This is a genomic window from Allobosea sp. OK403, from assembly GCF_900113835.1.
Classification (GTDB): Bacteria; Pseudomonadota; Alphaproteobacteria; order Rhizobiales; family Beijerinckiaceae; genus Allobosea.
The window spans coordinates 40,796-98,466 of sequence record NZ_FOQV01000005.1 but is presented as its reverse complement, the minus strand read 5'-3'; the positions used below and the strand labels follow the sequence as shown (position 1 = coordinate 98,466).

Here is a 57,671-nt window from a genome sequence, read left to right as displayed (position 1 = left end):
ACATGTCGAACACGCCGCTAGAATACTTCGCGCGTGGCCTCGATTGGCTGCGCGGCACCCTGCTTCCGCTGAACGACTTCGTGGCCATCGCGCTGCGGCTGGGCTCGACTTTTCCCGAACGCGTCTCGGCCGTTCTGGCCTATCTCCCGAGCGCCTTCGTCCATAGCGGACAGGCTGCCTCCGACCCCGCTATTGGCCGTGACCATCGACGGAACGCCAGCCGTGAATGCCGAAGCCAATGCGGGTGCTTGTACCGGCGCTTGTGCTATTGTGAAGCGTCACACAGGATCGGCCGGCTGAGGACAACGAGCGACGCAGGCTCTTCGCTATGCTTAGCGGCTAACTGAAGGGTTATTGCATGGCGAACTCAAAAAAGGAGCGGAATTTCCCAGGAGACACCAGGATCTCCTCCGGTAGATCACCGGAACTACGGTTGGCTTCTGTCTGAGGGAGACGACAACGATGGTTTTTGGGCGGGGATTTATTCGGGGAGGCACGATATCGTTCCTTCTCTGGGGAAGGATGGCGTTGGTCTGGCACACTATCTTTCGATGACTGCACCGCAGCGCACTTATCGCGCGTGAGTGTTCAGCAAGAGCATCGATGACCTGAATCGGAATGACTTCTCCAACCGCGATGGACAGGTGTTGTCGCGTTAACTGCCGGCGGGCGCAAAGAGCTGCGTTGATCTAGAGACACGCTCAAGCTGAGACGATGCAGATGGGTGGCGGAGCGGCGGGGCCGAGGTGGAACGACAGGTACCGATAATCGAAAGCGGCTTGAACGCAGTCTGTCTCGCTGCCGCGGGCCGGGCTATTTGTCGAGGCGGCGAGCCTTGACGACATTCGCTTGTCGTTCATCATATCGGGTCACGCTTCGTATGCGCCCCTTCGTGGCGTGGCGCCGAGTTGCCGCCTTTCCCCGTTGCGTGGGGCGGCTCGGCTCTTTTCACTGAACTCGGGCAGGCCCGAGATCAGCACTCAAGGTGTCGAAGTCGGGTAGACCCGAGTTCGATGCAGGAGAGGGGTTCCCCGCGTTTCCATACCTCACCTGAACGGCGGCTCGTCGAAGCTCCTGAGCTTGCGCGAGTGAATGGTCGAGCCCGCTTCCTTGAGCTTCTCCAGCGCGGCAAGCCCGATCTTGAGATGCTCGCCGACGGCGCGCTCATAGAAGGCATTCGCCGCGCCGGGCAATTTTATCTCGCCATGCAGAGGCTTGTCGGAGACGCAGAGCAAGGTGCCGTAGGGCACGCGCAGGCGATAGCCTTGCGCTGCGATCGTGCCCGATTCCATGTCGACCGCGATAGCGCGCGAGAGGTTGATGCGGCGGCGCTCCTTGGTCCAGCGCAGTTCCCAGTTGCGGTCGTCCTGCGTCACGACGGTGCCGGTGCGCAGACGGTTCTTCAAGCGGTCGCCGCGCTCGCCCGTCACTTCGGCCGCAGCCTGCTGCAGGGCGACCTGGACCTCGGCGAGCGCCGGGATCGGGATGTCGGGCGGCACCAGCTCGTCCAGGATGCCGTCCTGCCGAAGATAGGCATGGGCCAGGACATAGTCGCCGATGATCTGCGTCTGGCGCAGGCCGCCGCAATGGCCGACCATCAGCCAGCAATTGGGCCGGAGCACCGCGAGGTGGTCGGTGATGTTCTTGGCATTGGAAGGGCCGACGCCGATATTGACCAGCGTCACGCCGTCGCCCTTGCTGCGGATCAAATGATAGGCCGGCATCTGGAAGCGATGCCAGGGCGCCGACATCACCCGCTCGGCTGCCGAAACGTCGATGCCGTCTCGCTCGATCCGGACACCGCCCGGCGTCACCAGAGCCTCGGCCGTGCCGGCTTCGATCTCGGCCAGCGCCAGCCGCACGAACTGGTCGACATAGCGGTGGTAGTTGGTCAGCAGCACCCAGGGCTGCACGGCGCGCCAGTCGGTGCCGGTGTAGTGCACGAGCCGCCGCAGCGAGTAGTCGACCCGCACCGCATCGAACAACGAGAGCGGGCGCGGCTCGCCCTCGACGATGTCGAAGGTGCCGTCGGCGATCTCGTCGCCGACCAGCGAGAGCAGCGGCGTCGGGAAATGCCGGGCGAGCTCGGCGGCCGTGACCTTGCCGCGCCCGAGCTCATCGCCGCCTTCGAGCGCATAGGGGTAGGGAATCTCCTGATGGCTCACGCCGGTCTCGATCGTCGCGCCATATTCCTCGACGAGCGGCTGCAATTGGTCGAGCAGATAGGCGCGGAATTCGGCCGGCTGCGTCACCGTGGTCGAATAGATGCCCGGTGCTGCGAATTTGGCGAAGCCGCGCCGTGTCGCTGCCGGCAGCTTCGAGGGCTCATAGGTGACGCGCAGCAGCGGATAGCGATAGCGCGCGCGCTCCTCGGCCGTCGGCGCCTCGCCCGTATCGAAGAAACGCTGCAGGTCGCCGCGCAACGCCGCCTTCGCGTCCGCATAGAGCAGCTCCAGCCGGTCGACGGCGGCGTCTGGCGTAGCGGCGGTCTCGAATGTCATGGGGCGAACGTACCTCTCGTTCGGTCGAGCTTTAGAGCCGGATGATGTCAGATGGAAACACGAAGTGATCCCATCTGACATCTGAATCCGTCTCTCATCTAAAAGTGAGAGCAGGATCAATGCGAAAAACCGGTGCCCACTTTTTCGCATCCTGCTCTGACTGCGCCGCTGCCCTGCTGACAACAGGGATGGGTCCGATACAGGCCAGTTGGGGTCTGGCGCTGCCCGCTTGACAGCGAAGCGGTGCGGCTTTACTGAACCATCAAGTTAATTAACTCATCGGTTTAATTCAATGTCGAGCGACCCGCTCAGCCTCACCCTGTCCGCCCTTGCCGACCCGACGCGGCGCGCCATCCTGGCGCGGCTGTCGCTGGGCGAGACCTCGGTGACGGAGCTGGCCCAGCCCTTCGCGATGAGCCTGCCGGCCGTGTCCAAGCATCTCAAGGTGCTGGAGCGGGCCGGGCTGATCACGCGTGGCCGCGAGGCGCAATGGCGGCCCTGCCGGCTCGATCCCGGCCCGCTGCGCGAGGTCTCCGAGTGGCTGGAACACTACAGCCGTTTTTGGGACCAGAGCCTGGGACGATTGGAGGAGGTGCTGCGCGAGATCCAGGCAGCACCGGTCGAGGACGGTCAACCGTAACGCGGTTCCGAACGAAGCGGACATCGGTTCGCGTCAAGAAAACGCGTTGAAACAAAGCACAAGAGCCGCGTGGCGGCGTCAAACGAGGAAAACCCATGCTCAAGACCGTTCTTCTCAGCCTGCTGGCGCTCCTCGCCACCGGCATCGTCGTGGTGCTGATCCTCGCCGCAATGAAGCCCGACAGTTTCCAGGTCCAGCGCGCCATCGCCATCAATGCGCCGCCCGAGCGCATCTACCCGCTGATCGCGGATTTCAGGGCCTGGGGCGCCTGGTCGCCTTGGGAGAAGAAGGACCCCAACCTGAAGCGCAGCTTCAGCGGGGCCGAGACCGGCAAGGGGGCGATCTATGCCTGGGCCGGCGACAAGAATGTCGGCGAAGGCAGCATGGAGATCGTCACGGCCGAACCGTCAAGCAAGGTCGGGCTCAAGCTCGACTTCATCAAGCCTTTCGAGGCCCATAACGCCGCCGTCTTCGCGCTGCAGCTGCAGGGAACGACGACCAATGTGACCTGGACGATGACGGGGCCGGCCCCGTTCTTCGCCAAGATCATCCATGTCTTCTTCAACATGGACCGGATGGTCGGCGGCGATTTTGAGGCCGGCCTCGCCAGCCTCAAGGCGCAGGCCGAGCGCCCCGCCTGACCGCAGATCGAAAGAACCCAAGCCAAAAAAACCGGAGAGGAGGCAGCCCATGAAAGCAGAACCCCAAAAGGAACATGAGTGGCTCGCGGAGCTCGTCGGCGAATGGGCCTCGGAGATGGATTGCGCCATGGGCCCCGGCCAGCCGCGCCAGAAATTCAAGGGCAAGGAAAGCGTGCGATCGCTGGGCGGGCTCTGGACGCTCGGCGAAGGCCAGGGCGAGATGCCCGACGGCAGCACCGGGAGGACGCTGATGACGCTCGGCTTCGACCCGGCCAAGGGCCGCTTTGTCGGCAGCTTCATCGGGTCGATGATGACGCATCAATGGCTCTATGACGGAGCCCTCGACGAAACCGGAACGGCCCTGTTGCTGGATAGCGAGGGGCCCAGCATGAGCGGTGACGGCTCGCTCGCGGCCTATCGCGACATCATGACCATCGTCAGCCCCGATCACCGCATCCTGACTTCGTCCGTGCCCGATGGAAACGGCGGCTGGACCGAATTCATGACCGCCCATTACCGCCGGACCGGGTGAGCCCGGCCTTATCCCCTCATGATGCAAGGACAGACCCCATGAAGATCGCCCCCTATCTCTTCTTCCCCGGCAATTGCGAGGAAGCCTTCACCGCCTATGAGAAGATCCTCGGCGGCAAGATCATCGCCATGATGAGCCATAAGGGCACGCCGGCCGAGGGCCAGGTCGCCCCCGACTGGGTTCCCAAGATCATGCATGCCTGCCTTCAGCTTGACGGAGGGCAGATGCTGATGGCGTCCGATGCTCCGCCCGATCGTAGCGAAGGGCCGATGCAGAGCGTTTCGGTCAGCGTCACGGTCAAAGAGACGGCCGAGGCCGAACGCATCTTCGCCGCGCTCTCGGATGGAGCCAGGATCAAGATGCCACTGGAGGAGACCTTCTGGGCGCCGCGCTTCGGCATGCTCCAGGACCGCTTCGGCACGCATTGGATGATCAGCAGCGCCCCGGCGGAGGCCTGCGTGGCGGCTTAACCGGCATCCTCATCGTCATTGCGAGGAGCGTAGCGACGAAGCAATCCAGGGGGCGTCGAGTGCTGCCGCTCCTGGATTGCTTCGCTACGCTCGCAATGACGGGATCGGGCTTATCCCAGCACCGCATAGGCGATCAGGCCCGCGATCAGCCAGAGCGCCCAATTGCCCCAGCGGTTGCGCTGGGCTTCGGCCCGGCCGATCGCCTCGATGCTGCGCTCATCCAGCGAGAATCCGTGCCGCGAGGCGTCTTCGAGCTGGCCGAGCACGCGCTCCGCCCGGCCGACCGTCTCGGGCAGGCTGGCGAGGCTGAAGGCGAGCGAGCGCGCCCCGCGCCCGATATCCTCGATCTTGCCCAGCGGCCCGAGATTGCGGGTGATCCAGTCGCGCACCACGGGCTCGGCCGTGGTCCACATGTCGAGATGCGGATCGAGCGTGCGCGCAACGCCTTCGACCACCACCATGGTCTTCTGCAGCATCACGAGCTCGGTGCGCGTCGCCATGTCGAACAGGCCGGTGATCTCGAAGAGCAGGGTCAGGACCTTCGCCATCGAGATCTGGTCGGCGCTCTTGTCGTGGATCGGCTCGCCAACCGCACGGATCGCCTGGGCGAAATCCGCAACGGCGTGGTGGCCCGGCACGTAGCCGGCCTCGAAATGCACCTCCGCCACGCGGGTATAGTCGCGGGTGATGAAGCCGAGCAGGATTTCGGCGAGGAAGCGCCGCTCCTTCAGTCCGAGCCGGCCCATGATGCCGCCATCGACGGCAACCAGTCGCCCTGCTGAATCGACGAACAGGTTTCCCGGATGCATGTCGGCATGGAAGAAGCCGTCGCGGATGGCATGCTTCAGGAAGGACTGGATGACAGTGCGGCTGAGCACCTGGAGATCATGTCCGGCGGCCCGCAACCCCTCGATGTCGGAGAGCCGGACGCCGTCGATCCATTCATCGACCAGCATTTCGCGCGCGGTGAGCTGCCAATCCGGCGTCGGCACGCGGAAATCGGCATCGTCCTTGGTGTTCTCGGCGAATTCGGAGAGGGCGGCGGCCTCCAGCCTGAGATCCATCTCCATCGTCACCGAGCGTGCCAGCGTCTCGACCACGCCCGACATGCGCAGGCGGCGCGCCTCGGGCGAGCGTCGCTCCGCCATCTCCGCGCCGAAGCGCATCGCCGCGAGGTCGCGGTGGAAGCGGTCGCGGATGCCGGGCCGCAGCACCTTGACCGCGACCTCCGAGCCATCCTTCAACCGGGCGCGATGCACCTGCGCGATCGAGGCGGCGGCGACGGGCGGCCCGAATTCGGCGAAGATCGCCTCGACCGGCTGGCCATGGGCGGCCTCGATCGCGGCGCGCGCCTGTTCCATAGGGAACGGGGCCATCCGGTCCTGCAGAGCCGAGAGATCCTCGGCGATCTTCATGCCGACGACATCGGGCCGCGTCGCCAGGAACTGGCCGAACTTGACATAGGACGGTCCAAGCCGCGTCAGCGCCGCTGCGAGCCGCGTCGCCGAGGAGCCGGCGCCCTTGCGTTCGATCAAGCGGCCGAGCCGGATCGCGGCGCGCGCCAAAGGCGGCAGGACCGACGGATCGACAAGGGCAAGCGCGCCCTCTCGGGCCAGCACGAAGCCGACCCGCGCGGAACGGGCGAGATGAGCGATGGCGGTGATCATGCGCGGCAACCGATCACGAGGTTGGCCGCACCTGTGATCCAATTCGCGCTGTCATCCCGGGCGACCGGAGGGAGACCCGGGATCCATTCCTGAACAGTTCCGGCATGGGTCCCGGGTCTGCGCTTCGCTCCGCCCGGGACGACGGCGCGGTTAAAATAGCCGGGATTCACAGCTTCCAGCCGGAATGCAGCGCCACGACCCCGCCGGTCATCGGCGTGAACTTCGCCCGCCGGAAGCCTGCATCCTCGATCATGCCCGCGAAGGCCTGGGGCTTGGGGAATTTACGGATCGATTCGACGAGATATTGGTAAGGCTCGGCCTCGCCCGTCACCATCCGCCCCATCGGCGGTATGACGTTGAAGGAATAGGCCTCGTAGACCTTGTCGAGCAGCGGCACGTCGACATGGCTGAATTCGAGGCAGAGGAAGCGCCCGCCGCGCTTGAGCACGCGAAAAGCCTCGGCCAGCGCCTTGTCGATGCGCGGCACGTTGCGGATGCCGAAGGCGATCGTATAGGCGTCGAACTGGTTGTCGGGCAGGCCGAGCGCCTCGGCATTGCCCTGGACGAAACGGATGCGGTCGTCATCGGGAAAGCGCTTCTGCGCCCGGTCGCGGCCAACGCTCAGCATCTCAGCATTGATGTCGAGCACGGTGACGTCGGTCTGCGGCCCGCCGGCGTCGAGCACCTGGAAGGCGACATCGCCGGTGCCGCCGGCCACGTCGAGATGGTGAAAGGGCCGGTCCTTCGCTGGCTTCAGCGTCGTGATCAGCGCATCCTTCCAGAGCCGGTGCAGGCCTGCCGACATCAGGTCGTTCATCAGATCGTAGCGGCTGGCGACCTTGTGGAAGACGTCGTCGACCTTGGCCTGCTTCTGCGCGAGCGGCACGGTTTCAAAACCGAAATGGGTGGTGTCGGAGGCTGCTGTCACGGCGCGGGCTGCTCTTGTGTTCTGGTGAGGCGATGAATAGCGAAACGAGCGGGGCTTGTCGCGGCCCGTCTCGACGCAGGCTTGAGAGTGGACTGGAATGCCCGAACTTCCCGAGGTCGAAACCGTTCGTCGCGGGCTGGAGCCCGCCATGCTGGGGCAGGTTTTCGCGCGCGTCGAGCAGAACCGGCCCGATCTGCGCTTTCCCTTGCCCGATCGCTTCATCGAACGGCTGACCGGCCGCAGGGTCGAAGCCCTGTCGCGGCGGGCCAAATATCTGATCGTCGATCTCGATGACGGCCAGGCGCTGATCATGCATCTGGGCATGAGCGGGCGCTTCGTGGTGGAGGCGCCCGGCACGCCGCCGACCGAGCCTGGCGCCTATTACAACGAGATCGGCCGGCACCTTCAGCACGACCATGTCGTCTTCCATCTCGGCTCCGGCGCGCGCGTCACCTATAATGACGTCCGCCGCTTCGGCTTCATGGACCTTGTTCCGCGTGCCGATCTCGCCGCTTCCAGGCATTTCGCCGGCATGGGCATCGAACCGTTGGGCAATGAGCTGTCGGGTGAGACGCTGGCGAAGCTCTTCGCCGGGAAGTTCGCGCCGCTGAAGGCGGCCCTGCTCGACCAGCGCCTCGTTGCGGGCCTGGGCAACATCTATGTCTGCGAGGCGCTGTTCCGCGCCGGGCTCCATCCCGAAGCCGAGGCCGGTTCGATCGCGACCGCGACGGGCCGTCCGCGACCGGCGGCGCATGCTCTGGCCCAGATCATCCGCGAGGTGCTGGAAGAAGCGATCACCTCCGGCGGCTCGACGCTGCGCGACTTCGCCCATGCCGACGGCTCGCTCGGCTATTTCCAGCACCGGTTTCGCGTTTATGACCGCGAGGGGCAGCCCTGCGTGACACCGGGCTGCGGCTCTGTGGTCAAGCGGCTGGTGCAGTCGGGCCGCTCGACCTTCTATTGCGAAAGCTGCCAGCCGCAGCGCTAGAGCATTTTCGAGCGAAGTGGATACCGGTTCGCGTGAAGAAAATGCGATAAAACAAGGAGGTAGAGCATTTCCGCGATTCTGAGAAACGCGGAAATGCTCTAATCAGCGGGCAGCAACGGGAGGCGGCTGGTTCGGACAGGACGGCACGTCGGTGTCGGTCAGGCCCCAGGACGGTGCGGACGCCGTCCAGATGAAACCCTCGGGCTTGCCGAGCTCGCGGTCGTCGAGCGCGCCGGCGCGGACCACGACCATCTCCGGCCGCGATGACGAAGCGCTGAACAATGGCGTGCCGCAATGCGGGCAGAAGCTGCGGCGCATCGTGTTGCCGCCGTCGGAAAGGCTGACATAGTCACGGACCTCGCCCTCCAATTCGCGGCTCGCGAGCGGGAAGATCAGGTTGATCGAGGCGTTGCCAGCGGCGAGATACTGGCAGTCGCGGCACCAGCAGGCGCGCTTGGCTACCGGCGGTTGATTGAAGCGGAAGCGTATGGAGCCGCAGAAGCAGCGTCCGGTAACGGGCTCGGCCATGGGGTCGCCCTTCTCCTGCAAGACGGCGAGTGAAGGTGATCCGGCCCGCGACGGCAAGGCCTGGTCACGGGAGCGCCCATCTCGGCGTGCGCTCCCTCGCATGGACCGCGCTCCTCCCGCCCGCTAAACGTGGCCCAACGAAGCATCCGGGAGGCCGCCATGGCTTATGAGACCATTCTCGTCGAGGTGAAGGGCAAGGTCGGCGTCGTCACGCTGAACCGGCCGCAGGCGCTGAACGCGCTGAACGGCCAGCTTATCGACGAGGTCAACGCGGCCCTCGACGGCTTCGAGAAGGATGCCGCCATCGGCTGCATCGTCCTGACCGGCTCGGAGAAGGCCTTTGCCGCCGGCGCCGACATCAAGGAGATGCAGGGGCGGACCTTCCCCGGCACCTATCTCGACGACAAATTCGCCGATTGGGACCGTATCGGCCTGCGCCACAAGCCGATCATCGCGGCGGTTGCGGGCTTTGCGCTCGGCGGTGGCTGCGAGCTCGCGATGATGTGCGACTTCATCATCGCCGCCGACAACGCCAAATTCGGCCAGCCCGAGATCAATCTCGGGGTCATTCCCGGAGCCGGCGGCACGCAGCGCCTGACCAAGGCTATCGGCAAGGCCAAGGCCATGGATCTCTGCCTCACCGGGCGAATGATGGACGTCAACGAGGCCGAGCGCGCCGGCCTCGTCGCCCGCATCGTGCCGTTGGCCGATCTCATGGCCGAGACGATGAAGGCGGCCGACGGCATCGCCGCCAAGTCGCTTCCTTCGGTGCTGATGGCGAAGGAAGCGATCAACCGCGCCTTCGAGGTGGCGCTGAGCGAAGGCCTGCGCTTCGAGCGCCGCGTCTTCTCCTCGCTCTTCGCAACGCAGGACCAGAAGGAAGGCATGGCGGCCTTCATCGAGAAGCGGAGGCCCGATTTCCAGAACAGGTGAGACACACCTTTCCGTCATTCCCAAGCATTTCCACGTTTCTTCGAATCGCGGAAATGCTCTGCCTCCTCCGGCAGGAGATGCTCGGGTCAGGCCCGGGCATGCGACGCGCTTCCCGGCCTATGGCCGCCCGGCCGGCACGCCTTCGCGAATCGTCTTCGAAAACTCCGGATCGTCGAGCGACAGGGTCCGCGCCCGCTCACTGATCCGCCCCTGCCGGACCAGTTCATCGAGCGGGATGTCGGTCCTGACCGCGCCGATGCGCTGGAGATAGCCCGGCAGATAGCCCGACAGCAGCACGCGCGGGTCGAGTGGTAGCGAAAAAGTCCAGCCGGGCGCGACAGAGCCGACGAGATGGTAGACCACCGTCGTGCAGTTCGTGGTCAGCGTATTGTACCAGCGCGGCGTTGCCGCAAGCCGGTTGACGTCGGCGATATAGGCCAGGAGCACATCGCGCGCTTGGGCAGGCGTGGCGGCGAGCCGGAACAGGCGGACATCCTCCTTGCGGGCATGGCTGCGCAGGCCGACGATGTCGCGCTCATCGGCGGCGACATAAGCCATCTCGTAGGTGCGGAAGAAGCCGGCGAGCGAGGACCACTCCTCGCCCTTCTCGCGCCTGACCTCGATCGAGAAGGTCAGCGGCACCGAATCCTTGAAGGTGAAGCTGACCAGGAGATGGGCGATCGCCTCGCCCGACCAATAGGACAGGAACAGGTCCGCGCCCTCGATCCTGGTCAGGTCGTAGCTGCGCGTCTCCCAGAGCTGGTCGTAATCAGCCTCCGTGCGCCAGCGGAAATCTCGCAGATTGCTGACGGTGATCGTCTCGCCCTCGCGCGTGATCTGCGGCAGCTTGGCGAGTTCGGGAATCCAGTCCCGGTCGTGCGACGGCGCCATGCCGTTCCACCAGCCAAGCAGGCCGAGAAACAGCACCGCGAAGGAGAGCGGCAGGCGCGCTGCGCCGGTCCAGATCCCGATCGCACCAGCAAGGCCGGCAAGGCCGAAGCCGATGGCGGCCAGCGTCGCGATCGTGCCGGTCAGGCGAAAGAGCAGGAGGCCCGAGCCCCATGCCGTCGCACTGAGGACGATCAGGCTGGTCAGGAGTTGGACAGTGACAAGAAGAAGGCGGCTCATCGCCGCCTTCCCATATCACAGCTGGAGCCGGAAGCGCTCACGCCGCCAAGGAATTCACCGGCGCCGCGGCCTTGACCGCATCGTCGACATGGCCCTCGAAGCGCTTGAAGTTCTCGCGGAACATCCCGACCAGCCGCTTGGCCGTTTCGGCGAATTCGGCCTTATCCTGCCAGGTCTTGACGGGATAGAGGATGTGCGGCTCGACGCCGGGCACCGAGGTCGGCACCGCGAAGCCGAAATAGGGATCCCGGCGGAAATCGGCACGGTTGAGCGAGCCGTCCAGCGCCGAGGTCAGCAGGCGGCGGGTGACGCGGATCGGCATGCGCCGGCCGACGCCGTATTTGCCGCCGGTCCAGCCGGTGTTGACCAGCCAGCAATCGACATGGTGCTTGGCGATGAAATCGCGCAGCAGATTGGCGTACTCCGATGGATGGCGCGGCAGGAAGGGCGAACCGAAGCAGGTCGAGAATTCCGGCTCGACGCCGACAAGGCCGCGCTCGGTACCCGCGACCTTGGCGGTGTAGCCGGAGAGGAAGTGGTACATCGCCTCCGCCGGCGTCAGCTTGGCGATCGGCGGCATCACGCCGAAGGCGTCCGCCGTCAGCATGACGATGTTCTTCGGCACGCCGGCGCGGCCGGTGCGCGAGGCGTTCGGGATGAAGTCGAGCGGATAGGCCGAGCGGGTGTTCTCGGTCTTGCTCTGATCGTCGAAATCGACGACGCGGGTGAAGGGGTCGAGCACGACATTTTCCAGCACCGTGCCGAAACGCTGCGAGGCGGCGAAGATCTGCGGCTCGGCCTCGGCCGAGAGCTTGATCGTCTTGGCGTAGCAGCCCCCCTCGAAATTGAAGATGCCGTTCTTCGACCAGCCATGCTCGTCATCGCCGATCAAGGTGCGGTCGGGATCGGCCGAAAGCGTGGTCTTGCCGGTGCCGGACAGGCCGAAGAAGATCGCCGAATCGTCCTTGGAACCGACATTGGCCGAGCAGTGCATCGGCACGACGCCCTTGGCCGGCAGCGTGTAGTTCAGATAGGTGAAGACCGACTTCTTCATCTCGCCGGCATAGGCCGAGCCGCCGATCAGCACGATCTTGCGGCTGAAATCGATCGCGATCACGGTCTCGGAACGGCAGCCATGGCGCTTGGGATCGGCCTTGAAGCTCGGCAGGTCGACGATGGTCAGCTCCGGCACGTAGCCGGCGATCTCCTCGAACTCGGGGCGGATCAGGAGGTTGCGGATGAACAGCGAATGCCAGGCGAATTCGGTGAAGACGCGCGCCTTGACGCGATGCACCGGGTCGGCGCCGCCATAAAGGTCCTGCGCGAAGAGCTCCTTGCCCTCGGCATGCTTGAGGAAATCGCCCAGCAGCGCCTCGAAATGCTCCGGCGACATCGCGCCATTGTTCTCCCACCAGACCGTGCCTTCGGTCATGGCGTCGCGCACGACGAACTTGTCCTTGGGCGAGCGCCCGGTATGCGTGCCGGTGTCGGCGCAGAGCGCCCCACCTGCGGCCAGCCCGGCTTCGCCGCGCTTCAGGGCCTGCTCGTAGAGCTGCGGCGCCTGCAGGTTCCAGGACAGGGATTTCAGCTTGCGGAAGCCGAAGGTTTCGGCGCCGTGAGCTGCGTTGAACTGACCAATGGTTTCCACTGGATACTCCCGAGGCATGCCATTCAAGGCAAAAGCGCTGTTTTTAAAGATGCGCAACCACAGATCGTCGCGCAGACGAGGCAGGCTTTAAAATTTAAGTGGCAGGCTCTTTAGGCCCATGATGACGCCGGCTCAACCCGTCGAAAAGGCCTTCGGCCGAAGAAAATTCTTTAAATCGTTTAAAATAGCCCGAAGTGGCAAACTCGGTTCAAGCTTCGGCGCGGGCCTTTGCAGCAAGCTCCGCCAACATCTTTCGTAAACTCGCCGGGCCATCCACAGGCGCGGGAAATTCGAGCCGCAGCACGGCATCGCCGAGTGCGAGATCAAGCCCGTCCGGATCGAGCCCGGTCGCCCGCCAGGCCCCATCGCGCGCTCCCAGCAGCACCCGCGCATAGAGCTTGAGCGCCTCGGCATGGTCGGCGTTCATATGCGCGACCGCGCCCTCCTCGATCTCGGCCAGGGCCTGCGCCCGGGTCGGTTCGCTCAGGATATCCGCCGGCCCCAATTCATAGGCCTTGCCGAAACCGCCATTCAGGCTGGCAGCTTCGATACCCAGGGCAAAGAACGAGAAATCACCGAAATCGGCATAAAGTGCGGCCTTGGGCTGCCGCGCCAGGAAGCGGCGGCGGATGCGCAGGCCCTCCTCCGCCTCGCGGGCAATGCGCCGTGCCCTGAGCTTGAGCGTGATGCGGGCATGGGCCAGCGGATCGCCCTTACCGCCCGGCGCGATCAGGAGCGAGGCGCGCGGATCGGCGATCAGGTTGCCGGTATGGGCCGAAAGCGCCGAGATCAGGATCAGCGGCGTGCCGTCGCTGTCGGTGGCGAGGCTCGTCAGCGTGGCAGTCGGGTGGCCGTCCTGCCCCAAGGTCGCGAGCGAGCCGAAGCGCGCGCTACGCAAGAGATTTCGCGCCAATCCGCGCGCCGCCTCGTCGGTCGGCCTGATTGGATTGGTCGTTCGGGCAGGGTTCTCGCTCGGTTTGACCGGTTCGTTATTCGACCTGACGGGGTCTTGATTCGACCTGACGGGGTCTTCATTCCGCCTGACGGGGTCTTGCACCACGGAACCTCTTCGCCTCTCAGGCCTTATTCTGACGAAACGGTAGCGGAACTGTCACGCCATCGCTAGATTGCAGCCACGGTTTGGCCGCTCTCTCGCGAGAGTGGACCTATTTATTGCAACGCGGCCAAGAGACGTAAAACTTATGCCAACAATTGCGCTGGTCGACGACGACCGCAACATCCTAACTTCGGTGTCCATTGCGCTCGAAGCCGAGGGCTACCGGATCATGACCTATACCGACGGCGCCTCGGCGCTCGACGGGCTGAAGCAGAACCCACCGGACCTGGCGATCTTCGACATCAAGATGCCGCGCATGGACGGGATGGAGCTGCTGCGCCGGTTGCGCCAGAAGTCGGACCTGCCGGTGATCTTCCTGACCTCGAAGGACGAGGAGATCGACGAGCTCTTCGGGCTGAAGATGGGCGCGGACGACTTCATCCGCAAACCCTTCTCGCAGCGGCTCCTGGTCGAGCGCGTCAAGGCGATCCTGCGCCGCGCCGGCGCCAAGGATGTCGGCGCCCCTGCCCGCCCCGAGGATGCAAAGGCGCTGGAGCGCGGCCTGCTGCGCATGGACCCAGAGCGCCACACCTGCACCTGGAAGAACGAGCCGGTGACGCTGACCGTGACCGAGTTCCTGATCCTGCAATCGCTGGCGCAGCGCCCGGGCGTGGTGAAGAGCCGCAACGCCCTGATGGACGCGGCCTATGACGACGAGGTCTATGTCGACGACCGCACCATCGACAGCCACATCAAGCGCCTGCGCAAGAAGTTCAATCAGGTCGATGTCGATTTCGACATGATCGAGACCTTGTATGGCGTCGGTTATCGCTTCAAGGAAAGCTGAGCATCGGGGGACGGGTTTTTCAGTCCTGGTCCCGGGGCGCCGTGAAGCGGCGTCTTCGCCGATGCGCCACTTCGCAGCGGCAACGCTCACTGAACCGTCCCTCGCGGTGCGTTTTCCCGAAACGCTCTTCAGGGTAAAGGCTTTGGGCTAGGCTGCTCAGGAAAAGCAGGGCGCTTGAGGCCTATGGCGACGGTCGAAGACGAACGCAGGATTGTGATCCGCACGCAGCGCTTCGCGCCCATGCTGCGCAAGCGTCTGGCCGTGTTCGGCCGGCGCAGCCTGCGCGCCATCTCCTCGCGTGCCGCCTCCAGCCTGACGCGGCGCATCGTCGTTCTCAACCTGGCAGGGCTCGTCGCGCTGCTGCTCGGCTTCCTCTATCTCAACCAGTTCCGCGAGGGGCTGATCGAATCGCGGGTGCAGAGCCTGCTGACGCAAGGCGAGATCATCGCCGGCGCGATCTCGGCTTCGGCGACAGTCGAGACCGACACCATCACCATCGACCCCGACAAGCTGCTCCAATTGCAGGCCGGCGAGAGCGCCGGCATCGCCGAGGACCCGCTCGATTTCTCGATCAACCCCGAAAAGGTCGCCCCGCTGCTGCGGCGGCTGGTGACGCCGACCAAGACGCGGGCGCGGGTCTACGACAAGGACGGGCTGCTGACGCTGGATTCGCGCAATCTCTATTCGCGCGGCGACGTGCTCCGGCTCGATCTGCCACGCGTCGGCGAGCCCGACGAGCCGCCCTTGCTGGAGCGCACCTGGAATATGCTGCGCAATCGGCTCGGCCGGGCCGACGTTCCGACCTATGACGATTTCGAGAACGCCAACGGCAAGTCCTATCCCGAGGTGGCGCGCGCGCTGAACGGCACCCCGGCCAGCGTCGTGCGCGTCAACACGCGCGGGCAGACCATCGTCTCCGTCGCCGTGCCGGTGCAGCGCTTCCGTGCGCTGAAGGGCGTGCTGCTGCTCTCGACACAGGGCGGCGACATCGACGCCATCATCGCCTCCGAGCGCTACGCGATCCTCCAGGTCTTCACCGTGGCCGCCGGCGTGATGATCGTGCTCTCAGTGCTGCTCGCCGGCACCATCGCGGAGCCGATCCGCAAGCTCGCCGAGGCAGCGCAGCGCGTCCGCAAGGGCGTCAAATCACGCGAGCAGATCCCCGATTTCGCCGGCCGACATGACGAGATCGGCCATCTCTCGGGCTCGCTGCGGGAGATGACCAAGGCGCTCTACAGCCGGATCGAGGCGATCGAGAGTTTTGCCGCCGATGTCGCCCATGAACTGAAGAATCCGCTGACCTCGCTGCGCAGCGCCGTCGAGACGCTGCCGCGCGCCAAATCCAGCGAGTCGCGTGGCCGGCTGCTCGCGGTGATCCAGCATGATGTCCGCCGGCTCGACCGCCTGATCTCGGATATTTCCGACGCCTCTCGGCTCGACGCCGAACTCGCCCGCAACGACGCCGCCCCGGTCGATATCGGGCAGGTCCTCGATGCCGTCGTCTCCGTGCAGAACGAGACCCGCCATGAGGCGCGCGCCGGCATCGAGCTCAAGACCGAGCGGCGCGGCCAGCGGCCGGGCGGGCGCGACGGCTTCCTGGTGATGGGACATGATTCACGGCTGGGCCAGGTTCTGGTCAACCTGATCGACAATGCCCGCTCCTTCTCGCCGCCCGACAAGCCGGTGCGTGTCACGCTGTCGCGCGAAGGGGCCGACGTGCTGATCACCGTCGAGGATGACGGCCCCGGCATCGAGCCGCACGCGCTGGAGCGCGTTTTCGAGCGCTTCTACACCGACCGGCCCAATGAGGGCTTCGGCCAGAATTCAGGCCTGGGTCTTTCGATCTCGCGCCAGATCGTCGAGGCTCATCGCGGCTCGATCCGGGCCGAGAACCGCCTCGGCCCGGCTGATGGGGACGGCGAACAGCCGCGCATCGGCGCCCGCTTCATCGTCCGGCTGCCGGCCGTGCCGCTGGCGGCCTGAAGCAGATGAGCGCGACGAGCGAGCAAGCAGGCCGCATCCATGCCAGCACCATCGCGATCGGCGAAGCCGGCATTCTCATCCGCGGCCCCTCAGGTTCGGGCAAATCGACGCTGGCGCTGGCGCTGATTGCGACCGCGACGCAAGCGGGATCCTTCGCCAGGCTGGTGGCCGATGATCGCACCGAGATCGCCAGCCAAGCCGGGCGCCTGCTCGCCCGCCCGATCGCGCCGCTGGAAGGGCTCATCGAGCGGCGCGGGCTCGGCCTGACGCCGGAGCCCCATCTGCCGGCGGTCCAGGTCCGGCTGATCGTCGATCTGCTCGCGGAGGAGCCGGCGCGCATGCCCGAACCGGAGGATCTGGTCGACCGTCTGGCGGGCATCGACCTGCCGCGCCTCAGGTTGGCAGGCCGCCCCGGCGACGAAAGGCTGGTCCTGGCAGCCCTAAAATTGTTTCTGGATCAGCCTTAAGTCGGGATTTCGACAAGTTTTAAGCGCACCGGCTTGCGCATATCTCGCACCTGCCGCATAAACCGCGACCTTGTCCGGGCGCCACGCGCGCTCTCCAGGCGCCATAGTGAATGATCGGACTCGTCCTCGTGACGCATGGGCATTTGGCGACGGAATTCCGCGCCGCGCTCGAACATGTCGTCGGCCCCCAGAAAAACCTCGCCACCATCGCCATCGCCCCCGATGACGACATGGAGGGTCGACGCCGCGACATCATCGCAGCCGTCGAAGAGGTCGAAACCGGCCGGGGCGTCATCGTGCTGACCGACATGTTCGGCGGCACGCCCTCGAATCTCGCCATCTCGGTGATGGAGCCCGGCCGCATCGACGTCGTCGCCGGCGTCAACCTGCCGATGCTGATCAAGCTCGCCAGCGTGCGCGAGGAAAAGAGCCTCGACGAGGCCGTGACCAGCGCGCAGGATGCCGGACGGAAATACATCACCGTCGCCAGCCGCGTTCTGGCTGGCAAATAGGCGCTGACCAGATGAAGACGAGCAGTCAGGTGGATGAGCGGCAAGACGACGAGGATTGCGATTGCCCCGAGCCCGTGATCCCGGCCGGTGCGCTCTATTGCGAGCTGCCGATCGTCAACAAGAAGGGGCTACACGCCCGTGCCACGGCGAAATTCGTGCAATGCGCCTCGAATTTCGACGCCGACATCACCGTGACCCGCTGCGGCGAGACGGTTGGTGCGACCTCGATCATGGGTATCCTGACGCTGGGAGCCGGCATCGGCTCGACCATCACCGTGGTGGCGAAGGGGCGCGAGGCGAAAGAGGCGCTGCAGGCGCTGGAAGCGCTGGTCGCCGACAAGTTCGGCGAGGGCGAGTAGTTCGCCATCAACCGATCGGACATGCCTGGGCCGATCCAGGCATCGTCATCGCGCGCAGGACATTCGCCAGCACGCGCGTCGCCTGCATGAAATCAGCGATCTCCATGGCCTCGGCCGGGTTGTGGCTGCCCTTGTCGTTGCGCACGAAGAGCATCGCGGCGGGAATGCCGGCATCGGCGAAATCCTGGGCGTCATGGCCGCCGCCGCTCGCCATGGTCAGGAACGGGATCGACAATCCGCTCGCGCTGGCCTGAAGCGCCGCGACCAGCCCGGCATCCATCAAGGCGGGCGTCGCCCGGTCGACCGGGTCGAGCCCGAAGGAGACGCCGCGCCGGGCCTCGATGTCACGAGCGCTCGCGCGCAGAAAAGCTTCCATGCCGTCGAGCACCGCCACGTCCTGGCTGCGGATGTCGATCGCGAAATCGACCTGGCCCGGCACCTTGGTGATCGAGTGCAATTCCGCCTCGGTCGAGAATTTACCGACCGTGACCACGAGATCGTCTCCCGCTGCACGGCGGCGGCTCCACTCGCTGTCCAGCGCCATCACCAGATCGGCCGTCGCGAAGACGGCGTCCTGGCGGTACTCATGCGGAACAGCCCCCGAATGCGAGTAGGCGCCGAGTGCCCTGGCAGTGCGGGCGCGATAGGCGCCGCGGATGCCGGTGACGATGCCGACGGGAAGCGCGCGCTTCTCCAGAATCGGCCCCTGCTCGATATGCAGTTCGACATAGCCCGCGATATCGGCGGGGTTCAGGATCGGTGGCCCGGCCTCGATGCGGGCCGCATCGAAACCGGCCTCGTTCATCATCGCGCGCAGCGAACGGCCGGTCGCGACATGGGTGGCGCTATCGAGTTCGCCCTCCCAGAGCAGGCCAAGCGCGGCGCGGCTGCCGAAATGGCCGCCATGGCGCCCGACGAACCAGGCGCTGCTCTCCTCCGCCCTGAACGCCATCAGGACGATGTCGCAATCCGGCTGGAGTCCGGCGTCGATCATCGCCGCGACCGCGACCAATCCGGCGATGACCCCGGCCGCTCCGTCGAAATTGCCGCCCTGGCGCACTGAGTCCAGATGCGAACCGGTGATCCAGGCCGGGCGCTCCGGATGCCTGCCGGCGAACCGCGCCGACAGATTGCCCGCAGCGTCGACCGAGACGGCAAGGCCCAGTCCACGCGCCAGATCGGCGATCAGATCATGCGCTGCCTGTTCGCCCGCCATGTAGGAGGTTCGGGTCACACCCGGCCCGTCGAGGCTCCGGGCGCGCAGGGCATCAAAGGTCGAGACGGTGAAGGCCTCGCGGGCGATGACGGCGGCGTCGAGCAAGGGGTGGAGCTGAAAGGCTGCGGCGTTGGCGGACAAGGCTGTCTCCGAAGTGGCGTTGCAGGCGTCGTGCAGAATCTGGCGCCATCCCTGCTGTCTCCTCCTAGCCCAGCAAAGCTCCGGCCAACAGGATCCGCTCTGCGTCGCCGACTCTCGTCCTCGAACAGATCAAGGACATAAAGACATCTTTATATCTTTGATTGCGCTCCGCCGCGCGCGCTGCTAAAGACCCGCCCGTCATTCTAGAACCAGCAGTGGAGCAGCCCCGTGTCGAAGACCGATTACATCGTCAAGGACATCAGCCTCGCGGAATACGGCCGCAAGGAAATCAACATGGCCCAGGACGAGATGCCGGGCCTGATGGCGATCCGCGCCGAGCACAAGGGCAAGTTCCCGCTCAAGGGCGCGCGCATCGCCGGCTGCCTGCACATGACGATCCAGACCGCCGTGCTGATCGAGACGCTGACCGAGCTCGGCGCCGATGTGCGCTGGTCGTCCTGCAACATCTTCTCGACCCAGGACCATGCCGCCGCCGCGATCGCCGCGACCGGCGTGCCGGTCTTCGCCATCAAGGGCGAGACGCTGGAAGAGTATTGGGAATACGTCCTCAAGACCGCGACCTGGGGCGATGGCGGCACGCCCAACATGATCCTGGACGATGGCGGCGACCTGACCATGCTGATCATCCTCGGCGCCGAGGCCGAAGCCGGCAAGGCCGAGTTCCTGGACAAGCCGGGCAATGAGGAAGAGACGATCTTCTTCAAGCTGATCAAGCGCGAGCTCAAGGCCAATCCGGGCTGGTTCACCAAGACGCGTGCCGCGATCAAGGGCGTCTCGGAAGAGACCACCACCGGCGTGCACCGCCTCTACGAGCTGGCCAAGGCCGGCCGGATGCCGTTCCCGGCGATCAACGTCAACGACTCCGTCACCAAGTCGAAATTCGACAACCTCTATGGCTGCCGCGAGTCGCTGGTCGACGCCATCCGCCGCGGCACCGACGTGATGATGTCAGGCAAGGTCGCGGTCGTCTGCGGCTATGGCGACGTCGGCAAGGGCTCGTCCGCCTCGCTGCGCCAGGCCGGCTGCCGCGTGCTCGTCACCGAAATCGACCCGATCTGCGCGCTGCAGGCGGCGATGGAGGGCTACGAGGTCGTCACCATGGAGGCCGCCGCCCCGCGCGCCGACATCTTCGTGACCGCCACCGGCAATCTCGACGTGATCACCGTCGACCATATGCGCGCGATGAAGCACCGCGCCATCGTCTGCAATATCGGCCATTTCGACTCCGAGATTCAGGTCGCCGGCCTGAAGAACTTCAAATGGGACAACGTCAAGCCGCAGGTCGACGAGGTCGAGTTCCCCGACGGCAAGCGCATCATCCTGCTCTCGGAAGGCCGCCTGGTGAACCTCGGCAACGCGACCGGGCACCCCTCCTTCGTGATGTCCTGCTCGTTCTCGAACCAGACGCTGGCCCAGGTCGAGCTCTGGAACCATCACGCCAAATACGAGAACAAGGTCTACACCCTGCCCAAGCACCTCGACGAGAAGGTCGCGGCGCTGCATCTGGCCAAGGTCGGAGCCAAGCTCACCGTGCTCAACGACGCCCAGGCCAAGTATCTCGGCCTGGCGCCGACCGGCCCGTTCAAGCCGGAACTCTACCGCTACTGACAGTCGGTATCGGCAAAATCTGATCAGGCCCGGCGCAATCGCCGGGCCTTTTTCTTTTCCGGAACAGGTGCGAGTCTCGCAAAATATACTACTAATAGTAACTCGGCGCGATCTGCCACCTACTGATTGACGGTCACTGGAAATCTGTGGCGCGATTTCGAAATTCGCCCGATTTACCATCCATTAAGCACTTCCTGCCGGAGTCTACGGACGATTAGAGTGGGGCTGATTCGGGCCCGCCCCTTTGCATGGGCCGGATCGACACTCTGATGTGGTTGGCGTGGTGGCAGGCGTTGCGTCGGGTCCAGGAGGACGGCGTAGCGACCGGCCTCAAGCCCGATTCTTAAGCGTGCTTGGGTGGCCAGGCAGGCTACCCGCCGCCTTCAACGATAACGGACGCAGGATGAGACGGTCGAGGCGACAGAAACGAAGCGGCGGCGGTTGGCGCAGCCACGCGGTTCTTCCCGGCCTCGCCGCCGCGCAGGCGCCGACCGCGACATTCGCCCAGGCCGACTGGCTCGCGCCGCTGCACACGGAGACGCTGAGCACGGGGAGCCTGTCGCTGCTGCTCATCGGCCTCACCGTCTTCGCCGCGACGACCTCGCTGATCTATGTGCGCGAACGGGGACGCTGGCACCGCCGCGAAACCGAGATGGCGGGCGAGCTCGAGGCCGCGCGGGGCCATCAGGACCGCCTTGCCGCCTTGCTCGCCGCCGACCCGCAGGTCGTGGTCAGCTGGAGCGGGCGCGACGCCCAGCCGATCTTCGAAGGCGACAGCGGCTTCCTCGGCGCGCCGGGCGCGACACTGGCGCTGGCCTATGGCGCCTGGGCGCCCCCGGTCGATGCCAAGAAACTGGAGCTCGCCACGGATGCGCTGAAAGAGCGCGGCGAGGCCTTCGGCTTCACGCTGCGCGCCAAGACCGGTCCCTATATCGATGTCGAGGGCCGTCCCGTCGCCGGGCGCGCGGTGATCCGCTTCCGCGAGGTCACCGGCGAACGTGCACAGGTCATGACCTTGCGCGGCGACCTGGAACGCCTCTCTTCCGATCATTCCGCCCTGATCGCCTTATTGGCGGGCCTGCAGCAGCCGGCCTGGACGCGCGCAGCCGACGGACGCCTGACCTGGTGCAATGCCGCCTATGCGCGCGCCGTGGAGGCGACCGACGGCCCCGAGGCGACCAAGAGCGGCCTCGAGCTGCTCGACCGGGGCGAGCGCGAAGCTGCGGCCAAGGCTAGGCGCGAGGGGCGCATCTTCTCGGTGCGGGCGCCGGCCGTCGTCGCCGGGCAACGCCGGACGCTCGACATCCTCGAATTGCCGACGCCTGTGGGTTTTGCCGGCATTGCCACCGATATGAGCGAGTTGGAGGCTGTGCGGACCGATCTGCAGCGCCAGATGGACGCCCATGTGCGCACGCTCGACCGTTTGAAGACAGCGGTCGCGGTGTTCGACGCCACGCAGCATCTGGTCTACCGCAACTCCGGTTTCGACACGCTCTGGTCACTCGATGCCAACTTCCTCGACGGCCAGCCGAGCGACAGCGAGATCCTCGACCGGCTCCGGGCCGAGCGCCGCCTGCCCGAGCTCGGCGATTACCGCAGCTGGAAAGCCAGCGTGCAGGCCGCCTATACCGCGACGCGCGCCATCGAGGATTGGTGGTATCTGCCCGACGGGCGCACCATCCATGTCGTCGCGAGCCCCAATCCGCGCGGCGGCGTGACCTATCTGCTCGACGACGTGACCGAGCGCTTCACGCTGGAATCGCGCTTCAACGCACTGTCCCGGACCCAGCGCGAGACGCTGGATTCGCTGCGCGAGGGCGTCGCCGTGTTCGGCTCGGACGGGCGGCTCAAGCTCTCCAACCCGGCCTTCGCCCAGGCTTGGCGGATTCAGCCCGACATTGCCGGCGCCGCACCCCATATCGACGAGATCGTCAGGCTGTGCCGGCCGCTCTTTCCGCAGGACGAGGTCTGGAGCGAGCTGCACAGCGTCATCACCGGCGTGCGCGACGCGCGCGAGGATTATGGCTGCCGGATGGAGCGGCGCGACGGCTCAGTGCTCGACTGCGCCGCGGCGCCGCTGCCGGACGGTGCGACCCTGATCACCTTTGCCGACGTGACCGCGAGCGTGAATGTCGAACGCGCCCTGACCGAGAAGAACGAAGCGCTGGAGAAGGTCTCTCGCCTGCGCGAGGACTTCGTCCACCACGTCTCCTATGAGCTGCGCTCGCCATTGACCAACATCATCGGCTTCGCCCAGTTGCTGGGAACGGAGGCGATCGGCGCGCTGAACGAGAAGCAGCGCGACTACACCTCCCATATCGTGCGCTCCTCGGGCGCGCTGCTTGCGATCATCAACGACATCCTGGATCTCGCCACGATCGATAACGGCGCGCTGACGCTGGAGCTGAACGAGGTCGATGTCGCCGCGACCATCGCCGAGGCGGCGGCGGGGCTGCACGACCGATTGACCGACAGCAAGATGAAGCTGCAGGTCGAGATCGCGCCGCAGACCGGGCCGTTGCGCGCCGACGGCAAGCGGCTGCGCCAGGTGCTGTTCAACCTGATCTCGAATGCGATCGGCTTCTCCTCGCCGGGTCAGACCATCACGGTCAGCGCAACGCGCAGCGGCGGCCATGTCCGGATCACCGTCAGCGATCAGGGCCGCGGCATCCCCGCCGAGGTGAAGGAGAAGGTGTTCGACCGCTTCGAGAGCCATTCGCTCGGCTCCAACCATCGCGGCGTCGGCCTGGGCCTCTCGATCGTGCGCTCGATCGTCGAACTGCATGGCGGACGCGTCGAACTCGATTCGGCGCCCGGGCGCGGCACGCAGGTGACCGCGGTGTTCCCGTCCGAGGGCCTGCCGCTTTCGGATGCGGCTGAATGAGCGAGGAGTTGGCGAAAAGCGGCGCGCATCGGCTCCTGCTGGCCGATGAGGCGGCGACCGCGCGGCTGGCGGCCGATCTCGCCGCCATCCTGAAGCCGGGCGACATCGTCGCGCTGTCGGGCCATCTCGGCGCCGGGAAATCGGCATTGGCGCGGGCGATCCTGCGCGAGCTCGCAGGCGACCCGGCTCTGGAAGCACCGAGCCCGACCTTCACCCTGGTGCAGAGCTACGACACGCCGCGCGGCCCCGTGCTCCATGCCGATCTCTACCGCGTCCGTTCGCCCGACGAGCTCGACGATATCGGGCTGATCGAGGATCTCGAGCGCATCGTCACCCTGGTCGAGTGGCCAGACCGGGCCGGCACGCGGCTGCCCGCCGGACGCCGGCTCGACATCGTGCTCGACGTCGATCCGGGAAACCCCGAGACGGGCCGCATCGCGACGCTTGCCGGCGGCGTGCTCTGGCGGCAGCGGCTCAGCATCGCGATCGCCACGCGGCATATGCTCGACGATGCCGGCTGGGGCGAGGCGCAGCGCGACTTCATGCAAGGCGACGCCTCCAGCCGCGCCTATGAGCGCCTGACGCGCAGCAATGGCGAGAGCGCGATCCTGATGATCTCGCCGCCGCGTCCGGACGGCCCCGCCATCCGGCAAGGCAAGCCCTACAGTGCCATCGCGCATCTGGCCGAGACCATCGACGCCTTCGTGGCGATGGATCGCGGCCTGCATTCGCTCGGCTATTCCGCGCCGGAAATCCTGGCCCAGGATCTCTCGACCGGGCTGCTGCTGATCGAGGATCTCGGTGAGGAAGGCGTGCTCGACGCCGACGGCCCGGTGCCAGAGCGCTACGAGGCAGCGGCCCGGCTGCTCGCCGATTTGCACCGCCATACCTTGCCGACGATCCTGCCTGTCACCGAGGGCCGCGACCATGTCGTGCCCGATTACGACCGCGGCGCGCTGGCGATCGAGACCGAGCTGATCCTGGAATGGTATGCGCCCCATATCGCCGGCGTGACGCTGCCGGCGGTGACGCAGGCCGAGTTCGGGCGGATCTGGAGCCGGCTCTTCGACGAGATCCTGGAAGCGCCCTCGACCTGGACCTTGCGGGATTTCCATTCGCCCAACCTGATCTGGCTGCCGAAGCGCCAGGGGCTTGCCCAGCTCGGATTGATCGATTTCCAGGACGCGGTGCTCGGGCACCCGGCCTACGACCTCGTCTCATTGGGCCAGGATGCGCGCGTCGACGTGCCCGCCGCCCTGGAACTGCGGCTGCTCGCGGCCTATGGCGCGGCGCGGCGCGGCGACGACCCGGCTTTCGACCTCGCCGGCTTCGCCCGCGCCTATGCGATCCTCGGCGCGCAGCGCAACACCAAGATCGCCGGCATCTTCGCGCGGCTCGACCGGCGCGACGGCAAGCCGGCCTATCTCGAGCACCTCCCGCGCATCGAAGCCTATCTGCGCCGCAATCTCGAGCATCCCGCGCTCGAAGAGCTCAAGGGCTGGTATCAGGCGCATCTGCCGAAGCTGTTTGCGGTCGGGTGATCTCCCCATAGTGCTGCAAGGCATCCGTCTCATACCCGCGACGTCATCCCGGACAAGCGGCGAAGCCGCGCTGATCCGGGACCCATGCCTGAACCGTTCCGGCATGGGTCCCGGGTCTCCCTGCGGTCGCCCGGGACGACCGACGCGGGCGTCTGATAAGCTTACTCAATCCAAGGAGATTCGCGTGACGGAAGCCGCATCGCCACCAATCCGCCGGGCCATGGTTCTGGCGGCCGGGCTGGGCCAGCGCATGCGGCCGATCACCGATACGCTGCCCAAGCCGCTGGTCAGGATCGGCGGCAAGGCGATGCTCGATCATGCGCTCGACCGGCTGGCCGAGGCCGGGGTCGAGGAGGTGGTGGTCAATGTGCACCACCTCGCCGGGCAGATCGAGATGCATGTCGCCGGGCGGACAAGCCCCCGGATCGTGATCTCCGATGAGCGCGCCGCGCTGCTGGAGACGGGGGGCGGCACCAAAAAAGCGCTGCCGCTGCTCGGCGACGGGCCGTTCTTCAGCGTCAATTCGGATACGCTCTGGAGCGAGACCGGCATCTCCAATCTCGCGGTGATGGCGCAGGCCTGGGATCCGGCCCGCATGGACATGCTGCTTCTCCTGGCCCGGCGCGAGACCAGCGTCGGCTTCACAGGAGCCGGAGATTTCTTCAGCGACGATGCCGGGCGTCTGACCCGGCGCGGCCAGGCTGCGAGCGCTCCTTATATCTTCGCGGGCGTCTCCGTGTTGACGCCTGCTTTCTTCGCCGGGACGCCGGACGGGTCGTTTTCGCTCAATCTGCTGTTCGACCGCGCCAGCGCCACGAGCCGGCTCTTCGGCCATGTGCTGGAAGGGCAATGGCTGCATATCGGCGCACCACATGAAATCGCGCCCGCCGAGGCCGCCCTAGCGGCGGCGCAGGCGCTCGATGCCTGAACTCAACCTCTTCAGCATTCCCGCCGGTGCACCCTTCCTGGAGGTGCTGGCGCAGGCGATGCTGGATGGCCGCTTCGGCAGGATCCACGACCCCGACGATCCCGCCGCGATGGCGCGCGCGACGCTCTATCTGCCGACGCGCCGGGCCGCGCGCGCCTTCGCCGCCAGCCTTTCGGACAAGCTCGGCGGCCAGCCGCTGCTGCTGCCGCGGATCGTGCCGCTCGGCGATGTCGACGAAGCCGAGACCGCCCTGATCGGCGCCGGCGCCTGGACGGATGAGCGCGTCGCGCCGATCGATCCGCTGGTCAGGCGCATGCTCTTGACGCGGCTGGTCGACGCCTGGGGCAAATCAGCCAATCGCAGCCATCTCAAGCTCGATCCGTCCGAGCCCTCGCTCGTCCCCGCCACGCTCGCCGAAGCTTACGGGCTTGCCGGCGACCTCGCCGCGCTGCTCGACCAGTTGCAGACCGAGGGCGTGCCAGTCGAGCGGCTGCGGACACTGGATGCAACGCGCTTCGACAAGATCTGGCAGCTCAACGCCAGTTTCCTGGCGATCCTGGGCGAGGCCTGGCCGGCGATCCTGGCCGAGCGCGACGCCTGCGACCCGGCCGCTTTCCGCAACGCCATGCTGGCGGCGGAGCGGGAGCGATTGCTCGCGGGCGGCGCGACGGGGCCGATCATCGCCGCAGGCTCGACCGGCACGATCCCGGCGACGGCGCGACTGCTCGCGGCCATCGCGCGCCTGCCCAACGGCGCGGTCGTGCTGCCGGGCCTCGATCTCGCCTTGCCGGAAAGAGCCTGGAGCGCGATCGAAACCGAGCCCGCACCGTCGCATCCGCAGGCGGCGCTGCGTCATCTCATGCAGTTTCTCGAAGCCACCCGCGCCGATGTCCGCTCCCTGGCCGAGCCCGACGCCTGCCGCGCGAGCCGGGAGCTCCTGCTGCGCGAGGCCTTGCTGCCGGCCTCCGTGACCGAGGCCTGGGCCGATCTGGCCGAGCGCGTCAGCGTTGCGAGCTCCGAAGCCGGTTTTCGCGATCTGCGCATCGTCGAGGCCTCGGCCGAGCGCGAGGAGGCGCTGGCTGTCGCGATCGCCCTGCGCGAGACGCTCGAGGAACCGGGCCGGCAGGCGGCTTTGATCACGCCCGATCGCGGGCTGGCCGAGCGTGTCGGCGTCGAGCTGCGGCGCTGGGGCATCGATATCGACGATTCCGCCGGCTTGCCGCTGGCGCGCTGGCCGGCCGGCGCGCTGCTGCGATTGATCCTGGAGGCCGCTTTGACGCAGGCGAACCCGGCGAGCCTGGTCGCCCTGCTGGCGCATCCGCTCTGCCGGTTGGGGCTAACGCCCGAGGCCGTCGCGCGTGGAGCGGCTGCGCTGGAGATCGGTAGTTGGCGCGGCGTCTCGGTGGCCAAGGGGCTGGACGGTCTGCGCCTCGCCCTGGCCGACCTGGCGGGACTCAAGCTGGAACCGCACGCGCCGGGCCCGCGCCGGCGGCTCAAGCCCGAGGACCAGGCCGCCGCCGCTCAGCTTCTCGATACGCTTTGTGCCGCGCTCGGCCCGCTGATCGATGCCTTGCAGGCGCCGGACGCCTCGCTTGCCACCACCACTGCCGTGGCACGATCCGCGATCGAGGCGTTTGCCCGCGACCCGGACGGAAACACGCTCGCCTTCACGGGCGCGGATGGCGAGGCGCTGGCCGGGCTCTTCGACGATCTCACTGGTGCGGAAGCCGACATGCCCGCAGGCGGGCGGGCCCAGGATTTCATCGCGATCCTCGACGGGCTGCTGGCCGAGCGCGTGGTCAGGCGGGCGGGCGGCGGCCATCCGCGTGTCAAAATCTGGGGCCTGCTCGAAGCCCGCCTGCTCGAAGCCGACCATATCGTGCTCGGCGGGCTGAACGAGCTGGTCTGGCCGCCGGAAACGAAGACGGATTCCTTCATCAACCGGCCGATGCGGACCGAGCTCAAGCTGTCGCAGCCGGAGCGGAGGATCGGCCAGACCGCGCATGACTTCGTGCAGGCGCTGATGGCAAGGCAGGTGACGCTGACCCGGGCGCGCAAGGCCGGCGAATCCGAGACCATCGCCTCGCGCTTCTGGCTGCGGCTGAAAGCGGTGACCCCGCCACCGCTCTGGAGCCAGGCGAGCGCGGGCGGCAACCGATTGATCGCTCTGGCCGACCGGCTCAGCGCGCCCGCAGCGGCGCGGCCGACGGGACGGCCCGCGCCGAAGCCGGCGCGGCATCTCCAACCGCTCTCGCTCAGCGTCACCGATGTCGAGACGCTCTATCGCGACCCCTATCAGATTCATGCCCGCAAGATCCTGAAGCTCGACGCGCTCGACCCCTTGATTGAGGACCCGACAGCCGCCGATCGCGGCAGCCTGCTGCACGACATCGTCGCGACCTTCGCGCAGACCTATCCCGAGCAATTGCCGGCCGATGCGCTCGGCCGCCTGATCGCCATCGGGGACCGGCTGTTCGAGGATTTCGCCGAGACCCCGGAAGTGCGCGCCTTCTGGTGGCCGCGCTTCCTGCTCACGGCGGGCCATTTCATCGCCTGGGAGGAGAGGCGGCGCGGGACATTGGCGCGCGTCGCCGTCGAACGCGGCACGGGCTTCGCCTTTACGCTCACTGATGGCGCCGAACTGCGATTGAGCGGCCGGGCCGATCGCATCGAGGTGACGCATGAGCCCAAGCTCAGGATCATCGACTTCAAGACCGGCGCGCCGCCGAGCAAGGCGCAGGTCGAGAAGGGGTTTGCACCGCAATTGACGCTGGAAGCGGAGCTCGCGGCCCGCGCCGGCTTCCGCGACCTGATCGGCCCGACGCCGGTCGAGGCGCTGCTCTACCTCAAGCTGCATCATGATCCGAAGGCCTGGGCCAAGGACAAGCCGCTCGATTTCGACGGTGAGCCCTTGGCCGATGTCGCCTCGCGCCATCTCGAGCGCCTGCTGCAGCATCTCGACGCGCTCCGCAGCGGGCGCGAAGCCTTCGTCTCGCGGCGCGCTCCCGACTACATCAAATATGCCAGCCCCTATGACCAGCTCGCCCGCGTCAAGGAATGGTCTGCCGCCTCCAGCGAGGATGAGGGAGGCGAGGCATGAGGTCGCAACCCCAGATTCCGCCGCTGACCCAGCAAAGGCAGGCGCTCGCCGCAAACCCTCGCCTCAGCGCCTGGGTCTCGGCCAATGCCGGCTCGGGCAAGACCTATGTGCTGGTCAACCGCGTGCTGCGACTGCTGCTCGACGGCGTCGAGCCCGGCCGCATGCTCTGCATCACCTATACCAAGGCGGCCGCCGCCAATATGGCGAACCGCATCTTCAAGGCGCTTTCGGAATGGGCGACCATGCCCGACGACGGCCTGACGGAGCTGCTCACGGCGCTGACCGGGAAAGCCTCCTCCCCGGACCAGCGCGCAACGGCCCGGCGGCTCTTCGCGCAGGCGCTGGAGACGCCGGGCGGCCTGAAGATCGAGACCATTCACGCCTTCTGCACGCGGGTGCTGCAATCAGCCCCCTTCGAGGCGAATGTGCCGCCGCGCTTCGAGGTTGCGGATGATCTGGCCCAGGCCGAGATGCTGCGCGATGCGCGGCGCGCCTTGCTGACGCTGGTCGCTGCCGATCCGGAAGGCGCCGAGGCCAAGGCGCTCGACCTGCTCGCCCGGCAGGCGGCGCAGGACACATTCGATGCGATGATGCAGGAGGCGCTGCGCCAGCGCGCCTTGTTCAGCGATGCGCAAGGCCGGGCACGAGACGCCGGCCAGATGCGCAACGGCATGGCGGCCTTCCTGCGGATCGCGCCCGATCTGACCGCCGAGGAGGTGCAGGCCTCCTTCCGCCGGACGCTCGCCGGGATGGGCGGGCTGCCGCGCCTGATCGCCGCTCTGGACGCAGGCAGCGCCACGCGGCAGCTTTTCGCCACGAATCTGCGCGCGCTGCTCGCCGGACAAGGCGACGGCGACCCGGTCGCCCAATGCCGGCGCGGCTTCATCACCGAGGCCGGCAGCATCAACGCCAATATCCGCGGTAAGGGTAAATCCGAATTCGAGCCGGATCTGCTCTCGGTGCTGGAAAGCCTTGCAGCCGGCGTGCTCGCAGCGAGCGACCAGCTCAACGCCATCGCCATTCGCGACCGCAGCCATGCCTTGGCGCTGCTGGTGACGCGGATGCTCGCCTCCTATCAGCGCCTGAAAAGCGAGCGCTCGCTGCTCGACTATGACGACCTGATCGCCAAGACGCGCTCGCTACTCTCCCGCGTCGAGGCGAGCTGGGTGCTCTACAAGCTCGACGCCGGCATCGACCACATCCTGCTCGACGAGGCGCAGGACACCAGCGAGGCGCAATGGGCGATCCTGGGCAAGCTCGCCGAGGAGTTCAGCGCCGGCCTCGGCGCAAGCGAGGACGCGCTCAAGCCGCGCACGGTCTTCGTCGTCGGCGACGAGAAGCAGTCGATCTACGGTTTCCAGGGCGCAATGCCGAAGGCTTTTGGCGACGAGCGCCAGCGGCTTGGCCGACGCATCGAGGAGGCAGGGCAGCGTTTCGAGCCGGTCAGCCTCAACACCTCCTTCCGTTCGACCAGCGACATCATGCAAGCCGTCGATGCGGTCTTCGCCGCGCCCGACCATGCCCGCGGCCTCGTCTTCGACGGCGCAATGCGACCCGAGACACATGACACGGTGCGCCGCAACGACCCCGGCTGCGTCGATCTCTGGCCGCTCTGCGCCAACGACCAGGGCGAGCCGCCCGACGCCTGGACGACACCGGTCGACGCGGCCGAGCGGCGCAGCGGCATCGTCAAGCTGGCCTCCCGCATCGCCGGCGTGCTCGGCCGCTGGAGCCGGGCCGGGCAGGACGATCTCGGCCACCCCTTCGCGCCCGGCGACGTGATGATCCTGCTGCGCCAGCGCGGGGCGCTGTTCGAGACGATCGTCAAGGCGCTGAAGGACGAGGGCGTGCCCGTCACGGGCCGCGACCGCCTGACGCTCGCCGACCACCCGGCGGTCGAGGATCTGATCGTGCTCGGGCGGACGCTGCTGCTGCCCGATGACGATCTCACGCTCGCGACCGCATTGAAGACGCCGTTGATCGGGCTCGACGACGACGATCTGCTGCGCCTGGCGCCCGAGCGTGCCGGTTCGCTGCGCGAGGCGCTGCGAGAGGCCGGCGCCAACGAGCCGCGTTATGCGGCGGTCGAGCGCAAGCTGGCTGCTCTGGCGGAAGAGGCCGGGCGCTCCGGGCCGTTCCGCTTCTTCGCCGGGCTGCTCGGCCCGGGCGGCGGGCGCAATCTCGCTTTGGCGCATCTGGGAGCCGAGGCGGGCGACGCGCTCGACGCCTTCCTCAACGCGGCGCTCGACCATGAGCGCCGCCATGGCCCTTCGCTCGCCGGTTTCCTGCAGCATATTTCCGGCACCGCGGCCGATGTGAAGCGCGACCTCTCCGCCAGCGCCGGCGAGGTTCGCGTCATGACCGTGCACGGTGCCAAGGGGCTGGAGGCGAAGATCGTCATCCTGGCCGACCTCGCGCCAGAACCCGGCGCCAAGCGTTTGCCCAAGATCCTCGCCGTCGACCCGCCACGCGGCCTGCCCGTGCCGCTCTGGCCGCCGGCAGGTGCGGAGGATGCGGAAGCGACGCGGGCCGCCAAGGCGCTGGTCGTGCAGCAGATGGTCGAGGAGCATCACCGCCTGCTTTATGTCGCGCTGACCCGGGCAGAGGACCGCCTGATCGTCTGCGGGGCACAGCCCAAGGGTGAAGCGCCCGAGGGCAGCTGGTATGCGATGGTCGCAGCCGGGCTCGCCGCCTCCGAACAGGGCCTGCAGGACATAGCCGCGCCCGACGGCCAGGGCATGATCCAACGTTTCCGCGTTTCCGTGCCGCGCGCTGCCGAGCCTGCCAAAGCGCTGGACGCGCCTGGCGCGATCGAGATCCCCGCCTGGTTCGACCGCCTCGCACCGCGTGAGCACGAGCCCGCTCCACCCTTGAAGCCCTCGAGCGCGCTCGCTGCCGCCGACGGCGCTGAGCGGCCGGGCGACGGCCCCTTCCTTGCCCAGGCTGCGAGCGCCGGCCGGTTGGCGCATCTGCTGCTGCAGATATTGCCCGAAGTCGAAGCTGCACGGCGCGAGGCCGCCGCGCAGGCGCTGGCGGCGACGCGCGGCGGCGGCCTGCCGACAGAGCGGCGTGCGCGGATCGTCACGGCGGCGCTTGCCTTGCTGCGCGAGCCGGCGCTGGCCGCGCTTTTCGCCGAGGGCTCGCTCGCCGAAGTGCCGGTCACTGGGGCGATCGCGCTGGCGGATGGTTCCCGGCGGGCGGTATCAGGCCAGATAGACCGGCTGGCCGTGACGCAGGATGAAGTCCTGATCGCCGATTTCAAGACCACGGCGCGGCCCCCCGCGAATGCGGCCGCGATCCCGCCCACGACGCTGGCGCAGCTTGCGGTCTATCGCGCGCTTGTCGGGGCGATCTATCCCGGCCGCCATGTGCGGGCGCTGGCGATCTACACCGCGACGCTGACGACGCTCGAGCCGGAAGCCCACGATCTCGACGCCGTCTTGGCGCAAATGGCAGACTTGGCGAAAACGGAAGACTTGGCGAAAACGGAAGACCTGGCGAAAACGGAAGACCTGGCGAAAATGGCAGGTTAGCCTTGCTTCAAGGGCCTGTGACCGTGCCTTGACCCGGGCCGTGCGCATTCATAGCTTCACCGCGAATGCAGCGCTGCTGCCAAACAGATTGTGAAAGGCGACCAAGCCATGGCGACGACCAAAGTGACCGATGCGAGCTTCGAGGCTGATGTCCTGAAGTCCTCCGAGCCGGTCGTGGTGGATTTCTGGGCGGAATGGTGCGGTCCCTGCCGCATGATCGGCCCGGCGCTCGAGGAAATCGCCGGCGAGATGAACGGCAAGGTCAAGATCGTGAAGATGAACGTCGATGAGAACCAGGCGATCCCCGCCCAGTTCGGCATCCGTTCGATTCCGACCCTGATGCTGTTCAAGGACGGCAAGCTGGCCTCGCAGAAGGTCGGCGCTGCCCCCAAGAGCGACTTGTCGCGCTGGATCGCCGGCTCCGTCTGAGCGTTTCGCCCGATCCAATAAAAGAAGCCCGCCTTTCCCCAGGGGAAGGCGGGCTTCTTTCGTTGCGCTCGATCGCGTCGCATACGGACAGCATCGCCCGAATGCGACGCGATCGATTCTAGAGCATTTCCGCGTTTCTCCGAATCGCGGAAATGCTCTAGCTCCTTGTTTTAACGCGTTTTCTTCACGCGAACCGGTGTCCACTTCGCTCGAAAACGCTCTAAAAGCGGAGAGTGTTGCTCTTGCGAATAACCGGTACCCACTTTTTCGCGCAATGCTCTCGTGGTCGAGGCTCGCTCGATCAGGCCTTGCTGCGGCTATCGACCCCCCAGGCGCCGGCACCGGCGACGAAGAGATAGAGGAAGATGAAGCAGTAGAGGATCGCGGCGTCGCCGCCATTCATGACCGGGTAGAAGCTCCGGGGTGCGTGCATCATCCAGTAGGCATAGGCCATCTCGCCCGCGAGGATGAAGGCGACGGGGCGGGTCAGGAAGCCGACCAGCATCAGCAGGCCGCCAAAAGTCTCGAGGATCGCGCCGAACCAGAACAGCGTGAAGGCGGCCGGAAGGCCGCTGGCCGGCGCCACGGGGAAGCCGATCAGTTTCTGCGTGCCATGAGCGATGAAGATCAACGCCGTGACAATGCGCAGCAATCCGAGCATCTGGGGCGAATAGCGCTGGAGGGAATTGAGGGCCTGCATATATCTCTCTTTCTGTGCAACTTGCGATTTCGACACAAATCTTCGTCGACTCGCGGAGAATCGATCGAGGCATCACCACCCAAGGGTTTATTTTGCGCTTGATAGGCAGATTGTCGCAGGCGGCGCAATATTCTCCGCGCGGCGATACAGGCTTGCATGATTGCAACATCTTCACGTTCACGTGACGCTGCAACGCATCCTCGCCAGCCCCAGGCTTAACCGCCCCTTAAAAGCGCCATGTTTCACTCCTGTTTGACGCGAGGGCAGCTTCACCTTTTTGAGAATGTGCCGACAGGCTTGAACGGGGCGGAATGAACGACAAGGCGAGACGGGGCGAACGGCGCGAGCCGTCATTCGAACGCGGACGCGACGAAAGCCGCGACGATTTCGACATGCGTCTGTCCGACGACGATCGCCCTGGGCGCGGCAACCGCGCACCCGCCCGTTCTGACGAGCGGCGCGAAGCCCCGCGACGCGACAAGCGCAGCGGTGGCGGCAATGGCGGCGGCCGGCGGCGCAAGCGCAAGGGCCGCTCGCTGCTCGGCGGCCTGTTCTACTGGACCATGGTACTCGGCCTCTGGTGCGCCATCGGGCTGGGCGGGCTGATCGCCTATCACGCCGCGCAATTGCCGCCGATCAACCAGCTCACCGTACCGAAGCGGCCGCCAAATATCGCGATCCTCGCCGCCGACGGCACATTGCTCGCCAATCGCGGCGAGACCGGCGGGCGCACCATCACCATCGGCGAGGTGCCGCCCTATTTGCCCAAGGCCTTCGTGGCGATCGAGGACCGGCGCTTCTACGAGCATTTCGGCATCGACCCGGTCGGCCTGGCGCGCGCCATGGTCAATAATCTGCGCCGGCGCGGTGGCGTACAAGGCGGTTCGACGCTGACGCAGCAGCTCGCCAAGAACCTGTTCCTGACTCAGGAGCGCACCGCCGCGCGCAAGATCCAGGAGGCGATCCTGGCGCTGTGGCTGGAGCGGACCTACTCCAAGAACCAGATTCTCGAACTCTACCTCAACCGCGTCTATTTCGGTTCGGGCGCCTATGGCGTCGAGGCCGCGGCGCAGCGCTATTTCAACAAATCGGCGCGCTCGGTGACGATCGCGGAGGCTGCGATGCTGGCTGGCCTCGTGCAGGCGCCCTCGCGGCTCGCGCCCAACCGCAATCCAGACGCCGCCGAGAAGCGGGCGCAGCTCGTGATCGCGGCGATGGCCGATCAGGGCTTCATCTCGCAGTCGGCCGCCAAGACGGCGCTGACAGCGCCTGCCGAGGTGCCGGAACGCAGCGGCGCCGGGTCGGTGAATTATGCGGCCGATTATGTGATGGACGTGCTCGACGACTTCATTGGGGGGGTCGAAGGCGACGTCACCGTGCTGACGACGATCGACACCAAGCTGCAGGCCTCGGCCGAAACGACGCTGGTCGAGGCGCTGGCGGCGCAAGGCGGCAAGCTCAATGTCAGCCAGGGCGCGGTCGTCTCGATGGCGCCGGACGGCGCGCTGCGGGCGCTGATCGGCGGACGCGACTACACCAAGAGCCAGTTCAACCGCGCCACCGCCGCCAAGCGCCAGCCAGGTTCGTCCTTCAAGCCCTTCGTCTATCTGACCGCGCTGGAGCAAGGCCTGACGCCGGACACGATCCGCGACGATTCACCGGTCTCGATCAAGGGCTGGGAGCCGGAGAACTATTCCCGGAGCTATCGCGGCCCGGTGACGCTGCAGACCGCCTTCGCCCATTCGCTCAACACCATCGCTGCCCGGCTCATCCAGGAGGTGACGCCGAAGGAGGTGGTTCGCACGGCGCAGCGCCTCGGCATCTCGTCCAGCCTGCAGCCCAATCTCTCGCTGGCGCTGGGCACCTCCGAGGTCACGCCGGTGGAGTTGACGACGGCCTATGCCACCTTCGCCAATGGCGGGCAGTCGGTGCTGCCCTATGTCATCCGCGAGGTGAAATCGTCTTCCGGCAAGGTGATCTATGCCCGCAAGGGCTCAGGTTTCGGCACTGTGGTGCAGCCGCAGACGCTCTCGATGATGAACACCATGTTCCACGAGGTCATGCTCAGCGGCACCGGCGCCAAGGTCAACATTCCCGGCTGGGAGGTCGGCGGCAAATCGGGCACCACGCAGGATTTCCGCGACGCCTGGTTCGTCGGCTTCACCGCCCGCCTCGTCACCGCCGTCTGGCTCGGCAATGACGACAACAGCCAGATGAAGCGGGTCGCCGGCGGCGGGTTGCCGGCCGATATCTGGGGCAAGTACATGAAGGCCGCCCATGCCGGCATGCAGCCTGCGCCCCTGCCGGGCGGGCTCTGGCGCAGCGGGCCGAAATCGATCTTCGACAATGGCGCGCCGGTCGCGGCCGCCCGCCCGCCGGCCAACACGCAGACGGCCGACAGCGAACGCAGCTGGGTGCCGCCGGCGCCGCAGGAGAAGAACCTGCTGCAGAAGCTGTTTGGCGGCTGACGCTCGGTGGCGGGGCCTTCGATGAAGGAACCCTGGTTCATATCGCCAAGCCTCGGCCGCTTTTTTCCCGTGCATTGGAAGGGCTGGGCCTGCCTCGGCGCTCTTGCGATGACGCTCATGGCCGGCGCGGTGCTGGACGATGTCTTGCGATCACATGGCAACGCCGTGCTGTATTATGTCGTGATGTGCCCGATCGGCGTCGTCGCATTGGTCCTTGCCGGCGTGATCGCAGACACAACCGAGCGGACGTAGAGGTTGAAGCATCGGCTCGAACAGCGAATGTGGCTTTCGAAACAACCCATGCGAACTCGAAATTCTAGAGCCGGATGATTTCAGACGGGGTCACTTCGTGATCCCGCCTGAAATCTGAATCCGTCTCTCATCAAGGAGTTAGAGCAGGATCAATGCGAAAAACCGGTTCCCACTTTTTCGCATCCTGCTCTAGAGCGTTTTCGAGCGAAGTGCATACCGATTCGCGTGAAGACAACGCGTTAAAACAATGACCTGGAGCAATTGAACGATCCAACCGGATCGGAAATTGCTCTAGGTTTTTTCAGCCCGAACTGCGGCGCTCGCCTTGAACAGCACCAGCGCGGCGACACCGAGCGCCGACATCACCAGCGGCAGCGGCAGCGCCGTGCCCTTCAGGGCATGGCCGACGAGAAGCCCGACGCAGGCTGAAAGCAGCATCTGGCAGAGCCCGTTGAAGGACGAGGCCGCGCCCGCCCTGTCGGGAAACGGCATCATCGCCGAGGCTTGCGACTGCGGCATGGTCAGCCCGACGCCGCAGGCATAGAGCGCCATCGGCACGACCACGCCGAACGGGCCGCCGATACCGGCCGCAACACAAATCAGCATCGCCACGCCACCGCCGGCGAGACAGGCCACGCCGATCGCGATGACGCCGTCCAGCCCGCGCGAGCCGACGAGGCGCTGGGCGAGGATGGTGCCGCCGATGAAGCCGAGGACGCCAAAGCCGAAGGACAGGCCGTACTGCACCGGCGACAGGCCGTAGACGCCGATCAGGACGAAGGATGAGCCCGAAATGAAGGCGAAGAGCCCGGCATAAGCCAGCGCGGTCAAGCCGACATAGACGCGAAAGGCGCGGTTCTGCAGCAGCACGCCGAAGCCGCGGAAGATCGCGGGGATGGAGAGCGCACCGGGCGTACGCGCCCTGAGCGTCTCGGGCATGACGAGGATGATCGTCGCGGCGAGGCCGAGCGCGAAGACGAGCGAGGCGACGAAGGTCGAGCGCCAGCCGAAGGCGTCCTGCAAGAGGCCGCCCAGCACCGGCGCGACCGCCGGCACCAGCCCCATGATCATGCCCATGCGCGCCATTTCGCGGCCGGCTCGCGGCCCCTCATAGAGATCGCGCACCATGGCGCGGCCGAGCACGATCGGGCCGGAGGCGCCGAAGGCCTGGACGGCGCGCGCCGCCGTCAGCGCCCCGATCGAAGGCGCGAGCGCACAGGCGAGCGTCGCCAGCAGGAACAGGGCCAGTCCGGCGAGCAGGATGGGCTTGCGGCCGAGCCGGTCGGAGAGCGGGCCCCAGATGATCTGGCCGCCGGCATAGCCGAAGAGGAAGGAGGACAAGGTCGCCTGCGCGCCGGCGACGTCCGTTTCCATCACCCGCACGATCTCGGGCAGCGACGGCAGGTAGAAATCGGTCGAGAGCGGCCCAAGCGCCGTCAGCATGGCGAGGACGGCGGTCATCGCCAGCGTATCGGGACGGAGTTTCATGGAGGTAGCGACCCTTAGGCTGGCTGTGCCCGCTATCTAGAGCAGGATGCGAAAAAGTGGGAGCCGGTTTTTCGCATTGATCCTGCTCTCACTCTTAGATGAGAGACGGATTCAGATTTCAGATGGGATCACCACGTGATCCCATCTGAAATCATCCGGCTCTCGGCCGGGAGCATCACACTGTCGAGCTTCAGCCGAAGCCGTGCAGCCCCGCGCCATGGCGCTTGAGCCAGACTTCCGCCTCTTCCGTGCGCGGGCAGAGCTTGTGGGTCAGGGCCCAGAAGCGGTGCGAATGGTTCATCTCCTTGAGATGGGCGACCTCATGGGCGGCGAGATAGTCGAGCACCAGCGGCGGCGCCAGGATCAGGCGCCAGGAGAAGTTCAGATGGCCCTTGGACGAGCATGAGCCCCAGCGGCTGGTGGTGTCGCGGATGGTGATCTTGCGCGCCGGGATGCCGAGCGTCGCCGTGTGTGTCCTGACGGCGCGCTCGAGATCCTCGAGCGCGGCACGACGCAGGAAATCCTTGACGCGGCGGGGCACATGCACGGCCTCGCCCGCCACCGCGATGATCGCCGCGCCATCCCTGTCGGTCGTCGCATGGGTGACGCCGCGCGCCTTGGACCAATGCACGATGCGGTGCGGCACACCGCGATAGGGGATGGTCTGGCCGGGCTCGAACGGCACCGATAGCGGCCGCTTGGCGAGACGCGCCGCGATCCAGCCGCCATGCTTCTCGGCGAAAAGCCGGCCCGTGGCGAAATCGGCGCGTTCGGGCAAGGTCAGCGTGATCTCGCCTGTCGCCTGCGAGACGCGCAAGGTCATGCGGCGCGCGCTCGCCCGCCGCTTCACCGCGACCGGGTAGATCGTGCCGGCATGGGGAACCTCGATCCTGTCGGGATCGGGTTGCCGCTTGAACAGAGAGAGCCGCATCGCGCGGAATGGTGCCGGATTCGCAAGCTTTGCGGAAGAGGCGAAAAAACTCTAAGGGCGAACGGTCGGTGAACATGGTCACGCCGGCCGGCTTTTTGGTGAGAGATGGAGGGCTTTCGGCTCGTCGCCTGTGCGGCGCGAAGCGGACGCTACAGACGTCGCGACATGCGCCCAGCCGCATTTGTATTGATGACAGCGACATGGCGTATTGATATGAATGTCCATACAGGTTTCGGAAGACACTCGCATGACCCTGCAAATCCGCGACGATCGCGCTCGCGAGCTCGCCCAGCAGCTCGCTCGCAAGCGCAAAGTGACGATGACCGAGGCCGTGATTCAAGCGCTCGAGGGAGAATTGCGCCGCGAGACTGAGAAGGAGCCGCTGGCCGCTCGGCTGAAACGGATCGCGGCCGAACTCGCAGCCAAGGGCGAGCCAGGCGGCCACACCATGACGAAGGACGAAATCGACGCGATGTGGGGCCATTGATGTTCGTCGATACGTCGGTCATCGTCGCGATCCTGGCCGACGAGCCGGAGGCGGATGGCTTCGCCCTAAAGCTCTCGGCCGCGCCCCATCGCTACACCTCGGGGCTTGTCATTCTTGAAGCGGCGATGCGGCTGTCGAGCTTGCTCAAAGTCGATCCGATCGAGGCGGAGATCCGCATCCAGCTGGTTTTGGGGGAGGCCCGAATTTCAATCGTTCCGATCAATGGCAGCATCGCCAAAAAGGCCGTGGCTGCCTTCGCGGCGTTCGGCAAGGGCCGCGACCATCCGGCCCAGCTCAATCTCGCCGACTGTATGTCCTATGCCTGCGCCCAAGCCTACCGCGTTCCCCTGCTGTTCAAGGGCAACGACTTTTCTCAGACCGACATTCAGGTGGCCTGAGAGACCGTTTCCGCCGAAAGATCAGCTCGCGATCTTCAGCGCCTTGCGGGCCTCGATCGCGCTCGCATCGCGCCGGCTCTTGGCCGCCTCCATGTCGAGGCTGACCATGAAGTCCGAGATGCGCGGGGCGATCTCGGAGCGGAAGCGCGAGCCGTTGAAGACGCCGTAATGGCCGACGCCCTTCTGAAGGTAATGCACGCGCTTGTCGGCCGGGATATTGGCGCAGAGATCATGGGCGGCCTCGGTCTGGCCGACGCCGGAGATGTCGTCCTTCTCACCCTCGACCGTCATCAGCGCGACGCGGCGGATGGCCGTGCAGTCGACCGGCTTGTCGCGATGCATCATCGTTCCCTTGGGCAAGGCATGCTCGACGAAGACGGTTTCGACGGTCTGGAGATAGAACTCGGCGGTCAGGTCCATCACCGCCATGTACTCGTCGTAGAAATCGCGATGCTTCTCGGCGGAATCGCCGTCACCCCGAATCAGATGCTTGAACATGTCGTAATGGGCGGTGACGTGCCGATCGAGATTCATCGCCATGAAGCCCGAGAGCTGCAGGAAGCCGGGATAGACGGCGCGGAAGAAACCCTGGTTCGGAAAGGGTACGGTGGTGATGCAGTTGTTGCGGAACCAGTCGATGCCGCGATCCATCGCGAGCTTGTTGACCTCGGTCGGCGAGCGGCGCGTGTCGATCGGCCCGCCCATCAGCGTCATCGAACGCGGAGCACACGGATCGTTCTCCGCTTCCATGCGGGCGATCGCGGCGAGCACCGGCACGGAAGGCTGGCAGACGGCCATGACATGGGTGTCGGAGCCGAGCATCTGCAGCATGGCGATGACGTAGTCGATATAATCATCAAGATCGAAGCGCCCGGCCGAGAGCGGCACATGGCGGGCGTCGACCCAATCGGTGATGTAGACCTCATGGCCGGGCAGGAAGGCCTCGACCGTGCCGCGCAGCAGCGTGGCGTAGTGGCCTGACATCGGCGCGACCAGCAGCACCTTGGGCTGCGGCTTGCGGCGCCCCTCGATCTTGCGGTCGAAATGGATCAGCTTGCAGAAGGGCCGCTCCCAGACGATGCGCTCCTCGACCGCGACCTTGACGCCGTTGATCGTGGTCTCGGCCAGCCCGAAGGTCGGCTTGCCATAGCGACGCGTACTGCGCTCGAACAATTCGCAGGAGGCAGCGATGGTGCGTCCAAACGGCGTGTAGCTCAGCGGATTGGCCGGGTTCTTGAAAGCGAGCTGCATCGCGTCGGAGAGGCCGCGCGCGGGGCCCACCATTATGTGCACAGCTTCGAAGGCATGGTAGGCAAACGACATGGCGGCCCCGTGCATGCGAAATCGGTCTTTCGGTCGCGGCAACGATTCATGATGCGCCGCAACAGGAAACGCACCGTAGGTGGTATTTGTTCTCATACAACCCGGCTAAAGACTAAGATTTCGCTGCGATGCCTATCTGCCACAGGAAAATGCTGACGATGCCGCACCGGCCCGCGTCCGGAACAGGGCCGTGACGCCCCCCGACTTCCTGGAGTCGGCGCTCGCCCGGTCGAGCCGGCATTTGCGTCTCGACACGCTGGTCAGGCTGCGCTGGCTCGCGATCTCGGGCCAGAGCCTGGCCGTGGCGGGCGTGCATTTCGGGCTCGGCTTCGTCTTGCCTTTCGGCTGGTGCTTCGCCGTCATCGCCGTCTCGGCCTGGCTCAATATCGCGCTGCGCATCCGCTTTCCGCTCAGCCACCGCCTGACGGCGGGCGCTGCGACCGCGCTGCTGGCCTTCGACATCATCCAGCTCGCCGCGCTGCTCTACCTCACCGGCGGGCTGCAGAACCCGTTCTCGATCCTGTTCCTCGCACCGGTGATGATCTCGGCGACGGCGCTGCCGCCGCAGCGCACCTTGCTGCTCGGCGTGCTCGGCGTGGCGCTGGCGACAGGGCTCAGCTTCGCGCATCTGCCGCTGCCCTGGGCCGGCGAGGGCCGTCCGGTGCTGCCGGCCTATTACCAGGCCGGAAACTGGATCGCGCTCGTGCTGGGTTTGGGCTTCACCGGCATCTACGCCTGGCGGGTCGCCAAGGAGGCGCGGGACCTTTCCGACGCGCTCACCGCCACCGAGCTCGTGCTGGCGCGCGAACAGCATCTCTCGCAGCTCGACGGGCTGGCCGCCGCCGCCGCCCATGAGCTCGGCACGCCGCTCGCCACGATCGCGCTGGTGGCGCGCGAACTCTCGCGCCTGGCGCCGGCGGAAGGCGAAATGGCAGAGGATATCGCGCTGCTGCGCGAGCAGGTCGAGCGCTGCCGCGGCATCCTCGGCAAGCTCACCTCGCTGCAGGACGACGATGGCAGTCCTTTGGACGAGCTGTCGCTTCGCCTGCTGATCGAGGAGGCGGCCGGGCCGCAACGCCCCTTCGGCATGCCCTTCGAGATCACGATGCAGGGTGAGAAGCCCGAACCCATCTGCCGCCGCAACCCCGGCATGATCTATGGCCTCGGCAATATCGTCGACAATGCGGTCGATTTCGCCCAGGCGGCCGTGACCATCACGGCGCGCTGGAACGACAGCCAGGTCACGCTGATCATCGCCGATGACGGGCCGGGCTTTCCGCCTGATGTGCTGATGCGCGCTGGCGAACCTTACCTTACCCATGGGGCGGGCGAGAACCGCGCCGGCGGCGGGCTGGGCCTGGGCCTCTTCATCGCCAAGACGCTGCTCGAGCGCGGCGGGGCGGCCATCGAGTTCTCGAACCTGCCCGCGCCCGCAAGCGGGGCCTCGATCAGGATCAGCTGGCCCCGAGCTGTGTTCGAGGCCGGCCTGCGCCCGCAAGGGGCTACAAACCCGGACGCTTCGGCCCTACATAGGGGCTGACTGATCCGCCCCCTGCCTGATGCGTAGCGGCGGCAACCGCGCTACAATTCCGCCGGGACAGGCCCGGCGGAAGGAGAATTCCGATGCAAGATGTGCCGAGCGAAGCCGCCCCGATGGAAACGTCGGCGGATATGTCCCTTTTGCTGGTCGACGACGACAAGCCGTTCCTGACCCGGCTGGCGCGCGCCATGGAGGGACGTGGCTATCTGGTGCGGACTGCTGAAAGCGTCTCAGCCGGGCTTGCCGCCGTTGAGGAGGCTGCCCCGGCCTTCGCCGTGATCGATCTGCGCCTCGCCGACGGCAACGGGCTCGATGTGATCGCGCGATTGAAGGAGCGCCGGCCCGATGCACGCGGCATCGTGCTGACCGGCTATGGCAATATTGCGACCGCCGTCAGCGCCGTGAAGCTCGGCGCCTTCGACTTCCTCGCCAAGCCCGCCGACGCTGACGAGATCCATTCGGCCCTGGCCGCCTCGCGCAATGCCCGCCCGATGCCGCCGGAAAACCCGATGTCGGCCGACCGGGTGCGTTGGGAGCATATCCAGCGCGTCTATGAATTGTGCAGCCGCAATGTCTCGGAGACGGCGCGCCGGCTCGGCATGCATCGGCGCACCTTGCAGCGCATCCTGGCGAAGCGCGCCCCGCGATAGGCCGGATGCACTCCAGATCGCATTGCTAGAGCTGTAGAATGATCCAATTGGATCGTTCTACAGCTCTAGCTCTTTGTTTTAACGCGTTTTCTTCACGCGAACCGGTCTCCACTTCGCTCGAAAACGCTCTAGACCGGCGGCGGGTTGATCTGCTTGAAGCCGCCTTCGCGCCAATAGGGATAATGCGGGTAGGCCGGCGTCACTGCGCTGGCAGCATCGAGCCGCGCGACCTGCTCGTGCGTCAGACTCCAACCGACGGCGCCGAGATTCTGGCGCAGTTGCTCCTCATTGCGCGCGCCGATGATGACGCTGGAGACGCTCGGGCGGCGCAGCAGCCAGTTCAATGCGATCTGCGGCACGGTCTTGCCGGTCTCCTGGGCGAGCGCATCCAGCACATCGACGATGGCGTAGAGCCGCTCATCGTCGACCGGCGGGCCGAAATCGGCGCTTTCATGCAGGCGGCTGCCGGCGGGAAGCGGCTGGCCGCGGCGGAGCTTGCCGGTCAGGCGGCCCCAGCCGAGCGGGCTCCAGACCATCGCGCCGACCTTCTGATCGAGCCCGAGCGGCATCAGCTCCCATTCATAGTCGCGCCCGACCAGCGAATAATAGACCTGATGGGCGACATAGCGCGGCCAGCCATGGCGGTCGGCGGCGGCGAGCGACTTCATCAACTGCCAGCCTGAGAAGTTGGAGGCGCCGACATAGAGCAGCTTACCGGCCCGCATGAGCGCGTCGAGCGCGCTCAAGACCTCCTCGACCGGCGTCGCGGCATCAAAAGCACGGAGCTGCAGCAGGTCGATATGGTCGGTGCGCAAGCGTTTCAGCGCCGCCTCGACGCCCGCGATCAGGCGCAGGCGCGAGGTGCCCGCCTGCAAGGGGCCATCGCCCGCGGGCAGGCCGAGCTTGGTCGAGATCAGCGCCTGATTGCGCCGGCCCTCCAGCGCCTCGCCCAGGATCGTCTCGGACGCGCCGCTGGAATAGACATCCGCCGTATCAAAAAGCGTGACGCCGGCCTCGAGGCAGATGTCGACGAGGCGCTTGGCCTGCGCGACGTCGGTGTCGCCCCAGGCGCTGAAGAGCGGCCCCTCGCCACCAAATGTGCCGCAGCCGAAGCTGAGGGCAGGGACTTTCAGGCCGGATGCGCCGAGCTGTCGATAATCCATGAGGTTTCTCCTGTCAGGCGATTAAGAGCGTTTTCGAGCGAAGCGGACGCCGGTTCCCTCGCGACAAACGCGAAGCGTTTGCGCGGAGAAAACGCGTTAAAACAATCAGACGCTCGCGAGGCGGGCGCTGCGCCGTTCGATGGCGAGGCTCCAGGCGGCGAGGCCAAGCGCCGCCAGCGGCACCAGCGCGGCGATCGGCGCGATGGCGGGCAGCCCCGGGCCATGGCTGATGACGAAGCCGCCGAGCCAGGCGCCGAAGGCATTGCCGAGGTTGAAGGCGGCGATATTGAGGCTGGACGCCAGCCCCTGGCCCGCGCCGCCGGCCTGCTGCAGCACCCGCATCTGCAGCGGCGCGACCGTGGCAAAGGCGGCAGCTCCCAGCGCAAAGGCCGCGACAACCGCGCCGATCTTGCTGTGAAAAGCGAAGCCGGCTGCGACCATCACCAGCGTCAGCAACAGCAACGTGCCGATCAGGGCGGGCGACAGGCTGCGATCGGCCCAGCGGCCACCGAGCAGATTGCCGACGACGAGACCGGCCCCAAAGACCAGCAGGATCGGCGAGACCGCCTCCTGGCTAAAGCCGGCGAGCTCGACCAGCAGCGGCTGGATATAGGTGAAGACCGCAAAGACGCCGCCGAAGCCGAGCACGGTGATCAGCAGGCCGAGCTGGACCTGCGGCCGGGCCAGTACCGCAAACTCTTCCGAGAGCGGCGCGAGCGGCACGGTCTCGCGGGCCTTGGGCACGAACAGTGCCAGGAAGACGAAAGCCAGGATGCCGATCGCGGTCACCGCCCAGAAGGTCGCGCGCCAGCCATAGGCCAGGCCGAGCCAGGAACCGAAGGGCACGCCGAGCAAGGTCGCCAGCGTCAATCCCGTGAACATCACGGCGATGGCCGAGGCCTTGCGCTCCGGCGCGACAAGCCCGGTCGCGACGACCGAGCCGACGCCGAAGAAGGTGCCATGCGCCAGCGCCGTAACGATGCGCGCAACCATGAGCCAGCCGAAGCTCGGGCTAAGTGCACAGGCCAGATTGCCGAGAGTGAAGATCGCCATCAGGACGAGCAGCGTCGTCTTGCGCGGCAGCCCTCGGGTTGCAATCGTCAGGATTGGCGCGCCGACGAAGACGCCGAGCGCATAGCCGGTCATCAGCAGACCGGCGGTCGGGATCGAAATGCCGAGGTCACCCGAGACCTGCAGCAGCAGGCCCATGATGACGAATTCGGTGACGCCGATACCGAAGGCGCCAACAGTGAGGGCATAGAGTGCGACGGGCATGACGGCTTTCCGGGAATGGTGATGAGCCGGGGATATGGTCGTTCGCGCGCCTATGAATTAGATTGCCGTCAGGACATTGATTTGTGAGGTGAAGTCATCATGCCGCGGCCAGACATCAACCGCTCCGGCGAGATGGAGGTGTTCGCGCGGGTCGTCGAGCTCGGCGGCTTCTCGCCGGCGGCGCGCTCGCTGCGGATGACACCCTCGGCGGTGAGCAAGCTGATGGCGCGGCTCGAGGCGCGGCTCGGCGTGCGCCTGATCATCCGCTCGACCCGCAAGCTCCAGCTCACCGAGGAGGGCGCGACCTTTCACGCCGGGGCGTTGCGCGTGCTGGCCGATCTCGACGAGGCCGAGCGCTCGGTCGCCGCCTGCCAGATCCCGCGCGGGCGATTGCGGGTGAATTCGAACGTGCCCTTCGGCCGGCATTACCTGCTGCCGCTCGCGCCGCGCTTCATGGCCGCCCATCCCGGCGTGCAGCTCGACATCACCATCACCGACCAGGTCATCGATCTGATGGACGAGCGCGCCGATGTCGCGATCCGGGTCGGGCCGATGCGCCCCTCGCAACTCGTGGCGCGCAAGCTCGGCGCAGCCGCGATGGCGATCGTCGCCTCGCCCGACTATCTGGCCAGCCACCCGGCGCCCCGGAGCATCGCCGATCTCGCACGGCACGACCTGATCACCTTCAATTTCGCCCGCCATTGCGACGAATGGCCGTTCTGCCTCGACGGCAAACGCCTCTTCGTCCCGGCCCATGGCCGCGTCACGGTCGGTGACGGCGAAAGCGCGCGGCAGCTCGCTTTGAACGGGCAGGGGCTGGCGCGGCTCTCGCTCTTCCATATCGGCCACGACATCGCGGCCGGCCGGCTCGTGCCGGTGCTGGAGGATTTCAACCCCGGCGATGTCGAGGAGATCAACGCGGTCTATGTCGGCCATGGCGGCCGCTTGCCGGCCCGCGTACGCGCCTTCATCGATTTCCTGGTCGAAACAGTGGACCTGACGGCGCCGCCAGAGGCCGCAGAAGCCAAACGCCCACCCCGCGTGGCAAAAGCCGCCGAATCGAGCCTCGTCTAGAGGCCTGGATCCTCCAGCAGCGCCAACCGCCCGGCCGCGAGCTTGGCGAAGGCGATGGTCAGCGCCTTGCGCCTGGAGCCGCTAAGCGGGTGGCGGGGCGCCTCGCGCAGCATCTCGCCGCCATAGGCGTCGGCAACGATCAGCCCGACATCCTCAGGCAGGATCTCGCGCGGGAATCCCGGCGCGACCGCGAAGAGGAAACCGTCGCAATAGTCGCGATAATCCGGCCATTTGCCGTCGACGCGATAATCCTCGATCCCCGATTTGACCTCGACCACGAGCAATTCACCCGACGGCGAGAGCGCGACGATGTCGCCGCGCCGGCCATTGGCGAAGGTCATTTCCTTGACGATGGCGTAGCCGCGCTCGCGCAGATGCCGGCCCGCGCCACGGCAGACGGCGCGGGTGATGTCGGGCCGCGTCGGCGGCGGGTTCAGGCGGGTATCGGTCAGGGACATGCCTATATGTTCCCTGTTTGTGCCCGGCACGGCAAGTCGAATTTTCTTTCAGCCACGGTCTCGCGACAAACACCGGAAACGCGCCGTCATTCCGGGCGCAGCCCCCGGGTCCGATCTTCAATCGGCCCAAGGCTAAACTCCGCGGAGGCCCGGAATCCATCGGAGGGCGATGCGCTCTACGATGGATTCCGGATCAGCGCCGCTGACGCGGCTTGTCCGGAATGACGCGTCATGGTTCCAAGCGAGATCATCCCCTCTAGGCATTTGCTTCGACTTGCTTATGGTGCCGCCGCCTTGGACAGCTTTCTCGCCCCCCTCCTGATCCTGATCGCCGCGGCCGCCATTTCGGCCGTGCTTTGCGTCGCCTTGCGGCCGCTGCTCGCGCGCTATGCGCTGGCGCGCCCCAATGCACGCTCCAGCCACAGCATCCCGACGCCGCAAGGCGGCGGGATCGCGGTCCTGGCCGGAGCTTTCCTGGCGCTCGGGCCCGGCGTTCTGTTCGGTCCCGGCCTTCAGCTCGGCCCACTTCCGGCCGGGGCGCAAAACGATCTCCTGCTGGTCGCCGCGGCCGCGATCCTGCTCGCCATCGTCGGCGCCTGGGACGATATCCGGCCACTGCCGGCGAGCCTGCGGCTCGTGCTGCAAGCAGCCTGCGTCGGGCTCGTCATCGTCTATGCTGCGCCGGGGCTGCGGCTGTTTCCCGGTCTCATGCCGCTGGTGCTGGAGCGAGCCCTGGCGCTGCTTGCCGGCGTCTGGTTCGTCAATCTCGTCAACTTCATGGACGGGATCGACTGGATCACCATCGCCGGCATCGTGCCCCTGACCGGCGCCCTGGCGCTGGCTGGACAGGCGGGCGCGCTCGATGTGGGCAGCAGCTGGCTGGCGGCGGCGCTCTGCGGCGGGCTGATCGGCTTCGCGCCCTTCAACAAGCCGCGCGCCCGGCTCTTCCTCGGCGATGTCGGCTCGCTGCCGATCGGCCTGCTCACGGCGTATCTGCTCTACAGGCTCGCCGGAACCGGCGCTTTCGCGGCGGCGCTGATCCTGCCGCTCTACCATCTCTGCGACGCCACCCTGACGCTGCTGCGCCGATTGGCGCGTGGCGAAAAAATCTGGGAGGCGCATCGCTCGCATCTCTATCAGCAGGCGACGACGAACGGCTTCAGCGTGCTCGGCATCGTCACGCGCATCGCCATGCTGAACCTGATCCTGATCGCACTGGCTGCGCTCAGCCTGCGTATCCCCGGCCTCTGGGGGCAACTCGCCTGCCTTGCGGCGGCACTGCTGCTGACCGCAGCTCTGCTGCACAGCTTTGCGCGCCCGAAGGCCGCCCATGGCTGAGCCGCGCATCCTCGTGACCGGCGCAAGCGGCTTCGTCGGCCCCCATGTCGTCGCGGCACTGCGCGATGCGGGCTATCGCCTGCGCCTGACGCAGCGCCGCGCCACCACGGCCCCGCCCGGCATCGAGACCGTCGTAACCGGCGACATGAGCGCGCCCATCGACTGGCGCGCCGCGCTGGAAGGCGTCGACCATGTCGTGCACATGGCCGGGCTCGCCCATGCCGGCCCAGGCCTCGATGAGGCGCTCTACCGGCGGATCAACACGCAGGCGACGCTCGACCTCGCTGAAGCCGCCAGGCAAGCGGGCATTGCGCGCTTCATCTATCTCTCCTCGATCAAGGCGCTGAGCGGGGCTTTCGACGGCGCAGCCCTGCGTGACGACGACAGCCCGGCGCCCGATGACGCCTATGGCCGCTCCAAACTCGCCGCCGAGCAAGGCCTGGCCGCGCTCGATCTCGACTGGGTGAGCCTGCGCCCGGTTCTGATCTACGGGCCGGGCGTGAAGGCCAATATGGCAGCGCTGCTCAGCCTCGCACGCCTGCCCTTGCCGCTGCCGCTCGGCGGGCTCAACGCGCGGCGCTCGCTGCTGGCGGTGGAGAATTTGGCCGAAGCGATCCTGTTCGCACTGACGCCGGCCTGCCCGTCCCGCAGGAGCTATATCGTCTCGGACCCCGAGCCGATCAGCGTCGCGGAGATCATCACGGCGATGCGGGCGGGCCTGGAACGCAAGCCCGGGCTGGTTCCCGTGCCCGCAGGATGGCTCGGCGTTGCCGCTCGTCTTGCCGGCAAGCAGGACGCCTTCGCCAAGCTGCGCGGCGGGCTCGTTGCCACGCCGGACGCTCTGCTCAGGGCCGGCTGGCGGCCGCGGGTCGCGGCTCCGGCAGCTCTGGCCCGGCTTGCGGCTTCGCCCGCAGCCTGAAATCGGGAATCGCCTCGTCGAGGATGGCCTCGGCGGCGGCGCGCTCGTCATTCTTGATGCCGACTTCGAGCCGCGCCAGCCAGCCCTGCATGCGCGAGCGCCCGGCGAAGATCGGCTTGGCCGCCATGACGCCGTCGAGCCCGGTCTCGGCCTTGGGCTCGTCGCGGGCGAACAGGATCTCGTTGAGACGCTCGCCCGGCCTGACGCCGGTGACCGCGATCTCGATATCGATGCCGGGCTCATAGCCGGCCAGCCGGATCATGCGCTCGGCCAGGTCCATGATTTTGACGGGCTGACCCATCTTGAGGATGTAGACAGCGGCGCGCTCGGCCTCCGGTTCATCGCCGCGCGCATGCGAGGCGGCGGTCAGGACGAGATCGCAGGCCTCGCGGATCGTCATGAAATAGCGGATCATCTCCGGATCCGTCACCGTCACCGGCCCGCCGCGCTCGATCTGCGCCTTGAATTTCGGCACGACCGAACCGACCGAGCCCAGCACATTGCCGAAGCGCACGGCGACCAGCCGCATGCCGGCGGCGGCCGCGACGAACTCGGCATCGCGCGACTGGACATACATCTCGGCGAAACGCTTGGTCGCGCCCAGCATCGAGACGGGCTCGATCGCCTTGTCGGTCGAGATCAGCACGAAGATCTTGGCGCCGGCCGCAATGGCGGCATCCGTCACATTCACCGAGCCGAAGATGTTGGTCTTGATGCCTTCCGTCCAGTCGGCTTCCAGATAGGGCACATGCTTCAGCGCCGCCGCGTGGATGACGATGTCGGGTGCGAAGGCGGTGAAGAGCGGCGTGATGCGGGCGCGGTCGCGCACATCGGCCAGCGCGCCGTTGACCACGGTCTGGTGGCCCTGGGCGATGAGTTCCTCGGTGATCTGGAAGAGCGCAGGCTCCGAGCTCTCGACGATCAGCAGTTCGGCCGCGCCGAAGGCGGCGCAGCGCAGGCAGATCTCGGAACCGATCGAGCCGCCGCCGCCGGTGACCAGCACGCGCTTGCCCTTCAGGAAGGAGCCCAGCCGCTCGCGATCGATCGTGACCGTGGGTCGAACCAGCAGGTCCTCGATCTCGAGCGGCGCGAGCTCGGTGTCGCGCATGCCCTCGCCCAGGCTGTCGACGCGCGAAATCGGCAAGGCGAGCTTGCGCGTGCGCGCCAGCCATTTGTCGGGCTCGGCTTCGGGAACCAGCGCGCTCGCCGTCGCAACGATGCGGCGGAAGGGCTCGCCGCGCTCGGCAGCATCCAGCGCCACCGTCTCGATCTCCGCCAGGAGGCCCAGCACCGGAACGCCGCGGATCGACTGGCCGAGATCATCGGCGCGCGGCGACAGGATGCCGGCCGGGCGCAGATTGCGCATGGTGCCGGCCTCCATGGCACGGATCACCATCTCGACTTCGACGCCGCGCCCGAGCAGCAGCGCGGGCAGGGTCTGGCCGCGCTGCGCCAAGTGCTTGGAGCGGGAGTATTTGAAATAGCGATAGGCCAGCCGCGGGCCGCCGAGCAGCGCGTTCTGCACCAGCCAGTAGAGCGCGATCGTGATCTTGCCGAAAAAGAACGTGCCATAGAGGTTCGGCGCGACCAGGACATAGTCGACCACGAGCAGGGTCAGGCTCAGGATCGAGACCGCCTTGACGATGTTCGACAGGTCCGGCAGCGAGGCGAAGCGCCATTTCGAGCGGTAGAGCGAGAAGAACCAGTAGACCAGCCCGGCATAGGCGACGAAGAACGGCAGGCCGCGCGGCAGGAGCCTGAGATGCTCGGCGAGCTGCCAGTTCTCGAAACGGATGACGAAGACGAGCCAGATCGCCAGCGCCGTGACCACGAGATCATGGACGATGACGGCGAGCTTCTTGAAATTCTGTTTGGAGAAAGAGGCCATGGCAGGCGGGGTATCCCGCTCCCCGGAGGGCTTGTCAACGCAAGTGGAGGCGGGAGCAGCTCAAGCGGCGCCGACCGGCGGCTCCAGCGCAGCCATGATGAAGTCGATCATCTCGTCGATGCTGGGCCCCGGCATGCGCGAACATTGCGACATCAGCAGCGGGTGATGAAAGCGGATCATCGCCGTGCGGATGCAGCGGGTCGCCTCACCGGGATCGACCTTCCGGAACGCTCCGCTCTCGACGCCCTCCGCGACGACCTTGCACAGCATGGCGTCAAATCTGGCGATATGGCCCAGGATCGCGTCCCAGCTCTCCTCCATCGCCGCGCAGACCATCTCATGCATGCGCTGCTGGTCGGCATAGCGGGCCTGGTTGATGCGGTAGGAGGTCTGCAGCATGTCGCGCAAGCGATCGGCCACCGGCCGGTCCTCGGCCGCGATCTCAGCCAGCGCCGCCTCGTGCTCGCCCTTGTAGCGAGCCAGCACCGCCTCGTTGATCGACTTCTTCGAATCGAAAAAGCGATAAACGTTGGCTGGGCTCATGCGCAGCGATTTGGCGATGTCGGCGACCGTCGTCTTCTGGTAGCCGATGTCGCGAAAGAAGCGCTCGGCCGTGTCGACGATGGTTTGCCTCGTATCGCGTTCAGGATGGCTCAACGCGGTTGTCCGATGTGCTGATTGGCAGGCAGTCTTCGGAATTTATTGGTATGACGAATTTCATCATTCGTCAACCTCATGACAGACAAAGACTTTAACCGATCTTGGCATGGTGCCGATTGCACATTCTTGCTGCCGATCGCGCCCAAGCCGGACAGCGGGCGATTGCAACCGGTTCAGGTGAATCCGGGCCTCTGCCGCGCCAGCGCCAAAAGCGCCTCGACATCGAGATGGGCGGCGAGATGGGCAGCCAACCGGTCGAGCGTGGCCTCGACCTCGGCCTCGTAGGAGAATTCAGAGGCAACGCCGCCGATCGCCGCAAGCCAGGCCGTGCGGACCGGATCGGCCGAGAAGACGCCATGCAGATAGGTGCCGACGACGCGGCCATCCGGGCTCGTGGCCCCCTCAGCGCGGGTACCGACGCGAAACGGCGCCCTTATGGTGTCGGCGCCCTGCGTATAGCCGAGATGGATCTCATAGGCGCGGCCCGCGGCCCCGCTCGCCGCATGGGCGATATCGACCTCGCGTACGGTCTTTTCGCGATCAAGCACCGTCTCGACATCGAGCAGGCCCAAGCCCGCAGCCTCGCCGGCCGGCCCCTCCAGGCCCAGCGGATCGCGCACGACGCGGCCCAGCATCTGATAGCCGCCGCACAGGCCCAGAACGCGCCCGCCGCGCCGCTGATGCGCCAGGATATCGATGTCCCAGCCCTCGCTGCGCAAAACGGCGAGATCGCGCAGCGTCGTCTTGGAGCCGGGCAGGATGATCAGATCGGCGTCGCCAGGCAGTGCTTCTCCGCGCCGGACCAGGACGAGATCGACACCGGGCTCGGCCTTCAGTGGATCGAGATCGTCGAAATTGGCGATGCCCGGCATCACCGGAACCGCGATCTTCAAGCCGGCGCCGGGCTTGCGCGCGCCCGAGCGCAGGTCGAGCCCGTCCTCCGCGGGCAGCCTCGCGGCTTCCGCGAACCAGGGCACGACGCCCAGGCAAGGCCAGCCGGTCGCAGTCTGGATCGTCTCGACGCCGGCGCGAAACAGGCTGGCATCACCGCGGAACCGGTTGATGGCGAAGGCCCGGAGCATGGCGCGATCGGCCTCCTCCAGCACCGCATGCGTGCCAATGAGGCTGGCGATGACGCCGCCGCGATCGATATCGCCGATCAGGATCGCAGGCACGTTGGCAGCGCGGGCGAAGCCGAGATTGGCGATGTCGCGCGCGCGCAGATTGGTCTCGGCCGGCGAACCCGCGCCTTCGACGATGACCAGGTCGGCCCTGGCGCATAATCGCTCGAAGCTCTCCAGCACCTGAGGCAGGAAGTCGCCGCGCCTGGCATAATCGCCAGACGCCAGATGGCCGGCGACACGCCCCTGCAGCACGATCTGGCTGCCGGTCTCGCTTTCGGGCTTGAGCAGCACCGGATTCATGTCGACATGGGGCGCGATGCGGGCGGCACGGGCCTGCAAGGCTTGGGCGCGGCCGATCTCGCCGCCCGGCGTCGCCGCCGCATTGTTGGACATGTTCTGCGGCTTGAATGGCGCTACCTTCATCCCGCGATCGGTGAAGAGGCGGCAAAGCCCTGCGACGATCAGGGATTTCCCGACATTGGAGCCGGTGCCCAGGATCATGATTGCGGGGGTGTGCGCTAAGCTCATGCGCTGTGATTAGAGCATGCCCACGCAAAGGGGGAGCCGGTTTTCGGCATCATACCCGCACCGTCCCAAAGCCGCGGGCAGTAGCCGGGGCAGGCTCTAAAGACGCAGCGCAAAAGGGAGGGTCACCGGTTCACGCCAATATCCCGCAGCGTCAAAGGGGCGAAGCCGCCGCGGGCGCCCGTCGTGAACCGGCTTGGACAGATAAGCATTGATCTCTGACGAATGTCAACATTCATCATTCCATATTTCGTCGGGCCTATTCCGACACATCCTCGCTTGACCATCCGGGATGCGCTGCGGCCCATGGCATGGTAGAGGCCCTGCCTGCTTTCGCCCAAAACAGCTTCGCTTGAGCCGGCCCGATGACGATGAACCCGATCTTCTCCGCCCTGCAGACCAGCGTTTTCGAGGTGATGTCGCGGCTCGCGCGCGAGACCGGCGCCGTCAATCTCGGCCAGGGCTTTCCCGATGATCCCGGTCCCGAGGACGTCCGGCGCAAGGCGGCCGACGCCGTCATCAATGGCTGGAACCAGTATCCGCCGATGATGGGCCTGCCGGAGCTGCGCCAATCCGCCGCGACCCATTTCAAGCGCTGGCAGGGGCTCGATCTCGACCCCGACGCCGAGGTCATGGTGACCTCAGGCGCGACCGAGGCGATCGCCGGCGCGCTGCTGGCTCTGATCACGCCGGGCGACGAAGTCGTGCTGTTCGAACCGATGTACGACGCCTATGTGCCGCTGGTGCGCCGCGCCGGCGGCATCCCGAAATTCGTGACGCTGACGCCACCGGCCTTCGGGCTAAGCGAGGAAGCCCTCGCCAAGGCGTTCTCGCCGAAGACCCGCGTCGTGCTGTTCAACAACCCGCTGAACCCGACCGCGACGATCTTCAGCGAGGCTGATCTCGATCTGCTCGCTGCTTTCTGCGTCCGGTTCGATGCGGTCGCGATCTGCGACGAGGTCTGGGAGCATGTCGTCTTCGACGGCCACAGGCATAAGCCGATGCTGTCGCGGCCAGGCATGCGCGAGCGCACGGTGAAAATCTCCTCGGCCGGCAAGATCTTCTCGCTGACCGGCTGGAAGGTCGGGATGGTGATGGCGGCACCGAACCTGATGCGGGTGCTGGCCAAGGCGCATCAATACATCACCTTCACCACGCCGCCGAACCTGCAGGCCGCCGTCGCCTACGGGCTGGGCAAGGATGATTCCTATTTCGAGGGCATGCGCGCCGATTTCCAGCGCTCGCGCGACCGTTTCGCCGCCGGCCTGACGGGGCTTGGCTTCGACGTCCTGCCCAGCGTCGGCACCTATTTCCTGAATGTCGACATCGGCGCGCTGGGGGAGAGCGACGATGTCGCCTTCTGCCAGCGCCTAGTCATGGAAAACGGTGTCGCGGCGATTCCGGTCAGCGCCTTCTATGCGGAAGGAGCGGTCAAGACCGTGGTGCGCTTCTGCTTCGCCAAGCATGATTCGACGCTGGACGCCGCGCTGGAGCGGCTGGCCGATTGGCGGAAAGCGGCCTGAGCATCGCTTGCGAGGGGCGAAAGCCCGCTCTCAAGAGCGTTGCGCGAAAAAGTGGGCACCGGTTTTTCGCAAGAGCAATGCTCTAAACTCTTGGAATCGATCACATTTTTTTCGCCTTCGAAGGGAACCGTCCGAAGGCGACGTGATCTAAGCCTTGTGCAGCGCCTCGACCAGCGCGCCGGCCTTGATCAGGTGCGCCTCGAGGCGCTTGGCATTGGCAGCAAAGCCGGCCGAGCGCATGGCCTCGATGGCGACGGCGATCTGCGTCAATGCCTGCCTGGCGAGAACCGGGTCCTTGCGCCGTTCCGCAAGGCGCATCATCGGCAGTGCCTGATTGGCTGAACTCGTCGCCCAGAGCAGCGGCACGCTCTCGCGCCGACGCTCCTCAAGCGCTGCGGCGAAGACCGCGATCGCCTCCTCGAATACGACGGGCTCGCTGTAGCGCTCGCCCATGGCGACAAGCACGCCGCCCATCTGGTCCTGCAGCTCGGCCCAGCGCAAAGGCTCCCGGGCGCGATCGACCGCCTTGGCAACCCGATTGAAACCGTTGAAGGCGCGCTCGAGCAGAGCGAGATCGCTCCGGCGCCCGCCAAGCGCAGCACGAGCGCGCGAGATCAAGTGCTCGGCCTCCAGCCAGCGCGCCTCGTCGCGGCTGCGATCCCAGACGGCGAGAACGGCGGCGAATGCCGTGACCGCCTCTTCCAGCAGCGCATCGTCCTCGTGCTCTTCGCCAAGCGTAACGGCGAGCCGACCGAAGCGAACCGTCAGCGCGTGCCAGAGGAGCGGCGCTTCGTCGCGATGGAGGTTCTCCACCCCCGCCCGGCAGCGCGCGAGTGCCTCGACGCGGAGATCCTCCTTGCCGGCAATCTCGGCTTGAGCTTCAAGCGCGGTCGCCAGCACGTCCTGAGCACCGGCAAAGGCAACCGCATCCTCCAGGCTGTCGAGCCCTTCGAGCAAACGGTGCAGCAAGGTCACGGCGGCATCATAACCGTCACGCTCACCGAAATCCTCGCTGAGCCGTGCCAGCGCCTTCGCCTGAGCGAGCGCGACGGCGCGGCTGCGATCGATGTCGGCGAGGCCGATCAGGGCGGAAGCCTCGCCATAGCGGCCAGCGGCCTCGCGATAGGCGTCCGGCGTCGTTCGCAGGAAGCTGATTCCAGCCCGATCGGCGCGATTCTCGCCGATCCAGAGCCGCTGCGCGACCGGCAGCGCCGAGAGGTCGCTCGAGCCCCCGATCGAATGGAGTTCAGCTTGAGCAAGCGCCTTGTCTGCATCGGCGAAGCGCCCGGCTGCAAGCGCAGACGCCGCCTCGCCGCGCAGGCGACGGGTTTCCGTGTCGCCGAGCGGCACGCCAAGCCGGCTGGTCAAAGCGAGGAAATCAACTGCTCTGCGGTCCAGCAGCGCCTCCTGGGGAGGCGCCGAGCCCGGACGACGCAGCCAATCCGCGACCATGGCCGGCAGCGCCACCGGCGGTAAGCCGTGGCGCCCGGCGACGCGCGCCAGAAGTGGTGCGAGCTCCTCGGACTGACTGATGGCGGCCTCCCGTTCCGGCTTGGCGCTCGATCATGTCGCATTCGGACGGAGACGTCCGAATGCGAAAAACGTGATCGATTCCAGGAGTTGAGAGCATTGCTCTTGCGAAAAACCGGTAACCACTTTTTCGCGCAATGCTCTAACGCCTTACTTGGCCGCGATGACCGCGATCTCGACCGTGAACTGCGGCGCGGCGAGCTTAGCTTCGACCGTAGCGCGGCCCGGCGTCGCGCCCGCAACGATCCACTTGTCCCAGACGCCATTCATCTCGGCGAAGGTCGCCATGTCGGCGAGCCAGATGTTGACCATCAGCAGCTTCGTCTTGTCGGTTCCGGCCTCGGCCAGCAGCGAATCGATGATGCCGAGGATCTCGGAGGTCTGTTCGGCGACGCTCTTGCCCGCCGCCTTGTCGGCAACCTGGCCGGCAAGATAGACGGTGTCGCCGTGAACGACGGCCTTCGACATACGAGGGCCGACGCCGATGCGCTGAATGCTCATGCTCTTGTCTCCTGAAAAAGGGCGCTTGCTGGTAGCCCGAGCCGGAGCCTTTCGCAAACGCCTAGAGCCGGATGATTTCAGCTGGGATCACAAAGTGATCCCAGCTGAAATCTGAATCCGTCTCTCACCAAGGAGTTAGAGCAGGATCAATGCGAAAAACCGGGTCCCACTTTTTCGCATCCTGCGAGAGCCGGATGATGTCAGATGGGCTCACGAAGTGATCCCA

At 66.4% G+C, this 57,671-nt stretch carries 48 protein-coding genes; 28 read left to right on the top strand and 20 right to left on the bottom strand.

From position 1 onward, the window contains the following. Positions 1–1,046: 1,046 nt before the first annotated feature. A complete protein-coding gene (locus BMZ97_RS18420) occupies positions 1,047–2,501 on the bottom strand; it encodes an AMP nucleosidase (RefSeq protein ID WP_092172746.1) in 1,455 nt (484 codons plus the stop codon). 292 nt (positions 2,502–2,793) lie between these two features. On the opposite strand from BMZ97_RS18420, the gene BMZ97_RS18415 reads away from it, so the two are divergent. The 4 genes from BMZ97_RS18415 (at position 2,794) to BMZ97_RS18400 (ending at position 4,784) form a co-directional block, all read left to right on the top strand. Then, positions 2,794–3,141, top strand: coding sequence for an ArsR/SmtB family transcription factor (locus BMZ97_RS18415; protein ID WP_092172743.1), 348 nt, complete (start codon positions 2,794–2,796; stop codon positions 3,139–3,141). Positions 3,142–3,236: 95 nt separating this feature from the next. Further along, positions 3,237–3,782 (top strand): SRPBCC family protein, encoded by a 546-nt coding sequence (locus tag BMZ97_RS18410; protein WP_092172740.1) that lies wholly within the window; start codon positions 3,237–3,239, stop codon positions 3,780–3,782. A 49-nt stretch (positions 3,783–3,831) separates the two neighbouring features. Continuing rightward, complete coding sequence (locus tag BMZ97_RS18405; protein ID WP_092172737.1) at positions 3,832–4,314, top strand: DUF1579 domain-containing protein; 483 nt, start codon at positions 3,832–3,834, stop codon at positions 4,312–4,314. A gap of 38 nt (positions 4,315–4,352) precedes the next feature. Then, complete coding sequence (locus BMZ97_RS18400; protein ID WP_092172734.1) at positions 4,353–4,784, top strand: VOC family protein; 432 nt, start codon at positions 4,353–4,355, stop codon at positions 4,782–4,784. Between the two features lie 110 nt (positions 4,785–4,894). Here the strand turns inward: BMZ97_RS18400 and ubiB are convergent, their stop codons facing one another. Next, a complete protein-coding gene (gene ubiB / locus BMZ97_RS18395; protein WP_092173304.1) occupies positions 4,895–6,451 on the bottom strand; it encodes a 2-polyprenylphenol 6-hydroxylase in 1,557 nt (518 codons plus the stop codon). Between the two features lie 166 nt (positions 6,452–6,617). Continuing rightward, positions 6,618–7,379 carry a bifunctional demethylmenaquinone methyltransferase/2-methoxy-6-polyprenyl-1,4-benzoquinol methylase UbiE gene (gene ubiE / locus BMZ97_RS18390; protein WP_244546483.1) on the bottom strand — a complete coding sequence of 254 codons (762 nt, stop codon included), beginning with the start codon at positions 7,377–7,379 and terminating at the stop codon, positions 6,618–6,620. 97 nt (positions 7,380–7,476) lie between these two features. On the opposite strand from ubiE, the gene mutM reads away from it, so the two are divergent. Further along, positions 7,477–8,367 (top strand): bifunctional DNA-formamidopyrimidine glycosylase/DNA-(apurinic or apyrimidinic site) lyase, encoded by an 891-nt coding sequence (gene mutM / locus BMZ97_RS18385; protein WP_092172731.1) that lies wholly within the window; start codon positions 7,477–7,479, stop codon positions 8,365–8,367. Positions 8,368–8,469: 102 nt separating this feature from the next. Here the strand turns inward: mutM and BMZ97_RS18380 are convergent, their stop codons facing one another. Next, on the bottom strand, positions 8,470–8,895 hold the full coding sequence (locus tag BMZ97_RS18380) for a GFA family protein (RefSeq protein ID WP_092172727.1): 426 nt from the start codon (positions 8,893–8,895) through the stop codon (positions 8,470–8,472). 159 nt (positions 8,896–9,054) lie between these two features. On the opposite strand from BMZ97_RS18380, the gene BMZ97_RS18375 reads away from it, so the two are divergent. Continuing rightward, positions 9,055–9,828 carry an enoyl-CoA hydratase gene (locus BMZ97_RS18375; RefSeq protein ID WP_092172724.1) on the top strand — a complete coding sequence of 258 codons (774 nt, stop codon included), beginning with the start codon at positions 9,055–9,057 and terminating at the stop codon, positions 9,826–9,828. 117 nt (positions 9,829–9,945) lie between these two features. Here the strand turns inward: BMZ97_RS18375 and BMZ97_RS18370 are convergent, their stop codons facing one another. The 3 genes from BMZ97_RS18370 to BMZ97_RS18360 all read right to left on the bottom strand — a co-directional run bounded on the left by BMZ97_RS18370 (position 9,946) and on the right by BMZ97_RS18360 (position 13,547). Continuing rightward, positions 9,946–10,956: an Lnb N-terminal periplasmic domain-containing protein gene (locus BMZ97_RS18370; RefSeq protein ID WP_092172721.1), complete on the bottom strand. Its 1,011-nt coding sequence runs from the start codon at positions 10,954–10,956 to the stop codon at positions 9,946–9,948. Positions 10,957–10,993: 37 nt separating this feature from the next. After that, positions 10,994–12,604, bottom strand: coding sequence for a phosphoenolpyruvate carboxykinase (locus tag BMZ97_RS18365; RefSeq protein ID WP_092172719.1), 1,611 nt, complete (start codon positions 12,602–12,604; stop codon positions 10,994–10,996). 208 nt (positions 12,605–12,812) lie between these two features. Beyond that, a complete protein-coding gene (locus BMZ97_RS18360; RefSeq protein WP_092173298.1) occupies positions 12,813–13,547 on the bottom strand; it encodes a HugZ family pyridoxamine 5'-phosphate oxidase in 735 nt (244 codons plus the stop codon). 259 nt (positions 13,548–13,806) lie between these two features. On the opposite strand from BMZ97_RS18360, the gene BMZ97_RS18355 reads away from it, so the two are divergent. The 5 genes from BMZ97_RS18355 to BMZ97_RS18335 all read left to right on the top strand — a co-directional run bounded on the left by BMZ97_RS18355 (position 13,807) and on the right by BMZ97_RS18335 (position 17,829). Next, positions 13,807–14,508 (top strand): response regulator transcription factor, encoded by a 702-nt coding sequence (locus tag BMZ97_RS18355; protein ID WP_069689160.1) that lies wholly within the window; start codon positions 13,807–13,809, stop codon positions 14,506–14,508. Positions 14,509–14,748: 240 nt separating this feature from the next. After that, complete coding sequence (locus BMZ97_RS18350) at positions 14,749–16,491, top strand: sensor histidine kinase (RefSeq protein WP_244546497.1); 1,743 nt, start codon at positions 14,749–14,751, stop codon at positions 16,489–16,491. A 5-nt stretch (positions 16,492–16,496) separates the two neighbouring features. Then, on the top strand, positions 16,497–16,958 hold the full coding sequence (locus tag BMZ97_RS18345; RefSeq protein WP_092172713.1) for an HPr kinase/phosphorylase: 462 nt from the start codon (positions 16,497–16,499) through the stop codon (positions 16,956–16,958). A gap of 110 nt (positions 16,959–17,068) precedes the next feature. Next, positions 17,069–17,470 (top strand): PTS sugar transporter subunit IIA, encoded by a 402-nt coding sequence (locus tag BMZ97_RS18340; RefSeq protein ID WP_069689157.1) that lies wholly within the window; start codon positions 17,069–17,071, stop codon positions 17,468–17,470. Between the two features lie 11 nt (positions 17,471–17,481). Next, positions 17,482–17,829, top strand: a complete 348-nt coding sequence (locus BMZ97_RS18335; protein WP_092172710.1) for an HPr family phosphocarrier protein — start codon at positions 17,482–17,484, stop codon at positions 17,827–17,829. 7 nt (positions 17,830–17,836) lie between these two features. Here BMZ97_RS18335 and BMZ97_RS18330 read toward each other — a convergent pair whose 3' ends face one another. Beyond that, on the bottom strand, positions 17,837–19,186 hold the full coding sequence (locus tag BMZ97_RS18330) for a Zn-dependent hydrolase (protein WP_210188285.1): 1,350 nt from the start codon (positions 19,184–19,186) through the stop codon (positions 17,837–17,839). Between the two features lie 228 nt (positions 19,187–19,414). Between BMZ97_RS18330 and ahcY the strand changes: the two genes are divergently transcribed. From ahcY to trxA, 7 genes are all read left to right on the top strand, one after another. Further along, positions 19,415–20,815, top strand: a complete 1,401-nt coding sequence (gene ahcY, locus BMZ97_RS18325; RefSeq protein WP_092172707.1) for an adenosylhomocysteinase — start codon at positions 19,415–19,417, stop codon at positions 20,813–20,815. 403 nt (positions 20,816–21,218) lie between these two features. Then, complete coding sequence (locus BMZ97_RS18320; protein WP_092172704.1) at positions 21,219–23,699, top strand: sensor histidine kinase; 2,481 nt, start codon at positions 21,219–21,221, stop codon at positions 23,697–23,699. After that, positions 23,696–25,240, top strand: coding sequence for a tRNA (adenosine(37)-N6)-threonylcarbamoyltransferase complex ATPase subunit type 1 TsaE (tsaE, locus tag BMZ97_RS18315; protein WP_092172701.1), 1,545 nt, complete (start codon positions 23,696–23,698; stop codon positions 25,238–25,240). The genes BMZ97_RS18320 and tsaE overlap by 4 nt, the downstream gene beginning before the upstream one ends. A gap of 184 nt (positions 25,241–25,424) precedes the next feature. Then, on the top strand, positions 25,425–26,168 hold the full coding sequence (locus tag BMZ97_RS18310) for a nucleotidyltransferase family protein (RefSeq protein WP_244546481.1): 744 nt from the start codon (positions 25,425–25,427) through the stop codon (positions 26,166–26,168). After that, the gene (addB, locus tag BMZ97_RS18305) at positions 26,161–29,268 is read left to right on the top strand and encodes a double-strand break repair protein AddB (protein ID WP_092172694.1); all 3,108 of its coding nucleotides are present in this window, start codon (positions 26,161–26,163) and stop codon (positions 29,266–29,268) included. The genes BMZ97_RS18310 and addB overlap by 8 nt, the downstream gene beginning before the upstream one ends. Then, positions 29,265–32,801, top strand: a complete 3,537-nt coding sequence (gene addA, locus BMZ97_RS18300; RefSeq protein ID WP_092172691.1) for a double-strand break repair helicase AddA — start codon at positions 29,265–29,267, stop codon at positions 32,799–32,801. Before addB ends, addA begins: the two co-directional genes overlap by 4 nt. A 108-nt stretch (positions 32,802–32,909) precedes the next feature. Continuing rightward, positions 32,910–33,230 (top strand): thioredoxin, encoded by a 321-nt coding sequence (trxA, locus tag BMZ97_RS18295; protein ID WP_069689150.1) that lies wholly within the window; start codon positions 32,910–32,912, stop codon positions 33,228–33,230. A gap of 301 nt (positions 33,231–33,531) precedes the next feature. Here the strand turns inward: trxA and BMZ97_RS18290 are convergent, their stop codons facing one another. Next, a complete protein-coding gene (locus BMZ97_RS18290) occupies positions 33,532–33,930 on the bottom strand; it encodes a DoxX family protein (protein WP_092172688.1) in 399 nt (132 codons plus the stop codon). Positions 33,931–34,322: 392 nt separating this feature from the next. Between BMZ97_RS18290 and BMZ97_RS18285 the strand changes: the two genes are divergently transcribed. Both BMZ97_RS18285 and BMZ97_RS18280 read left to right on the top strand, forming a co-directional pair. After that, a complete protein-coding gene (locus BMZ97_RS18285; protein WP_092173292.1) occupies positions 34,323–36,398 on the top strand; it encodes a transglycosylase domain-containing protein in 2,076 nt (691 codons plus the stop codon). 21 nt (positions 36,399–36,419) lie between these two features. Continuing rightward, on the top strand, positions 36,420–36,650 hold the full coding sequence (locus BMZ97_RS18280; RefSeq protein ID WP_092172685.1) for a hypothetical protein: 231 nt from the start codon (positions 36,420–36,422) through the stop codon (positions 36,648–36,650). 291 nt (positions 36,651–36,941) lie between these two features. Here the strand turns inward: BMZ97_RS18280 and BMZ97_RS18275 are convergent, their stop codons facing one another. Next, a complete protein-coding gene (locus tag BMZ97_RS18275) occupies positions 36,942–38,138 on the bottom strand; it encodes a multidrug effflux MFS transporter (protein ID WP_092172682.1) in 1,197 nt (398 codons plus the stop codon). Between the two features lie 190 nt (positions 38,139–38,328). Further along, complete coding sequence (locus BMZ97_RS18270; RefSeq protein ID WP_092172679.1) at positions 38,329–39,069, bottom strand: M48 family metallopeptidase; 741 nt, start codon at positions 39,067–39,069, stop codon at positions 38,329–38,331. Positions 39,070–39,316: 247 nt separating this feature from the next. On the opposite strand from BMZ97_RS18270, the gene BMZ97_RS18265 reads away from it, so the two are divergent. Continuing rightward, complete coding sequence (locus tag BMZ97_RS18265; RefSeq protein WP_092172676.1) at positions 39,317–39,556, top strand: type II toxin-antitoxin system VapB family antitoxin; 240 nt, start codon at positions 39,317–39,319, stop codon at positions 39,554–39,556. Then, positions 39,556–39,954 (top strand): type II toxin-antitoxin system VapC family toxin, encoded by a 399-nt coding sequence (locus BMZ97_RS18260; protein WP_092172672.1) that lies wholly within the window; start codon positions 39,556–39,558, stop codon positions 39,952–39,954. The genes BMZ97_RS18265 and BMZ97_RS18260 overlap by 1 nt, the downstream gene beginning before the upstream one ends. A 21-nt stretch (positions 39,955–39,975) precedes the next feature. Here BMZ97_RS18260 and phaZ read toward each other — a convergent pair whose 3' ends face one another. Further along, positions 39,976–41,277, bottom strand: coding sequence for a polyhydroxyalkanoate depolymerase (gene phaZ / locus BMZ97_RS18255; protein WP_092172669.1), 1,302 nt, complete (start codon positions 41,275–41,277; stop codon positions 39,976–39,978). A 190-nt stretch (positions 41,278–41,467) separates the two neighbouring features. Between phaZ and BMZ97_RS18250 the strand changes: the two genes are divergently transcribed. Both BMZ97_RS18250 and BMZ97_RS18245 read left to right on the top strand, forming a co-directional pair. Further along, positions 41,468–42,817: an ActS/PrrB/RegB family redox-sensitive histidine kinase gene (locus BMZ97_RS18250; RefSeq protein WP_244546480.1), complete on the top strand. Its 1,350-nt coding sequence runs from the start codon at positions 41,468–41,470 to the stop codon at positions 42,815–42,817. 83 nt (positions 42,818–42,900) lie between these two features. Continuing rightward, entirely contained in the window at positions 42,901–43,467 is a 567-nt protein-coding gene (locus tag BMZ97_RS18245) for an ActR/PrrA/RegA family redox response regulator transcription factor (RefSeq protein ID WP_092172666.1), read from the top strand. A gap of 128 nt (positions 43,468–43,595) precedes the next feature. Here BMZ97_RS18245 and BMZ97_RS18240 read toward each other — a convergent pair whose 3' ends face one another. Further along, the gene (locus BMZ97_RS18240) at positions 43,596–44,630 is read right to left on the bottom strand and encodes an aldo/keto reductase (RefSeq protein ID WP_092172663.1); all 1,035 of its coding nucleotides are present in this window, start codon (positions 44,628–44,630) and stop codon (positions 43,596–43,598) included. Between the two features lie 105 nt (positions 44,631–44,735). Continuing rightward, positions 44,736–45,905: an MFS transporter gene (locus BMZ97_RS18235; RefSeq protein WP_092172660.1), complete on the bottom strand. Its 1,170-nt coding sequence runs from the start codon at positions 45,903–45,905 to the stop codon at positions 44,736–44,738. Between the two features lie 99 nt (positions 45,906–46,004). Here BMZ97_RS18235 and BMZ97_RS18230 point away from each other — a divergent pair, with 99 nt between their 5' ends. After that, positions 46,005–46,979 carry a LysR family transcriptional regulator gene (locus tag BMZ97_RS18230; RefSeq protein WP_092172656.1) on the top strand — a complete coding sequence of 325 codons (975 nt, stop codon included), beginning with the start codon at positions 46,005–46,007 and terminating at the stop codon, positions 46,977–46,979. Here BMZ97_RS18230 and BMZ97_RS18225 read toward each other — a convergent pair. Further along, entirely contained in the window at positions 46,976–47,437 is a 462-nt protein-coding gene (locus BMZ97_RS18225; RefSeq protein ID WP_092172653.1) for an MmcB family DNA repair protein, read from the bottom strand. The genes BMZ97_RS18230 and BMZ97_RS18225 overlap by 4 nt on opposite strands. 294 nt (positions 47,438–47,731) lie before the next feature. On the opposite strand from BMZ97_RS18225, the gene BMZ97_RS18220 reads away from it, so the two are divergent. Both BMZ97_RS18220 and BMZ97_RS18215 read left to right on the top strand, forming a co-directional pair. After that, the gene (locus BMZ97_RS18220; protein ID WP_244546479.1) at positions 47,732–48,775 is read left to right on the top strand and encodes an MraY family glycosyltransferase; all 1,044 of its coding nucleotides are present in this window, start codon (positions 47,732–47,734) and stop codon (positions 48,773–48,775) included. Next, complete coding sequence (locus BMZ97_RS18215; RefSeq protein ID WP_092172647.1) at positions 48,768–49,694, top strand: NAD-dependent epimerase/dehydratase family protein; 927 nt, start codon at positions 48,768–48,770, stop codon at positions 49,692–49,694. Before BMZ97_RS18220 ends, BMZ97_RS18215 begins: the two co-directional genes overlap by 8 nt. Here BMZ97_RS18215 and BMZ97_RS18210 read toward each other — a convergent pair. From BMZ97_RS18210 to BMZ97_RS18200, 3 genes are all read right to left on the bottom strand, one after another. After that, positions 49,621–51,582, bottom strand: a complete 1,962-nt coding sequence (locus tag BMZ97_RS18210) for a nucleoside-diphosphate sugar epimerase/dehydratase (protein ID WP_092172644.1) — start codon at positions 51,580–51,582, stop codon at positions 49,621–49,623. The two genes, BMZ97_RS18215 and BMZ97_RS18210, sit on opposite strands and share 74 nt — an antisense overlap. A gap of 60 nt (positions 51,583–51,642) precedes the next feature. Further along, entirely contained in the window at positions 51,643–52,239 is a 597-nt protein-coding gene (locus BMZ97_RS18205) for a TetR/AcrR family transcriptional regulator (RefSeq protein WP_092172641.1), read from the bottom strand. Positions 52,240–52,415: 176 nt separating this feature from the next. Next, the gene (locus tag BMZ97_RS18200) at positions 52,416–53,894 is read right to left on the bottom strand and encodes a cobyric acid synthase (protein WP_092172638.1); all 1,479 of its coding nucleotides are present in this window, start codon (positions 53,892–53,894) and stop codon (positions 52,416–52,418) included. A 368-nt stretch (positions 53,895–54,262) separates the two neighbouring features. Between BMZ97_RS18200 and BMZ97_RS18195 the strand changes: the two genes are divergently transcribed. Continuing rightward, on the top strand, positions 54,263–55,414 hold the full coding sequence (locus BMZ97_RS18195) for an aminotransferase (protein ID WP_092173286.1): 1,152 nt from the start codon (positions 54,263–54,265) through the stop codon (positions 55,412–55,414). Positions 55,415–55,561: 147 nt separating this feature from the next. Here BMZ97_RS18195 and BMZ97_RS18190 read toward each other — a convergent pair whose 3' ends face one another. Continuing rightward, complete coding sequence (locus BMZ97_RS18190; RefSeq protein ID WP_139221255.1) at positions 55,562–56,866, bottom strand: hypothetical protein; 1,305 nt, start codon at positions 56,864–56,866, stop codon at positions 55,562–55,564. A gap of 228 nt (positions 56,867–57,094) precedes the next feature. Further along, positions 57,095–57,445 carry a RidA family protein gene (locus tag BMZ97_RS18185; RefSeq protein WP_092172631.1) on the bottom strand — a complete coding sequence of 117 codons (351 nt, stop codon included), beginning with the start codon at positions 57,443–57,445 and terminating at the stop codon, positions 57,095–57,097. Positions 57,446–57,671: the final 226 nt, after the last annotated feature.

Coding starts and splice junctions, on each gene's coding strand:
- ubiB (WP_092173304.1), bottom strand. CDS start 6,451: ATGATCACCGCCATCGCTCATCTCGCCCGTTCCGCGCGGGTCGGCTTC.
- BMZ97_RS18350 (WP_244546497.1), top strand. CDS start 14,749: ATGCTGCGCAAGCGTCTGGCCGTGTTCGGCCGGCGCAGCCTGCGCGCC.
- BMZ97_RS18405 (WP_092172737.1), top strand. CDS start 3,832: ATGAAAGCAGAACCCCAAAAGGAACATGAGTGGCTCGCGGAGCTCGTC.
- BMZ97_RS18185 (WP_092172631.1), bottom strand. CDS start 57,445: ATGAGCATTCAGCGCATCGGCGTCGGCCCTCGTATGTCGAAGGCCGTC.
- BMZ97_RS18400 (WP_092172734.1), top strand. CDS start 4,353: ATGAAGATCGCCCCCTATCTCTTCTTCCCCGGCAATTGCGAGGAAGCC.
- BMZ97_RS18245 (WP_092172666.1), top strand. CDS start 42,901: ATGCAAGATGTGCCGAGCGAAGCCGCCCCGATGGAAACGTCGGCGGAT.
- BMZ97_RS18235 (WP_092172660.1), bottom strand. CDS start 45,905: ATGCCCGTCGCACTCTATGCCCTCACTGTTGGCGCCTTCGGTATCGGC.
- addA (WP_092172691.1), top strand. CDS start 29,265: ATGAGGTCGCAACCCCAGATTCCGCCGCTGACCCAGCAAAGGCAGGCG.
- trxA (WP_069689150.1), top strand. CDS start 32,910: ATGGCGACGACCAAAGTGACCGATGCGAGCTTCGAGGCTGATGTCCTG.
- BMZ97_RS18335 (WP_092172710.1), top strand. CDS start 17,482: ATGAAGACGAGCAGTCAGGTGGATGAGCGGCAAGACGACGAGGATTGC.
- addB (WP_092172694.1), top strand. CDS start 26,161: ATGCCTGAACTCAACCTCTTCAGCATTCCCGCCGGTGCACCCTTCCTG.
- BMZ97_RS18370 (WP_092172721.1), bottom strand. CDS start 10,956: ATGAGCCGCCTTCTTCTTGTCACTGTCCAACTCCTGACCAGCCTGATC.
- BMZ97_RS18290 (WP_092172688.1), bottom strand. CDS start 33,930: ATGCAGGCCCTCAATTCCCTCCAGCGCTATTCGCCCCAGATGCTCGGA.
- BMZ97_RS18280 (WP_092172685.1), top strand. CDS start 36,420: ATGAAGGAACCCTGGTTCATATCGCCAAGCCTCGGCCGCTTTTTTCCC.
- BMZ97_RS18275 (WP_092172682.1), bottom strand. CDS start 38,138: ATGAAACTCCGTCCCGATACGCTGGCGATGACCGCCGTCCTCGCCATG.
- BMZ97_RS18415 (WP_092172743.1), top strand. CDS start 2,794: ATGTCGAGCGACCCGCTCAGCCTCACCCTGTCCGCCCTTGCCGACCCG.
- phaZ (WP_092172669.1), bottom strand. CDS start 41,277: ATGTCGTTTGCCTACCATGCCTTCGAAGCTGTGCACATAATGGTGGGC.
- BMZ97_RS18265 (WP_092172676.1), top strand. CDS start 39,317: ATGACCCTGCAAATCCGCGACGATCGCGCTCGCGAGCTCGCCCAGCAG.
- BMZ97_RS18320 (WP_092172704.1), top strand. CDS start 21,219: ATGAGACGGTCGAGGCGACAGAAACGAAGCGGCGGCGGTTGGCGCAGC.
- BMZ97_RS18240 (WP_092172663.1), bottom strand. CDS start 44,630: ATGGATTATCGACAGCTCGGCGCATCCGGCCTGAAAGTCCCTGCCCTC.
- BMZ97_RS18190 (WP_139221255.1), bottom strand. CDS start 56,866: ATGGTCGCGGATTGGCTGCGTCGTCCGGGCTCGGCGCCTCCCCAGGAG.
- BMZ97_RS18410 (WP_092172740.1), top strand. CDS start 3,237: ATGCTCAAGACCGTTCTTCTCAGCCTGCTGGCGCTCCTCGCCACCGGC.
- BMZ97_RS18345 (WP_092172713.1), top strand. CDS start 16,497: ATGAGCGCGACGAGCGAGCAAGCAGGCCGCATCCATGCCAGCACCATC.
- BMZ97_RS18200 (WP_092172638.1), bottom strand. CDS start 53,894: ATGAGCTTAGCGCACACCCCCGCAATCATGATCCTGGGCACCGGCTCC.
- BMZ97_RS18260 (WP_092172672.1), top strand. CDS start 39,556: ATGTTCGTCGATACGTCGGTCATCGTCGCGATCCTGGCCGACGAGCCG.
- BMZ97_RS18340 (WP_069689157.1), top strand. CDS start 17,069: ATGATCGGACTCGTCCTCGTGACGCATGGGCATTTGGCGACGGAATTC.
- BMZ97_RS18230 (WP_092172656.1), top strand. CDS start 46,005: ATGCCGCGGCCAGACATCAACCGCTCCGGCGAGATGGAGGTGTTCGCG.
- BMZ97_RS18380 (WP_092172727.1), bottom strand. CDS start 8,895: ATGGCCGAGCCCGTTACCGGACGCTGCTTCTGCGGCTCCATACGCTTC.
- tsaE (WP_092172701.1), top strand. CDS start 23,696: ATGAGCGAGGAGTTGGCGAAAAGCGGCGCGCATCGGCTCCTGCTGGCC.
- BMZ97_RS18420 (WP_092172746.1), bottom strand. CDS start 2,501: ATGACATTCGAGACCGCCGCTACGCCAGACGCCGCCGTCGACCGGCTG.
- BMZ97_RS18355 (WP_069689160.1), top strand. CDS start 13,807: ATGCCAACAATTGCGCTGGTCGACGACGACCGCAACATCCTAACTTCG.
- mutM (WP_092172731.1), top strand. CDS start 7,477: ATGCCCGAACTTCCCGAGGTCGAAACCGTTCGTCGCGGGCTGGAGCCC.
- BMZ97_RS18225 (WP_092172653.1), bottom strand. CDS start 47,437: ATGTCCCTGACCGATACCCGCCTGAACCCGCCGCCGACGCGGCCCGAC.
- BMZ97_RS18285 (WP_092173292.1), top strand. CDS start 34,323: ATGCGTCTGTCCGACGACGATCGCCCTGGGCGCGGCAACCGCGCACCC.
- BMZ97_RS18195 (WP_092173286.1), top strand. CDS start 54,263: ATGAACCCGATCTTCTCCGCCCTGCAGACCAGCGTTTTCGAGGTGATG.
- BMZ97_RS18215 (WP_092172647.1), top strand. CDS start 48,768: ATGGCTGAGCCGCGCATCCTCGTGACCGGCGCAAGCGGCTTCGTCGGC.
- BMZ97_RS18210 (WP_092172644.1), bottom strand. CDS start 51,582: ATGGCCTCTTTCTCCAAACAGAATTTCAAGAAGCTCGCCGTCATCGTC.
- BMZ97_RS18375 (WP_092172724.1), top strand. CDS start 9,055: ATGGCTTATGAGACCATTCTCGTCGAGGTGAAGGGCAAGGTCGGCGTC.
- BMZ97_RS18270 (WP_092172679.1), bottom strand. CDS start 39,069: ATGCGGCTCTCTCTGTTCAAGCGGCAACCCGATCCCGACAGGATCGAG.